The following is a 40,580-nucleotide window of genomic DNA, read 5'->3' as shown; positions in this document are numbered from 1 at the left end:
CTCCCGACCCTGCGCTTGCGCCTGTCCCGGTCAGCCGCAGCGGCGACATCGTCGGCAAGACCGCGGCCGCCGGCCCGGCCCGGCCGACCGGCACCCGGGCTGGGGTTCGGTTTTCGGTTTCGGTTCGAGGAGGCCGCAGAACACGGTCGCAGCGTTTCTCACCGCGCACCCCGGTCCGAAGAGGGGTGCCATTCCGTCAACATGATGGTCGCGTCGTCGCGTAGCCGGTGCTGCTGGCGGGAGAGGAGGCTCTGGACGAGACGGCGCAGTGCTTCCGGGGCGCTCTCGCCCGAAGCGATGGAGCGGATGACCGCGTCCGCGAGACGCCTTTCGCCGAAGAGGTCCCCGTCGGGGGAGCGGGCTTCGGTGACGCCGTCGCTGTAGACCAGCACGCGGTCGCCGGGTTGGAGGCGGACGTGCTCCTGGACGGGCGGCTTCGAGCTGTGAAAGCCGAAGCCGAGGGGGAGGTGGGAGGGGCGTTCGAGAGCGTGGTGCACGACGCGGCCATCGCGGAGCAGGAGCGGCGCAGGGTGGGCGCAGTTGATCCACGTGAACTCGCCGCGGTGGGTGTCGAGCTCGGCGACGACCGCCGTCATGAGCCGGTCGGGAATCCAGTCCACCAGCGTGCGGTCGACGGTGGCGACGATGTCCGCGAGCGTGCCGCCCGAACGCCGGACGAAACGACACGCGGCCAGTGCGGCGGCGCTGGCCCCTCCGGAGGCCAGGTCGTGTCCCATCGCGTCGACGAGGGTCAGATGCAGGACCCCGTCGATGAAGTTGTGGTCGAAGGCATCGCCCCCGATGTTGTACGCGGGTTCCAGCACCGCCGACGAGGTCGCACTGGCGGTGCCGATGGTCCGCGGCGGCAGGAACGCCCACAGCAGCTCCGCCTGCAACGTCATCGGGCGGGCACGCTCGATCTTGACGAGCAGATCGTGGTGCGAGGACTTGGAGACCACCAGCAGGGCGGCCAGGCTCGCCAGGGCCTGGCAGGCCGCCAGCAGGCCGGTCGCCGCCCCGGGGCCGACCGCCTGCATGACGCCGATCCGCTCGACGCCGTCCACCATCGGAAACCAGGCGGAGTCCTCGCTCGGTGCCACCTGTACGCGCTCGGTGCGGTACGCCAGCCCGGCGAGCGACCCCTCGATCTCGATGCCGCGCTCATCCGTGGCCGGGAGGTCGTGCTGCGGCAGCGGGACGAGTTTGAGCTGCTGGACGTCCGAGAGGTACAGACGCGTGCGTACGAGTCCGAGCCTGCGGGCACCCTCACTGATCAGACCGGCCATCTGTGCGGCGGACGCGTTGTGGGAGCGCTGGAGCACCCATGCGAGAACGGGCCCAAGCGCCCGCGGTGCCGCCGGGTCCGTTTCCTCCGCTGTCACCGCCTGCCTGCTTTCGCCGCGTCGTGCGCGTTCGCCCGACTCCGATTCGTACGCTCCGAGCGGCCCCGGTCCGACGTGCCCATGCTCCGTCGATCCCGGGGCCACGCCCTGCGGGTGTCAGCGCACGGTGACCTTGACGGTCAGCGTCTGCGCGGGCGCCGTGGCGGACTCCCGCAGGCGCCGGAGAGCGAATTTCAGATCGCCGGTGCCGCGTTGGGCGGCGGTGAAGCGGAAGGTGTGCGTGCCTCCGCTGCCAGGCATGGGAGATGAGGACGAGGGCTTGTAGGTGGAGGACTTCAGCCGCAGTGAAGCGGGGAGGGCCGTGATCTGCCAGAGATAGCCGGTGGAGGGGTTCTCGTCGACGGTGACGTCCGTCGACTGCCCGACGCGGAGAGTGACGCTCCGGTCGGAGTCCGAGCCCGTCTCGTGTGCCTTCGGCACGGCATCGGCCACCCCGGCGGGGAGGACCGCGAGGGTGCACAGGGCCGCCGCGGCGGCCGTACGAAGGAGACGCATCCGGGATCCTCCTGCCTCGGGCGGGGGTTGCCGTATCGAACCAGCACGCCCCTTCCGGACGGCCGGCGCAACCGCGTCACGCAGGGTCGCTCGGCGGCCGAAACGACCGGCGTCGGCGAAGGCCTAGACAAAGGCGCAGGTCAAGGCAGTCGCGGCTGCGGCGCAGTGAGGTGGTGTGCACGTCTTGGAGTCGCCCGATTCTTCCGTGCAGCCGCCCGGTTCTTGGTGGCCCGTACGGCGTGGGAAGCCCCCGCTCCCCGCGTGCTGCGAGGAGGTGGGAGAGGCTCGGCGTCGCCCGGCCGGGGCGAAGACGTCCTTGCCGGAAGGCGCTCGGCCAATCGGGTGAGTACCGCCGGGCGCGCGGAGCGTGCCACGGAGCCGGGCGACCCGGGACGCCAGTGCGGTTCGTCACGTGACCAGGCGCAGCGAGGATTCCGCGATGCCCAGCCGTACGCTCTGGCCCCAGGTCAGTTCCAGGGCGTCGGCCTCCATTCCGTCTCCGAAGACGATCATTCGGTCCGACTCCACGGTCAGGCGCAGTTCCTGCCCCCGCCCGAGTTCACCGGCGACCCTGGTCGTTCCGGTCGCGGGTGAAGGCCAGGCTTCGCGCACGAACCACAGGAGCCGCGCCTCGCACGGTGCGGGCAGCCCGGTGGTGCTGCGGCGCTCCAGCCACAGGGAGCGCAGCCAGCCGGTGGCGCCCGTGCCGGTGCCCACCAGTACTCCGGAGGAGGCCTGGGCCTCACCCGGGCCGTTCTCTCCGTCCGGGCCCAGGCGGTAGCGGGCCGTCTGGTGGCCGGGAGGGCCCAGGTAGATCTCGTTCAGCGCGAGGAGGCGCTGGGTGTCGTCGGCGACGGCCTCGACCATGGTGAGTTCCTCGGTCCGGCCGCCCACGGCGGTCGCGGCGCGCAGCAGGGCGGCCGTGTCGGCGCACCGGTGACGGACCAGGATCCCCGGGTTGCGCCCGGGGTCGGTGTCGATGCCCACCACAGGCTGCCCGCGCAGGTACTTCGCGGTGTTGGCGACCAAGCCGTCCTGGCCGACCACGACCACCACGTCCTGCGGGGCGAACAGGAAGCGGTCCAGGTCCGCCCGCTCCACCCGGGAGCTGCGCCAGGTGAGCGGCACCGCTGCCGCCACCTCCCGCAGCGCCTGGCCCGTGCGGTGGTGGCGGTGGACCACCTCGTCGATCGATCGGCCCCGGCTGGAGAGGAAGAAGGCGGCCTGCCCGTGCGTCCCGTGCCGCGCGAGCAGTTCCTCGTACTCGGTCCTGCGGTGTACGAGCACCGCCCGCGGGGCCAGGCTCACGAGCCCGCTCCGCCTTCCGGACGCCCGAGCCGGGTGAGGAGTCCGGTGAGGACGTCGGGGGAGAGCGTGATGCTCTCGATCCGCGGGAGGTTCTCCGCCAGCCGGGTCGCCGCCATGGCGTGCAGCGTGCTCGGGTCGGCATCGCCGTGCACCCGCAGCCAGGCGGCCTGGGCCTCGGCGCGCGCCGCACCCGTCTCGCGCTCCGCCTCGGCGTCCGCGTGGGCCAGGCGGACCTTGCGCGCCGCCTCGGCCTCGGTCCGCACGCCGTCCGCCGCGGCCTTCTCCTCGGCCTCGCGGCGGGTGTTGATGCCGCGCTGCTCGACCAACTGCTCCTCGCGCCTGGCCAGTTCGATCTGGCTGGCCAGCTCGTTCTCTGCGATGGCGCGTTCGCGCTCGACGGCGACGGCCCGCCGTTCGTAGGTGGCCCGGTCCGCCTCCTGCTGGATCTGCTCCCGGGCAGGGGTGCGCAGGGCGCGCTCCACCTCGGCCTCGGGGCGGATCGCCACGACGCGTACGGCGACCACGTCGATGCCGGTGTCCGGGAGCCTGGGTTCGGCGGCGAGGCCGTCTGCGACCCGCTGCCGCACGGAGGTGACGCCATCCACCAGGGCGACGGCCAGCGGGGTCCGGGCCAGTACGTCCAGCGCGTGCTGCTGCGCCGTCTCGGTGAGGAGCGTGGCGATCTGCTCCAGGGGTGCGCCGCGCCAGCTCCCGGTGTCCGGGTCGACGGAGAAGTCGAGCCGGTCCGCCGCCTCGGCCGGACCGCTGATCCGGTACGTGACGGTGGCCTGCACGGTGACGTCCTGGAAGTCGGCCGTACGGGCGTGGAAGGCCATGGCCAGCTCCCGGTCGTCGACCGGCACTTCGGACAGCGCGGCCGACAACGACCGGTACCAGAAGCTGAGCCCCCGGCCGTCATGGACGAGCCGGCCGCGCCTGTGGTGGCGGATGTGGGCGGTGGGCGCGGAGCGCAGATGACGCCAGCCGAAGCGCCGAATGATGTCGGCCATGGCGAACCCCCTTCATTTCGTCAACACGACGATAATCGATGGCCGGCCATATCGTCAATGAGACGAAAAAGATGCCGGTCCGCCCTCTTGTCCGGGCCCATGGGGAACGCCTTTGTCGCTGGTCGTCGTCTGCTGTCATCCCTGAGGGGGAGGGGACTACGAGTGGACGGGAGGGTCCGGCCCGGAAGTCCCGGCGGGTGCGTGGATCTTGGGGGTGAGTCTTGGCCACGTGTCCGGATTCCGGGTGGTACGCGTGGGGGACGCAAGGTCGGCTCTTGGGAGGGATCCGGTCTGACCTGCTCGTCCAACACAGTGGAGGCACAAGCGATTTCACCCCACGAAGGAACGGAACCACGCGCATGAAACGTCTCGCACCGCTGCTCGCCACCGCCGGACTCCTCGCCACCGCCCTTCCCGGGCTGGCGGCGCCATCGGCCTCCGCCGCCCCGACCCCCGGGTACCTGCGACAGACGCCGGAGTGGCACCGCTGCAGCCCCGATCGGCCGGCGGCGTACGAGTGCGCCACCCTCAAGGTGCCGCTCGACTACCAGCATCCCGAAGGACGCACCCTCGACCTCGCCATATCCCGGATGAAAAGCGAGAACCCCGCCAAGCGGCGCGGCGTCCTGCTCCTCAACCCCGGCGGCCCCGGGGCCTCGGGTCTCTTCCGGCCGGTACGGACGAATGCCGAGATGCCCAAGGACGTCCGCGACCGCTACGACCTCGTCGGCTTCGACCCGCGCGGCGTCGGCAAGAGCAGCCCGATCGGCTGTGGTGATCTGAGCAGAGTGGAGGAAGGCGTCGGCGGGGCGTACCGGCCCGAGACCTTCGCCTCGGACGTTTCCTGGGCGCGCGGAATCGCCGACAAGTGCCGTGAGAAGTCGGGCGATGTGATTCCGTACATCACCACCCGCAACACGGCGCGCGACATGGACGTCATCCGCGCCGCACTGGGGGAGCGGACGGTTTCGTACCTGGGCTACTCGTACGGGACGTACCTCGGCGCGGTGTACTCCCAGATGTTCCCGGAGCGCACCGACCGGTTCGTCCTGGACAGCGGCGTGGACCCGGGGCGCGTCTGGCGCGGCATGATCCAGGCGTGGGGGACGGAAGCCGAGCCCGCCTTCGAGCGGTGGACGCGGTGGGCGGCGGAGCGCTCGGACACCTTCGGCCTCGGCGCGACGCCCGAGGCGGTCTCGGCCACCTTCTGGGCGCTGGTGGCGCGGGCCGACCGGGACCCGTTCATCCACTACGGCGAGAGGGTGACGGGTGACGACATCAGGGCCGACCCGTCGCTCTTCTTCGACCCCCACGGTGCCTCGGCCGTCATCAAGTCCCTCAAGGCATCGGCCGACAAGGCACCGCAGCCGGCGGGCGGCACCGCTCCGGGCGCGAGCGGGCAGGGGGCCGACAGGAAGGTGCCCGGCGCGCAGTCACCGATCGGCGGCGTCCGGGCAGCCGGCCCGGGCATCGACGCCGCGGCGGCGTCGGAAGGTCCGGACGCCGCTCCCGGCAGCAACGCTGCCGCCGTGTACTGGTCCGTGGTGTGCGGGGACACGGACAACTGGCCCCGCGATCCGGAGCAGTACGCGCGGGATGCGGCGCGGGACAAGGTGAAGCACCCGCTGTACGGGGACTTCGCTTCGAACATCAAGCCGTGCGCCTTCTGGCAGCGGCCGCTGGAGCCCGCCACGCCCATGAAGACCCGGGCCGATGTCCTGACCGTGCAGAACGAGTGGGATCCGATGACCCCGCTCGCCACCGGCCAGGGGCTGCACCAGGCACTCAAGGGGTCGCGGATGGTTCTGGCGCTGGAGGGTGAGGGGCATGGTGTGTACCTCTCCAACCCCACGGCCTGTGCCAACATACCGGTCAACGCGTACCTGTCGACGGGACGGCTGCCCTCGAAGGACGTGACCTGCCACAACCCGCCGCCCACCCCGGATCCGGAGGGTGCCGCAGCCCGCTGACGACAGGGCCGGGCGGGCCTGATCCGGCACCTCGGGCTCTCGGCCGTCCGCCCGGAACAGGTGGCCGAAGCCCTGACGATCGCACCCGTGGTCTGTGTGCAGAACTCCTGCGGCCCGGACTCTGCGTCTCACCGAGGAACAGTTGACCGTCTGGGCGGTCAGCCGGGCGGTCTGCGACGGGTGCGCAGCGCCAGCACCAGGCAGACCGTGGTCGCGGCGACGGCGAGTGAGGCGGGCAGGCGTGCCCATGCGGTGCCCGCGACCGGCGCGTGGGCGGCGAGCAGCACCAGCGCGGTTGCAGCGGAGGCCGCCAGTGCGGGCGTCGCCCGCGGGCGGCCGGGCGGGGCGGTGACACCGGCCGTCCACGCATCGGTGACGAGCAGGTAGGCGAGCAGCAGGGCGGCGATGCAAACCGTCAGCCAGAGCGCGGGGCCGGTGACCGCGGCGACCGCGATCGCCGCGGCGGGCAGCACGGTCGTCCTGCGGCGGGCCGCGGCCGTCCGCAGGCTCATGGAGGTCAGGACGGGGCGCGCGTCGACCATCGGAGAGGCCCACCACGCGGCGGCCGCCGCCCCGGCGAGCAGGAGCAGCACCCCGACCGACAGTGGCGCGTGCAGCGCGGCCGGCGGATTGCAGGCGGCGACGGCAAGGGCCGTTCCGAGCACGCGGTCGGTGATGCGGGAGGTGAGACGTGCTATGAGCAGGGCGGCTCGGCTGTCGGCCGGGCGCGGGCCGGGCCGGGAGGTGTGGGTGGGGACGCCGGTCATCGGGTCCCGCCGTGGATGCGGGTGTGCAGCAGCGGAGCGAGGGCGAGGTCGAGGCTCTCGCCCTGCCGGTGGGTGACGACCGCGATGCCGCGTTCCACCAAGGCGAAGCGCATGGCCCCGCGGTCGGCCCGCCACAGCCGCAGCGCGAGTTCGCCCTCGGTGTCGCCAGGCTCCAGGACCGGCTCGCCGGTGGGCATCTCGACCACGACCATCGGGTTGGCCCGCCCGCGCACCTGGTGCAGGATGTCGAAGATCCGCTGATCGGTCAGCGGTGTGATGACGTACACCAGCGCTCCTTCGGGCAACGCGGGCGGTGGGAGCAGGCCGAGTCCCTCCGTACGGTACGCAAGGTCCTTGCGGACCTCCAGCACGCTCTCGACGATGCGGTAGAAGTACCCCTGGCCGCTGCCCGGTTGCAGCCAGCGGGTCGCACCACCGACCGACACGACGCCGACCCGGTCGTGGGTGCGCAGGTAGGCGCGGACCAGTCCGGCAGCGGCCCGGAAGGTCTCGTCGAGCGAGGACGCGCCGGTGACCGGGTCGACCACGTCGGCGAGCACGTCGAGCAGGACTACGGTGTCGGCGGTGCGCTCCGCGGCGAACTGGTGGACCTGCAGGGTGCCGCGACGGGTGGTGGCCGGCCAGTGGATCCGACGCTGCCGTTCGCCGCGCACGTGCGGATGCACGCCGGTGACCTCGACGCCTTCGCCGCGCTGCTGGGCGGTGTGTTCGCCCAGCCGTTGCGGCAGCCGGACCGGGATGGGGGTGAGGCTGGTGTGTCCGGGCAGCGGGAAGACGGCGATCTCACCGAGTTCGGCCCGGACGGTGCGCCGGGCCAGCCCACCGCGGTCGTAGACGTCGACGTCGACCGTGCCGAGCGTCCAGCGCCCCCAGCGCTGCGCGGTCAGTACGAGATCGACGTGGTGCGGGCCGACCGCGAGGTGGTCGAGGCGGACCCCGTGGCCGAGGGTGACGCCGGGGTCCAGGCGGCCGGTCCCACCGTCGTAGGACACCGTGATCCGCACTGTCACCCGCTCGCCTACGAAGCACCGCCGCGGCTCCACCTCGGCCGAGGCCGTGACCTTCTGCGGGCGCGGCCCGTTCGGCAGGGCGAAGGCGAGCAGCACCAGGGGCGCCGCGGCGAGTGCGAGTACCCAGGGGCGTCCGGTGACCAGCGCGGCGGCCAGCGCGACGACGGCCAACGTACCGAGTCGCAGCGCGCGTTCACCGGCGCGCCAACCGGGCGGAGGCGGCGGCGGGGGCTGGGCGGTCACGTTCTGGCGGCCGTTCAGGGCCCGTTGAACGGCGGCGGTGGCTCCGGCGTCCGGCACGGGCTCCGTCATGGCGTCCGCCGTGGAGTCCGGCATGGGGTCCGTCATGACGCGATCGGTGTGTGCGGCAAGGTCTGCGGGGCGGGCACGGACTGCACGATCTCGCGCATCACGTCGTCGCCGTCGATCTGCCGGACCCACAGCTCCGGCTTGAGGGTGAGGCGGTGCGCAAGGGCAGGCACCGCCACGGACTTGACGTCCTCCGGGGTCACGTAGTCCCGCAGGTCCAGGACGGCACGGGCGCGGGCGAGCTGGACCAGGGCCAGGCCGCCGCGCGGAGAGGAGCCGACCTGGATGTGCGGGTGGGCCCGGGTGGCGCGGACCAGCGCGACGACGTACTCCAGCAGGTCGTCGTCCACCTGCACGCCTTCGACGGCGGCCCGCATGGCCAGCACCTCGCCCGGACCGCTGAGCGTGCGCAGCACGGCCTCGGGCGCCGCCCGGTCGAGACGCGCGCGCAGCATGCCGGCCTCCTCGGACGCGGCCAGATAGCCCATGCGAACCCGCAGCAGGAACCGGTCGAGCTGGGCCTCGGGCAGGGTGTACGTGCCCTCGTACTCGATGGGGTTGGCAGTGGCGACGACCACGAAGGGCCTCGGCAGAGACCGGGTACTTCCGTCGATGGACACCTGGGACTCGGCCATCGCCTCCAGCAGCGCGGCCTGGGTCTTGGGCGGGGTGCGGTTGATCTCGTCGGCAAGCAGCAGGTGGGTGAAGACCGGTCCGGGCCGGAAGACCAAGTCGGCGGTCCGCTGGTCGTAGAACGGAGCGCCGGTGACGTCGGAGGGCAGCAGGTCGGGGGTGAACTGGATGCGGCGGAAGTCCAGCCCGAGAGCGGTGGCGAAGGAGCGTGCCAGCAGCGTCTTCCCGAGCCCCGGCAGGTCCTCGATGAGGACGTGGCCGCCGGCGAGGATGCCGAGCATCACCAGCGCCAGCGGTTCCGCCTTGCCGACCACGGCCCTGCGGATCTCGTCGAGGATGGCCGCAGCCCTTTCGCCGGCCTGTCGGGGCGTCAGGGTGTCGTGGTCCGCTATGGGTTGCTGGCTGCTCACGGTCGGATCCTCACGGGGCGGGGACGGGATGACGGCTGCGGGGCCGGCAAGCGGGGGCCCGGACGCGGGCTGAGGGGCGGCCGCGGTGCCATCGGTCACAGGGCTTCGAGACGGTCGAGCAGGGAGCGCAGGACGGGCTCGGGGAGAGCGGGCTGCGGAGCGGTCGCCTCGGGATCGATCCACGGCCACAGCTCGGCCCCGATCAGTGCCCGGGCCCGCTGCGGGTTCCGGTACAGCGCCACGCCGTGCCGTTCGGCCAGCCGGGCGGCGAACAGCCGCTGCAACTGCGGCCGCATGACGGTGTCGAGGTGCGCTTCGCCGTCGTCCGCGAGCGCCTTGGCCACGATGGGCCGCCACCCGCCGAGGGCCGGGGCCCGGCCGTCCAGCAAGCGCACCGGCTTGCGGTAGCCGTTGTCCTGGGCGGCGCCGCCCGCGGCGTGGCGCCCCAGGGCCAGCGCGACTGCGGTGACGAGGGCGAAGCCGGTGGCGGCCGCGGCGGCGCCGTCGGCCAGGACGAGCAGCGCCTCGGCAGCGACCGCGCCGGTGCCCAACGCGGCCAGCGAGTGCCGCACCGATCCGGGCTCCGGCACAAGGGAGTTGACGAAGGCCCGGATCCGGGCCGACGCCCTCACGAGGTACCCGTCTCGGCTTCGGGGCCGGACGTCCGCGAGCGCAGGCCGCCGGCGATCTCGGCGAGCGCGGCCGCGGCCCGGTCGCGGTGGCCGTCGTCCATCGAGTGCGTGGAGTAACGGGCCTCGCGGAACAGGGCGGTGAGCGCGATGGCGGCCGTCCCCGCGGCCAGGCCGCCGGCAGCCGCCCGCTCCAGAAGATCCTGTGGGCTGTCCGAGACGCGCCGGATCACGCCGGAGTCGGCGAGCGACTCCTCCATGGCGGCGTAGCAGGCGATGACGGCTGCGCGGGCGTCGGTCCGGTCCAGCAGGGCACGGCGCCCGGAGTCCACGGCGTGGGCCAGGCGTTCCTGCGCGTCGTCGAGCGTCGCGTACGTCGCCGGAGAGTCAGGTGTCGGCGGCCGGGTCAGATGCCGCCACAGGTACAGCCCGGCGATGACGACGACCACGACGAGAAGGGCGATGCCGAGACCGAGCAGAATGCGCATCAGCCCGAAGTGCATGCCGTGGTCGGCGGGACCGGCACGCTGTGTGGGTGGCGGGGCGGGGGTCGGGTCCTGTCGCGGGCTGGGGAGCGGTATCGGTTCGGGGCCGCCCACCCGGCCGGCCTCGTGGTCGCTTCCGGACGAACCGAACCGGTGCAGGACCAGGACCAGCAGCGGGACGACCAGCGACGCGGCCAGCAGGACGCGGCTCACGCCGTCAGCCACCCGCTGTTCCACCGGGTTGAGCTCGCGGGCGGCGCCGACCTGCTCCCGGTACTTCCCGCGCAGCGCCGCGCCTCCCAGGAGTGACAGCGAGGCGAGGCCCAGAACGAGGACGGGATTGCCTCCGAGCGGCCCCCGGCCCTTGGCGAAGAGGCCCGTTTCGGGCCGCAGCAGCAGCGCTCCCAGAGCCAATCCGCCCACCACCAGCACGGCCAACGCGCCCTGCGCGGCGCCGTTCGCGCCCTGCAGCCGTCGCCCGCCCGCCGTACGCAACCGCCCCACGCCACGTCCCTCCCTCGTGCCCGGCAGCATCGCACACCGGTGCACGACATATCAGCGGTGGGCCACCGGTGGTGCGGTCGGGGTGGGCTCCCGGAGCACCGAGCACCGAGCACCGAGCACGCCGGCGACGCCCGGAGCTCCTGTTCGCGGCGGGCCTCGACCCGGCGCAGGGCCGCCCGACCGGAGCGGCTACCTGCTGGTGAGTACCCGTGGAAAGACCCGGGCGCCGTCCACCACCTCCGCCTTGACCGACTCGCAGACGTACCTGACCCTGACCGGGCTCCGGCTGAACCTCTCCGGCATACCCCTCCCCGAGGTCACCGTCCGCATCGGCCGACCCCTGACGGAGGGGCCCCGCCGGCCCGGGACACCACGTCTTCACCTGCGGCGCCCCCGGCTGAGGCGGACCAGCCGGAGGACGACCACGGCGGCTGCGACCAGCAGAAGCGGGGTGCGGTTGGCGCGTGCGGCCGTCGCCGCCCGGTCTGCCTTCTCCTCGGCCTGGTCCTTGAGGGCGGCGGCCCTCTCTTCGGCCTGCGCCGTGACGTCGGCCTTCGCGGCGAGGGCCTCGACGGTCTTGCCGAGCTCGTCCGGCGATGGCCGGGGCAGCCGTCGGTGCCGGCTGCTACAGCCAGCCGTTGCGGCGGAAAGCACGGTAGAGGGCGCCTGCCGCGAGCACCATGAGGCCGACGGCGAGCGGGTAGCCGTAGCTCCAGCCGAGTTCCGGCATGTGCTCGAAGTTCATGCCGTAGACGCCGGCGACCATCGTGGGGACGGCGAAGACCGCTGCCCACGCGGAGATGCGTCGCATGTCGTCGTTCTGCCAGGTGCCGACGCGGGCCTGCTGTGCGCCGAGGACCGAGTCCAGCAGTTCGTCCAGGGTCCGCACCTCGATGTCTGTGCGGTGCAGGTGATCGGCGACGTCACGGACGTACGGCGCGATCTTCGACTGGTGGTCCGTCTCACCCGGGCCGCCCGACAGGAGTCCTTGGACCACCGGGACGAGCGGCTGCACGGCGTCACGGAACTCGCGCACTTCCCGCTTCAGGGAGTAGATGCTCTCGGTGTGGTCGACGCGGGACGTCGAGAACACCTGGTCCTCAAGCCGGTTGAGCGTGGCGCGCACCCTTCGGGCGGCGTCGCTGTACGCATCGACGGCGACGTCCAGCACCGCGTGCAGCACTCCCCAGGGGCCATGGCCCAGCATCTGCGGATCGGCGTCCAGCCGGCGGGCGGCCTCGGCGCAGGGATCGATCGCTCCGTGGCTCACGGTGAGAACGCTGCGGGGCCCGACGAAGATCATGATGTCGCCGGTCTCGACCGCTGCGTCGTCTTCCACGTACCGCAGGGTCTTCAACGCGACGGCCAGGACGTTCCCGAAGCGCTCGCGTTTCGGACGCTGGCGCCCGTGGAGCGCGTCCTCGACGGCCAGCGGATGAAGGCCCAGTTCCGCGGCCAGCCCCACCAGTTGGCCTTCGGAGGGGTCTGCCAGCCGAACCCAGGTGAACGCGCCGTCGCCCGTGTCCGGCAGCTGCTTGAGGACGGACCGGCAGGCATCGTCCGCCGGCTCGCACTCCACATGCTCCGCCCGGCCCGAGTCCTGGTCGTAAATGACAGCTTCCATCTCCCGCGCATGCTTCACCGGCTCCATTTCATGCGCCCGCGGCCGGATCCCCGGGACACGACGCCCTCCCGGCGCGGCGATCACTGAACGGGCGCATCAATGTCACGAAGTCTGGAGCCGAGAGGCCGTCCTTGTACGGAATGTCAACGATCGACCACGCGGCGCACTCGTGTGGCCCGACAATGTCAGGCAATGCGGGCCGCGCGATTCGGCTGACAGCCGACTGGCACGAGGCGGAGGGGGAAGAGATGGCCGATCAGGCAATACCCGAGGAGCTGGGGGAGCGCGTGAGGGTCTTCCTGCCGGGAGGGCGGGGCGGACCGTCCACCACCCGGCGGCGCACGTCGGTCAACGTCACCGTGGGCGTGGTGACGGCCGGCTTCGCAGTGATCACCGCGGGCATGCTCCTCGTGGGTAGGCCGCTGCCGATCGCGTTCATGCCGCTGGTCCTCGGCGGGGCGGCCTTCGAGTGGATCCGGCGCCACAGCTTGCGGACCATCGACCAGGAGCCCTACGACGAGGTCGAGTTGTACGAGAAGGGCCTCCGCGGGCGGGCCCGTGGCAAGCAGCGGCACATGCTCTGGAGCGAGGTCACGGAGTACTGGGTTCTTGCCTACGAGCCGCCGATGAAGCTTACCGCGGACGGGATGGAGCCGACCCGGTCACCCGGGACGAAGGCCGTGTTCCGACGCGCCTCGGACGCCGACTTCGAGGTGATGCTGAGCGGACTCGAAGCCGGCGGCGACCTCATGGCGGTGGCGGCCGAACGGATCACCGCCGAGCTGCTGCCCGGAGCCCTGGCGCAGTTGCGCTCCGGCCACACCCTCGAATTCGGCCCGCTCTCCCTCGACGCCGCCGGGATCCACCGCGGCGGCCACGGCGTCGGATGGGGCGAACTGGACACCGTCGTGGAATCACCGGGATCGAGGCTCGCCGTCCGGGACACGACGGGGAAGGAGTCGCTTCACACCAGGGCGAGCGAACTTCCCAGCCCGGCGCTCTTCCACGCCCTCGCCCGACAGGCGCAGGTGGACCATTCCGAGGGCTGAGCTGCGGATCCGCCCTGGCCGGCCAGGTGGTGGTTAGGCTGGGTCGATGAACCGCACCGATCGTCTGTATGCGCTGGTCGAGGAGCTTCGAGCTGTGGCGCCCCGACCGCGCAGTGCTCCGTGGCTGGCACGGCGGTTCGAGGTCAGCGTGCGCACCGTGGAGCGGGATCTGGAAGCGCTGAGGCAGTCCGGTCTGCCGATCCGCACTGAGGCGGGTCGGGCCGGCGGTCACAGCCTTGACCGGGACCGTACGCTGCCGCCCGTGACACTCAGCGCCGCCGAGGCCCTCGCCGTCAGCGTCGCTCTTCGCACCGCGGCGTCCACGCCGTTCGCGGCAGCCGCGCACCGCGCCGGTCAGAAGGTGCTGGCAGTGCTGCCCGCCGACGTGCGCCGGCGGGAGGAGGCACTCGCGCGGCTGGTGTACCGGGTCGGGGACCACGCGCCGGGCCAGGGCGCCAAGTTGAGCGAGACCATCGTCGAGGCAGTGGTCTCCGGGCATGTCCTGCACCTCGGGTACGCGGACCGGGCCGGGGCGGCGACGACGCGCGATGTCGAGCCGTTGGGGCTCTTGTGGGGACCGAACGGCTGGTATCTGGCGGCGTGGTGCCGACTGCGGTCGGCAGTCCGAGGCTTCCAGCTCGACCGGATCACCTCGTTGGAACGGTCGGACGAGCGAGTGACCTCCCGGGAGCCGCAGTGGAGGGCCGAGCTGAAGCGATGGGATGCCGAACCCCTCACGCTGTGACCTGAAACACCGACAGGACGGTGTCGCGAGGGCCCGCGATGCTGTTCGCCATGGACAACAACAAGCGCATGATCACGTGGTGCCGCATGTGGAACGAGGATCCCTCCCTCGCGTACGGCCTGATGTCCGACGATTGCGTGCAGTGGTCGGATCACGGGGCCGGCCTGGACGCGGTGGTCGGCCCGGAGCAGCAGGAACGGTTCGTCACCAGTTACCGGGCGCGGCACGTGAACGTCTTCAGCCCGCGGGTACTCGCCGACGCCGGTGACCGGTTCGCCTACCTCTGGGATGTGCGAAAGGCGGATGGACAGGTGCTGACCGGCATCGACGTCAACATTCTCAAGGGCGACCGCATACGGGAGAACTGGACCTTCGTTGCGGAGCGGCGCTGTGAGCGATCAGATCCAGGACCCGAGGCGGCGGGTAGGACCGACGTCGCCACGATCGAGGCCCTGTGCCACCAATGGGTCCGGCTTCGCAACGGCCGGCTCGACCTGGCCGCGGACGTGGTGACGGACGACTTCTACCTGTTCTCGGGCTCCGGACCGGGTGATGACGCGCACGGCCCCTCCGAGTTGGCCGACTTGATCGGGCGACAGGCCGAGACCAAAGGCCCGCCCGCCATCACGATCCACCGCCAGCCCGTCGTCGACCCCGCACGGGGGTACGCAGCGTTTCTCTGGACGGCCGAAACCAGGGCCGACGGTGCCTCTGTCGGCGGCGTCGACCTCCTGACCGTGCGCTCCAACCGGTTCGCGCGCGCATGGTCCCTGACGGGCACCCGTCCATTCCGGTACTGAAGCGCGCGCTCGCCCCGCGCCGCGGGCAGTGGCCAGGGGAGGGCTCCGCCCCGTCGAGCCGTGCTACGACGGCCGACGGACGGCGACGGTGGGCCGGACCGATGCGGGTGCGTGCCCGTCCGGGCGGCCCATGCCGACGCCCGGATTCCTCCCTCAGGCGCCGAGGTGCTGGGTGAGGAACAGGGCGGCGCGGTCCAGTGCGTGGTCGGCTTCGTCGAGTCGGCCGACGAAGGACTGGAACACGTGCGGTACTCCGGCCGTGACGTCCAGGATGATGTCGACCTCGGCGTTGCGAGCCCTTTCGGCGAGCCGCACCGAGTCGTCGAGCAGGAGTTCGTTCGTGCCGACCTGCAGCAGCAGTGGCGGGAAGCCGGTCAGGTCGGCCAGGACGGCCGGCGCGAGCAGTTCCTGGTTCGGATCCTGTCCGGCGAGATACAGGTCGCCGGAGTGGGCCATGCCCTCGGGAGTGAAGAAGGGGTCGATTCCGGCTTTGCCGGCCATGCTGGCGCCGGAACGGGTGTGATCGAGGCCGGGGGAGAACGCGACGATGGCGCCGGGCACGGGCATCCCGGCCCTCTTGGCCGCGAGCGCGGTCGTCACGGTCAGGCCGCCACCGGCCGAGTCGCCGGCGAAGGCGACGGATTCCGGGCGGAGGCCGTCGTCGAGCAGTGCCCGGTACGCGGCGAGGCAGTCCTCGATCGCCGCGGGGAACGGGTGCTCCGGCGCGAGCCGGTAATCGAGCGACAGCGCGCGCAAACCCGTACGCGTGACCAGGCTGGCCGTCAGTCCCATCGCGGTCCGCGGTGATCCGAGGGAGAACGAGCCGCCGTGGAAGTACAGGATGGTGCCCGGGCGCGTCTCGCCCTCCGGTTCGACCAGTACCGCGGGCCGCTCGCCGAGCACGGTGTCGGACGTGCGTACCTTCGGGACGGGGAACTGTGCCATCAACTCGGCGAAGTCGCTGCGCATCTGCTCGACGGGCAGTGGGTCGAAGTCCTGTGGCCCCTGCCCCAGGGCTTCGGCGACCGTCGCGCGCTGTGCCTTGCTCATGGCGGTACTCTTCAGCGATCTGGTCCGGTGCGAAACGCGCCTGTACAACGCGCTCAACGATCAGCTGCGCAGCCGCAACGGGATCACGGCCTCGCAGTTCGAGTTCCTCCATTACCTGCGCGATCACCCGGGCGCACGCGTCGGTGACCTCGCGGGGTTCTTCGCCATCGGCGTCGGCGCGACCAGCAAGGGGATGGACCGCCTCGAAGGGCGCGGTTGGGTCAGGCGCATCCCCAATCCCGCAGACGGACGTTCATCGCTGCTCGAACTCACCGACAGCGGCATCGAGCTCGTCAACGATGCCGAGAGCACGTTCGCGGCCATCGACGGCCTCGTCCGAGCGGCCCTCGGTTCCGCGGAGCTCCAAGCCGCGGCGCAGGCCCTGCGACAGCTCTGCGCCGCGCTCGAACGCGACAAGATCGGCACGCCTGTCGGCTGAAGCCGAAGCGAGACTTCAGCGGCGGGAGGGTGGGAGCGGGAGGGTGGCGGGGACGGTGGCGGCGAGCGCCGCGCCACCCTCGGGGGCTACTTCGTCTGGTAGACGCCGAAGACGTCGAGCACCAGGTCGGCGTCCTCATGGCCCTGGTTCCAGAAGGTGATGACGCCGTGGTCGCCGTCGCTCGCCTGGACCATGTTGGGGACGGTGTCGCCGGTCGTCCAGTTGAGGGTGGAGGAGACGGGGCGCGGTCCGGCCGGTGCGGTGGGCTCGCCCTCCGCCGGCAGCGCGTACGGGCTCGGGGCGACCGAGAGGAATCCGGTGCCGCGGGTCTCGGTCACGGTGGCGTTCAGCACGTAGGCCTCGACGCCCGTCGCCGCCTCGGGCGTGAACCCCTGTGTGATGTACTCCCGGGCCCGGAACCTGCCGCCGGGCCAGCCGTACGCCTCCTCGCGGGTGTCGAGCGTACGGAAGGGCGTGAAGGGCAGGAAGGCGGCCTTGCTGTCCGGGCTGTAGTAGCCGACGACGTCGACGACCACGTGGGTCGGGGACCAGGCCCCGTTGAAGATCTTGATCGTGCCGTCCTCGGCCACCGGCACGATCACCGAGTTGGCCACGGTCTGTCCGGGTACGAAGTTCAGGTTCGACGCCGTCGGTACCGGCCCGGCGCCGGAGAAGACGGTCATGTGGCCAGGCCCCTCGGGTTCGGTCACCGTGACGTTCAGCGCCACGGCCTTGATGTTCTGGGGCACCCCCTGCAGTCCGCCGATGCGCGTGGTGAACGCGCTGCGGGCGGCGAGTTTTCCGCGGGCCGTGCCGACGCCCTCTCGGGTGTCGACGAACCGGGCGGGCGTCATCGACGTGTAGCCGCTCGCCGAGGCCCGGGTGAAGTAGCCGGTGACGTCGGCGATCAGGTCTACGGGCTGCCAGCCCCCGTTGAAGAGCTCCACGTACCCGTCCTCGCCGACGGGCACGATCACCATGTTCGGGACGGACCGGCCGGCGGTGTAGTTCAGGTTCGAGGTGTTCGGGCGCTCGTAGCCGGCTCCCGGCCACACGGTCACGTGGCCGCTGTCGACGGTCTCCGTGACGGTGACGTTGAGGGCGACGGCCGTGACGCCCGCAGGTACGGAGGCGTTGCCGGCCACCTTGACGCGGGCGGAGCCCTGTCCGGGGACCTTGCCGACCGGGGCCCCGGTGCCGTCGCGGGTGTCGAGGAGACGCGTCGGGGTGTGCGGGGTGAAGTCGGCGCCGGGGGTGAGGAACGCCCCGCCGTTGGTGGCCTGGACGGCATTGGCCGTGTCGGTCACCTTGACCTGCACCTGGTACTCGCCGGACTTGTCGTACGTGTGCGATTGGTGCAGTTCGTAGTTGCCCTGGGCGGTGGCCGTGTCGGTCTTCCCGTCGCCCCAGTCGATGACGATGTCGAGCGCGAAGTCGGCGCTCGTGATCAGGGCGGTGAGCTCGATCCCGTGCGCGGTGTAGCTGGTGCCGCTGACGTCGACCGCGAGGGCCGGGTTGGCTCCCGCGTCGAGCGCAGCCTGCTCGCTCGCCGCGGCCTCCGCGTTCTGCGCGGGTGCGGCCGCCCCGGTGGGCGCAGCCTGTTCCTTCTGTGGTGCAGCGGTGTTGGCGTTCGCCTTGGCCTTCCTCTCGGTTGCGGTGGGCAGGGTGGTACGGATCGTGCGTTCCGCCGGGCTGTGGAAGCCCTCGGACGTGGATGCCTCGGCGATCGCCTCGGTCACCCCCGCCGCGACGGGTACGGGATCCGCCGCCTGCGCGATGCCCGGGATGATGCCGAGACCTGCCGCCACGAAGGCGGCGGTCATTACGAGTCGGTGATTGCGCACCGGCCCCCCCCAGTTGTGGTGATGAGCGAAGAGGGGCCACGGTATGGAAGGTTCCGGCCAAGGGTCACTGGGTTCTGGCGCGATTCACTCCATAGGGGTCAGTGCTTTACCGGCTGTGCGGTTTGCGATCGACTGGAGGGCGTCTGCCGTTCCGTGCGGCCGAGGCCGCGAGCGAACGGGCGGGTCACCTCGGGCTGATCGTGACCTCGTAGGTGGCTCCGGCCCTGCCGTGGGTACGCACGCTGACGGTCTGGCCGTGGCCGTCCCAACCGGCCTTGCTGCCGCGGACATCGACGCGGTAGCCGTCCGGGTACGTGTCTTTGGGCACGGTGATCCGGGTCGGGCCCTCGGCGTCGTCGCGGGTGCGGAAGGTGAGCGTGTAGGTGCGTGTGGCCGGGTCGTAGGCGAACGCCAGCGGGTCGCCCGCCACGGCCTGCGCGTACGGCTGGACGAGCAGCCGGGCGTTGGGCTTCGCGGCGCCCGTCGGGTCGAGGAAACAGTAGCCGCCACCCCGGCACCACTGCCACCAGGTCCAGCCGCTGGAGAATCGGTCCAGGGAGGCCGTCATGTCGGTGACGAACCGGCTCGCGTGCGGAACGTACGGGTTGCCGCCCCACTCTCCGACGATCACCGGCATGTGGTGACGGGTCGGGTAGTCGCTGATCGCGGCCTCGTATGCCGGGATGAACGTGCCGTTGGGGTCGTAGTCGGCGCCGGTTTCCATCGCCGTCTCGTAGAAGTGCGGCGCGTAGCCGGCGTGCGGGTCGTCGATGTGGCCCATGCGGGTGGGAACGCCGAGACCGACGATGACGGTGGGTTCGACGAAGACCCACGACGCGCGGTCGACCAAGCGGATCGCCCGGGCGAGGCGGTTCCACGTTTCGGTGAGTTCGGTGGCCTCGAAGCGGGCCGCGGCAGCGGGGAGGTCCTCGCCTTCGAGGAACTTCGCGAACGGCTCGTTCATCAGGTCGTAGCCGAGCAGCGCCGGGTGCCTGCCCAGGGCGGAGGCGACCGTCATCCACATGCGGGCGTGCGCGGCGCGGAGGTCGGCGTCCTTGTACAGGTGGTCGAAGGAGGTCTGTACGGAGGGCTCGAAGTACTCGGAGAACCAGTCGTCGGGTACAGGCGTGAACGGCAACCCCTCGTCGCGGGTGGCCCAGTCGGGGACTCCGCGGGAGCCGAAGCGGGGCCCGTACACGTCCTGGTGGGCGTCGAGGATGACCTTGACGTGGTACCGGTCGGCCCAGTCGAGGATGCGTCGCATCTTGGAGAGGTAGCCGCGATCGAAGTGCCCCGGGCTGGGTTCGAGGTCGTCCCAGAAGAACGCGAGGCGCGCGAGGTTGAAGCCCCGGGCGGCCATGCCTTCGAGGTCGCTCTCGTGGATGTCGGCGAACGCGTTGGCGCCTCGGCTGTTCTTGTCGGCGAGGTTGAAGCCGCGCCACTGGAGCGCGCGTCCTTGGCCGTCGGCGATGAAGGTGCGGTCGCCGACCGTGACCCGGTCAGGGGCGCGGCCGGGCCGGGCCTGAGCCTGCGTGGGGAGAACGCCGAGCAGGAGGGCGGCCATGGCCACGGCGAGGGTGGCGCGGGCTACGCGGGAGGTCAAGCGCATGCAGGAGACCCCTTCGAGGGTGGCTGCTCGGGCAGCGTGCCACTGACCGGTCGGATGCTACTGGCGAGTGGGTCAACTTCCCAGTGATCAGCTGGAGTTGACGAGTCTTCCCGTGGGATGAACAGGCCGTGCGCGAGCAGCACGCGCAGGCGCGTGGCTGCCCTGTCCGGGCTGAGCAGGAACGCGACGGTGCATCGGTCGCTCGCCGACGAGGCGGCCCGGCGGGTCCACGAGCTGACCGTGGAGCTGGCGACGCACCCGCGTCGGCGCCACCGGCGAGCCCGGACGGACGTGCTCAGTTCAGAGCCCACAGCCGGACGGTCTTGTCCCGGCTGCCGCTGGCGAGCAGGGTTCCGTCGGGGCTGAACGCCACGGAGATCACCTGGTCTTCGTGTCCGGTGAGCGTGGCGACGTGGTCCCGGGACGCCGCGTCCCACAGCCGGACGGTCCGGTCGTCGCTGGCCGTGGCCAGGGTTCTGCCGTCGGGGCTGAAGGAGACCATGGTCACGAAGTCGGTGTGGTCTTTGGCGAGTGTGCCGGTCAGGGTCCCGGAGGCCAGGTCCCAGAGGGACGCGGTGGCATAGGGCTCGGAGACGGCCAGGGTCTTTCCGTCGGGGCTGAGGGAGATCGACTGCGTGGTGCCGTTGTTCGTGGCGATGTCGGTGCCCTTCATGGATCTCGTGTCCCACCGGCGGGCGGCGGGGCCGGATCCCGCGGAGGCGGCGAGGGTCTTCCCGTCAGAGCTGAAGGCCACCGCGTACACGATGCCGCCGGGAACGTCGAGGCTGGTGGTCCTGGTCCGTGCCGTCACGTTCCAGAGCAGGACCGTGCCGTCCTGACCGCCGCTGGCGAGCGTCTTGCCGGTGGGATCGAACGCCACGGCCCGGGCTCGGGCGGTGTGGCCGGTGAGCGTGGCCACCGGCTTGCGGGTCGCGGTGTCCCACAGGCGCACCGTCTTGTCGGCGCTCGCGGTGGCGAGCGTCCTCCCGTCCGGGCTGAACGCCGCGGAGAACACCATGTCGGTGTGACCGGTCAACGTGGCCAGGTGTGCGTGGGCCTGCACGTCCCAGAGGCGCACGGTGCTGTCGTCGCTCGCGCTGGCGAGGGTCTTCCCGTCCGGGCTGAACGCCAGAGAGTTGATCATGTAGGTGTGGCCGGTGAGGGTGGCGACGCAGGCGCGGTCCGAGCTCGGCGAACGGGACTTCCACACCCACGCGGCGCCGGTGGCACCGGCGACGGTGGCGGCCCCCGCGAACAGGACGGCCCGGCGGCCGGGCCCACGGGACCGGCGGGAGGCGGCCGGCCGGGGTGAGGCGGGTGGCGCCGGTGCGGGTGACACCGGTGCGGGTGACACCGGCGTGGACGCCCGTACCGGTTCGGTCGCGGGTCTGGTGGGTGGGTGGACCGCCGGCCCCCGCGGGGCGGGCGGCGCCGTGACGGTCGACAGGAGGTGCACCTGCCGCGGCTCGGCAGGGCGCCCGGCGGGCTGGGTGCGCGGGCCCCGGGCCGTACCCAGCCGCTCGGCCAGCTCGGCGGCCGTGGGACGCTTCCCCGGGTCCTTGGCCAGCAGCTCCTCCAGGACCGGGGCGAGCCGCCCCGCGTGCCGGGCCGGCGGCAGCGGTTTCGTCATGATGGCGTGGAACAGCGACATCAGGCTGGGTGCGGCGAAGGGCGCGGTGCCCTCGACGGCGGCGTACAGCGTGGCTCCCAGCGACCAGATGTCGCCCGGCGAGCCCGCGTCCCCGCCTTCGAGCTGCTCGGGCGGCATGTACTGGGGGGTGCCCACGATGATCCCCGTGCGCGTCAGTCTCGTCGCGCCGGAGCCGTCCAGGACCCGGGCGATACCGAAGTCGGTGATGATCGTACGGCGGCCCTGGACGAGGACGTTGTCGGGCTTAAGGTCCCGGTGCACGACCCCGGCGGCATGGGCCTGCGCGAGCGCGTCGGCCATCTCCGCGCCGATGGCCGCGACTTGTTCCCAGGGCAGCCTGCCGTCCTGTTCGACCAGGGCGCCGAGGGACCGGCCGGCGACGAACTCCATGACGATCCATGGGGCGCCCGTGTGTTCGACCACGTCGTGGACGGTGATGATGCCCGGGTGGTTGAGCTGGGCGGCCACCTGGGCCTCGCGCAGGGTACGTCGGAGCAACTGCTCTCGCTCGTCGGCCGCGACGCCCTCGGGCAGCAGGACCTCTTTGACCGCGACCTGCCGGTCCAGCGTGGTGTCGTGACCGCGCCACACCCGCCCCATGCCGCCCTGCCCGACCAACTCGATCAGCCTGTAGCGCCCGCCCACCAAGCGTGCCCCTGCCCCCGTCATGGCGGTCACTGTAGGCCTCGGGGGACCGAGCCGCGCCGGTCCCGGGGATTTGTCACCAAGACGCACACCGGTGACGCAATGCCCTACGGCCTTCACCAGCCGGGGGCATTGCCGAACCGTGTGCCGGTCGCGATCGTGATCGTGCGGGAGGAGCGACCGCGGCCACCGGCGCTGCCGGGCCCGGGCGGTGACCGGTTCCGGCAGCCGGGAATGGCCCGAACGGGTGAGGGGGCGAGCGTATGTACTGGTGGGGGCCACGGGGTGGTGCGGCCTAGGATGCCAAGATGGCAGGGCTCGTTCCGTATGTGGGGGAGGTTGCTGTGGCCAGTGAGTTCCAGGAGCGGAAGCTTCAGGAGATGTTCGCCGCATTCGACGTGGACGGGGACGGTTACCTGCGGGAGGCGGATTTCCGTGCGCTCGTCGCGCGCTGGGAGCGGCTGCCGAGGGTGGCGGCCGAAACGGAGCTGCGGGCGCGGCTGGAGTCACTGCTGATGGGGTGGTGGGCGGCCCTGTCGGCGCGGGGGGACACCAACGGCGACGGGGCGGTGGACATGGGCGAGCTGCTCGCGCTGGTGGATGAACTGCCCGCCATGGTCGCGACCGTCACGGCGACTGCCGAAACCGTCTTCGAGGCGGTGGACGAGAACGGCGACGGGGTGATCTCCCCGGCCGAGCACCGCAAGCTCGTCGAGACCTGGAACGGGCGGCCGGTCCCGCTGGACGGGGTCTTCGAGCTGCTCGACCTCAACGGGGACGGGCACCTCAGCCGCGAGGAGTTCGCGCTGCTGTGGCGCCAGTTCTGGATCAGCGACGACCCGGCCGAGCCGGGCAACTGGCTGTGCGGCCGCTTCGCAGACTAGTTCTGGGGTTGCGGGCCGAGAGCGCCGGCGGCCGCCCGGGCGCCGGGGCCGACCGCGGGCCCGCCCGCGTCCCCTTGCTCGCCCCTCAGCTCACGGCCCTCGCCCGGCCCCGGCCCCCGGCTCTCGACCGGCTGATCCTGCCCCGCTGCGACCAGGCTCCGCCACGGCCGTCCCGGCCGGTACTTGCCGTCGTCGGCTGACACCGGCCGGGCGGCGATCGCCGCGAAGGTGGCCGAGGCCACCCGGTTCGTCACCGGCGACACGACGGCCTTCGACGACCCGGGCCAGGCGGGCGACCTGGGAACTGCCGGCGCTCCCCGAGCCCCTCGTCCGCGACCTCCTGGGGGCGAGCCGACGCTGGGCCTGCTCCTGCGCCTCACCAACCGGCTGATCAGCCGCCGCATCGCCACCGGCAGCGATCCCGAACACGCGGCGGCGCAGACCCTGCGGGGGCTCGTGGCGCACGGCCCCGCCGTGGTCGACTCCGACCCGGCCACGCTCGACCTGGACGATCCGGCCCGCCGCGCCCAGGCCGTCCGGGCCACGGTGGAGGCGGCCCGGACCCTGCTCCCGCCCGGTGGTGACCGGCGCCACGCGGAGCTGCCCGTCATCGACCAGCCGGAGGCCGTGGACCCGGTCGTCGTCCTTCCGCTGGGCCCTTCCACCACCGCGCAGGCGCTCGCCGTCGCCCCGGACGGCAGGTGGCTCGCCGTTGCGGACTCCGCGGGAGCGCTCCAGCTGTGGAACCGCCTCCAGGAGGCCCGGACCGTCACCGTGCCGGGCCCGTGGGGTGCCGACGCCGGGGCGCACACCGCCGCCGTCGCGCCCGACGGCAGCCGCCTCCTCACCACGTCCCCGAGCGGGGACGTGGACCAGTGGGACCCGCTCACCGGCGTCCTCCTGACCACCGTCACCGACCCTGACGGCCTCGTCAACGGCCCGGCGGTTTCACCCGACGGCAAGTGGATCGCCACCGCCGGCTCCCTGCTCCGCGCGTCTGGGACGCGCCACCGGCCGGACCGTCGCCGGCGTCCGCGCCGAGACGCCGCTGACCTCCTGCGCCTGGCTGCCCGACGGCCGCGGGCTCGTAGCGGTGGGCGAACGCGGCCTGTACTCGAACGAGTTCCGCCCCTGAGGCGGCACCCCCCGGGGGAACCCCAGGGGGGACTGCCCGGGCCGGTCTCGCCGTACCGCGGGGGAGCGGTATGCATCGCGCCGCGACACCTGGGGGAGGGGCGGGATTACCTCAGAGTGGTCCGGTTGGCGATTGCGGTCGGCTCGGCGAGGGGGATGGCAGCGCTGGATGATCACGATCGGAGTGCGCCCCGCCCTCGATTGCCGGTCACGGCATCAGTCCGTCCTTGTAGTAGAGGTCGAAGCGCCGGGTGCCGTCCGGGGCGTTGTCCGTGATGCCGAAGCACAGGCGAGGCCCGGCGGGGCCGGTGTGGACGGCCATGCCCTCGGGTTCGCGCGGGTCGGCGTTGGCGTCGGCTGCCGAGTGGGTGCGCTGCATGTAGCCGGTTTCGGGGTCGTTGGCGGTGCCGTTGAGATCGATCGACGTGGTGTGTACGGCGTAGAGGTCCTCGCCGGCGAGTGGTGCCGAGGCGCTGCCGGTGCGGGGTGTGCCGTCGAGCATGTAGACGTACTGCCCGTGAGCCGTGAACCCCTGGAAGGTAGCCGGTTTGGCGGTGTCCTTGCCGTCGGCGCCGGCCTGGTGGACGAGGGGCTGGCGGACCTTGGCCAGGGGTGTTGCGGGCAGGTCCTTCCCCTCGACCGCCGCAGCCCGCGCGGCGGCCAGGTCGTGGGCGGCGAACCAGAAGGAGCCGCCCGCGGCATACCGCAGGACGAGGCTGCCGTAGGTGGCGTCGACGGAAGGCGATATCTGTACGGCGCCGGGTTCTGGGGGCGCGAGCCGCTGCACGAGGGGGTGGCTGGTCCACAGGACACCGCCGGCGGCGAACGGGAACCGGGCGATCTCCCGCCCGTAGCCTTGGGTGTCGGCCCCGGCCTCGGTCCATACGTAGGCGGGTGTGCCTTCCTTCGCTGGTTCGATGCCCAGTGACACGCCGTGCCCGAAACCGAGCAGGTACATGTAGTCGAGCACCTCGCCGTTGGCGATGTCGTGCCGGGACAGGCACAGGTCTCCGGCGGCGTCGTGCTGCGGGCCGCTGATCTGGAGGGTGCGAGCGACTTCCTTGCCGCCCCGCTGGTAGGCGAGGCTGCTCGCGCCCGCGACCTGGAGCGTGTACAGGTGACCGTTGACCGAGTCGAACGCAATGCTCTGCAGCGTGGTGCTGGTGTCCTGGTTGACGACGTCGCCGAGGCCGGCCCAGCCCTTGGAGGGGCTGTTCATGGCGAACGCGCGCGCCCCGGTCGGCGCCCCGGCCGGGTTGGTGGTGCTGTCTGCTGCGGCGGAGTCACTGACGGCCAGCCGGCCGGCTGCGGCGACGGCCACACCGGCGCCTGCGGTCATCAGGCGGCGGCGTGAGAGTCGGGATGGGGTTCTCATGTGGTTCCTCAGGCGGTGGAGGGCGCGGGCTTCGCCAGGCCGAGCTCGTGGACGTCGATGGCTTCGCGGACGGCGTTCGTGAAGCCGTTCCAGAAGTGGGCCTCGTTCTTCGTCGTGACGCCGTTGCCGGTGCCGGCGGTGGCCCTGCGGTTCTCCGCGCCGTCGAACGTGCCGAACATCGCCCGTCGCAGTTCCGTGGATATTTCGAGCTGGGCGCCGGCCCTGGTGCGGGTGCGGTTCACGAAGTTGTCCTCGTCGTCGCCGTTGAGCTCGGAGTCGGCCGCTGCCACGGTCACTTCGACGGACAGGTCGTCGTTGTCGGTGCGGGGCCCCAGACCGTACTTGTCGAACGCCCAGGCCAGGTTGGCCATCAACCGCCGGTCGCGGCCGCCGATGAGGATCTGGTTCTTCGAGATCTTCTTCTTCGAGTCCTCCTTGGGGCTGAACCCGTGGAGGGAGACGGCGTACAGATTGTTGGAGCAGACGGCCAGGGCCGCCGGGTCGTCACAGTCGGTGGAGGTGATGTGGAGGGCCTCGTCGCTGATGAGCGATTCGAACATCCAGTAGTCCCGCTGGACGAGTCCGGGCACGGCGGCGGGCATGGCGGAGGCGGGGCCTTCCTTGTGGGAGTAGCCGGCGATGGCCAGGCACAGTTCGCTCGTCCCGGCTTCGATGCCGCCGCCGTGCGGGGCGAGGACCGCCGTGCTGCGAACGGCCGTGCTCGTCGCTCTGAGGTTGTCACCGAGCTCTTGCGGGGTGCCGCACCGGAAGCGGCGCATCCAATCGGTTCCCTCCTTGAAGTCAGGGCTGGTGTAGAGGTGGGTGTTCGAAGAGAAGCGCAGCTTGGGAGGGATGGTCGGGACCTCCACGGCTGTGGCCGTACTGCCGTTTCCGGCCAAGTCGTTCAGCAGGGGCAGCGTGGCAAGCGTGGCTGCCGCAGAGGCCAGGACACTGCGACGACTGGCGAATTTCACGATGAGGACCTCTTCGATGGAGGACCGCCTCAGCGGTCGGAAATGATGGAGACCGTCGGACATCGCCCGGGAACCCGACTTCGCCTGTGGCAAGTTCGAGAAGTGCCCCCCCGTGAAGGGCGCGCAGCGCCTGTGCTGCGCCTATTCGTCTTCGGGCAGGGCCTCCGCGGTCGAAGACACGCGCAGCCGGAAGCTGTGCCGGGGATGCCCCGACACACTCTCGAACGCCGGTGTCGTCATGATCAGCACACTAACCCGCCCCACGGGCAACGCAAGACGGAGCAGCCCGGAACAAGCGGAACGAACGCCGCTGCTTGACGGCTCGTAAGTCCTGCGTGGGAGCGCCCAGGGCGCTCCCTGCCCTCCGGCTCGCGCGGTCGGCGTGTGCTGTGGAGGGATGCGGCCCGGGAACCGGTGCGGCGGCCGACTGGTTTCGCGTACCCGGCGGGTCCACCCCGGTGGGCGCCGCACGTCGCAGGCGCTCGCGGGTTCCCTTCAGCGGTGGTCGTCGAGTGGTTCCGCCGCGTACGTACCGTCGGAGAGGACCGCGTCGGTCAGCTCGAACCGCTGCCGCCGCTCGCTCGCCTGTTCCTGCCGGGTGATCACCGTTCCGGCAGGACGGCTGCTGGCGATCTGGACCGCGTTGCCGTCCGGTGCCCGCGTTCCGATCAGGGTGTACGTACGGGCAGCTCTCGTCGCCGAGGCATCTGCGCCCGGCCAAGAGCCGTGCCGGCCACCGCGGCGCCTGCGGGCCCGCGAGGCGAGGCCGAGAGCCACCACGGCGGCGAGACTCCCCACGATCTCCGTGATGGAGCCCGTGATCACATCGTTCAGCATGTCGGTGCGTTCTCTTCCTTCCCGCTCTGCCGGTTGCCCGGGCACGAACGCCCCGCGGTCCGATCGTGGGGCGGTCGCGTACGGATGACGCGAAGGCGCCCGAGAAGCCGGGGACTTCCACCTGACGCCCATTGAGCCAGATCTCGAATTCCCCGCTCCACGACGCTTCGCGGGGTTCTAAAGTGCGTAAGTGACCCGCGTCGAACCTTCCCCGGCGGATCGAGAACTCCTTGCGCTTCTCCACGACCGGGGCCTGGCCGTATCCGCCGCGCAACTGGAACGCTGGCGTGCAGCAGGCCTATTGCCACGGCACCCACGGAAGGCTCTGGGCCGAGGGCGGGGCTCGGTCTCCGTCCTGGACCCTCGCACCGTGGAGATCGCGGATGTCCTGACGCGCTGCAGCGGGCAGGGCAAGGACCTGAGGGTCGCGGTCCTGGTCTGGTACATGCGAGCCGGCACACCGGGGCAGCACTCGCGTGAACCGGTTCCGGAACCGCCCTTCGAAGCCGTTCGTGACGCACTCGTCTGGGCACTGCGCGCAAGCCCCGTCCAGCGCCTGATCGAGCAGGCACGACGAGCAGAGGACGACGTCGACGAAGACGCCCTGTACGCCGACGCCGACAAGTACCTCGCCCGCTCGCCCGGCCCGTTCGGCAATCCGGCCCGCATGCGGGAAGCACTCCTCACCAGCGACCAGGACATCCAGCCGCCACCACGCGGAGCACAGCGCAACCTGGTGAACCTCATTGCCATGATCGGGCTGCGACCAGGTGAAGTGAGCGGCAGGAGCGTGGCAGAGGCGATGGCCGGCTCGGGTCTCTTCCCGTGGCTCGACTCCGAGACGCTGGCCGCCGCCATGGAGCGGGCCGAGCAGGACGGCACACTGGACGAGTCCCTGCGCGAGGCACGCGGGCGCGACGCGGTGGCAGAAGCCGAAGGCGTCACACCCGAGAGCCTGGCGCGCGCACGAGACGTTGCCCGCGTCCTGGGCTTCTGCGGCAGCGTCTACCTGATGCACGGCCTGCTGCTCCCCGACACGGTGGGCCAGCAAGCCATCCGCGCCAAGATCGACGAGCTGGGCCTTGGCGAGGTCGTGCTCGCAGCCGCCCGAAGCTTCAGCAAGGCCGAGGCGGCCAACGTCCTCAGCCTCTGCCTGGACCCCTACGTCGAGCAGCTGAGCGAGCTGCTCCGCGAGGTCATGACCGAGCAAGCCGAGTCCATCTTCCGCCGACCCGGAGAGGACTCGGCCGAGGACCTCATGGCCGACTGGCATGCAGCCTTCCAGGCCGCGGCGGAGCGATAACAGCCGCGTCGAGCGCCGTGGGTTCAGAGTGCGGCGGCGGTGGTGGGGCTTGCGGGTGGTGGGGGTCCGCCGGCGGGGGCCGTGGCCGCCCCCGTGGTGAGGGATTGAGCGAGGGTTCCGCGGACGAAGAGGATGGCGTAGAGCCCGACGGTGGCGGCAGCGACAATGAGGCCGACACCGAGCACCACCTTCACGGGCCGGCCGGCGTGGGCGGCGATGGTCATGGCGAAGACCATGGCCAGTTGTCCGAAGACACCGAATACGGTGGCGAAGGCGGAGGCCACCAGGCCCCACCCGTGCCCCGTCGCCTTGAGCTTGGGAGCGCTACCGGCGCTCGCCTCAAGCGAGTACGTGCACGAGGCGGAGTAGAGCACAGGGGCAAGAAGGATCAAGCCGCCGAAGATCAGGTTCACGGTGAGGAAGCGAGCGAGGGAAATGCCCGGCAGCCACTCCTCCACCACACCGGTTGCGGCGAGCACGGTAGCGAGCACCGCTCCCAGCGCGGTGACATTGGTGACCCAGCTGTCCTTCGCGGACCACGGGACATCGATCGGCAGGGGTGCCGACGACCACCCGAGCTCGACTTCACCCCACAGCCAGCGACCCGGCAGGATCATCAGAACCAGGGCCGCGAGGGCAAGGATGAACGCTCCGCCGAGCGCGTTCTCGTACTCCGGGTCGTGCTCCACTCCCCGGATCGGAGCGAACCGGACGGTTGCCGGGATGACGTTCGTGGCCTTATCGGAATCCGCTGCCGCCACCACCAGCGTTCCCCGGCGGTCAGCGCATCGGCGGTCCAGTGTGAACTGCACGATGACAGCAGCGGGGACTTCGACCGGCAGCGAGGTCGGGGCATCGAGGAGTGCAGCCTGCCCGGCGCTTTGCCGGGTGCACAGCGAGTCGGACTCTTCGCCCGTGGTGTCCAGGTGGGCAACTGCCGTGATCTCGCCGCTGAGGTCGGTAGTGGCGCTGACCACGAGGCGGACGGTGCCGATCATGTTCCCGGTGCGTTCGTCCTTGTCGAGTTCGACTTGCACCGTCTTGTCCGGCCCGGCGACGATGAGCTTGTCCTCCGCGTGTGCCGGGCCGGCGAGCAGCCCGGCGAAGACCAAGAGGATGCAGATGAGCGCGGCACGTCCGTGGACGATCATGCCTCGCAATGATTCTCTCCGCACGACTGCGTGTCGCACGGGCACGCCGCAATGAGCCCATTCGCCTCCGTCTCCAATCCCTGCTGGGAGAGTTGCCCCCGGCCACGGTGCGACTGCGGCATGCGTGATGCTGGACGGCGAAGGAGGGCCGGCGTCCTTCCGACGCGCCAGGAGGACTCGTTCGACTGGCTGGCGACGGCGCACTCCGTGGACCAAGCAGCGACGCAGGTGCCCCGACCGCCCGAATAAACGGATGGTCAAGGGCGCGCCTGGCGCGGCAGGATGCTCCGCATGACCTTGCCCACCCCCGAGCTGCGCACCGCCCGCCTGCGACTGCGGCCGTTCACCGATGCCGACGCGGCGCCGCTCTACGCCCTGCACAGCAGCGCCCACGTACTGCGTTACTGGGACTCCCCGCCGTGGACCGAACCGGCCCGGGCCCAGCGCTTCATCGCGACCTGCCGGACGATCGAGGAGGAAGGCGCGGGAGCGCGGGTGGCCGTCGACCGCGTCTGCGACGGCGCGTTTATCGGTTGGTGCGGCCTGACCAGCTGGAACCCGGACTTCCGCAGCGCGTCCCTGGGCTACGTCTTCGACGCCGCCGCGTGGGGCCACGGCTACGCCACGGAGACGGCGCACGCCGTCCTGCGGTGGGCGTTCGACGCCCTGGACCTGAACCGCGTCCAGGCCGAGACCGACACCCGCAACGTGGCGTCCGCCCGGGTCCTGGAGAAGCTCGGCTTCGTCCGCGAAGGCACCCTCCGCGAGGACTGCGTCGTCAACGGCGACGTCTCCGACTCCTGGGTCTTCGGCCTCCTCCGCCGCGAGTGGCACCCGACGACCACGCCGATGACCGGTCGCTAGGGGGTGTCCGCAGAGTCCCGCCTGTCCCGCGGCGTCCGGCACGCCGAGAGCACGCACCGGACACCGCGGGCCCGCCCTGCGGGCGGACGCCGCCACTCTGCGGACACCCCCTAGTAGTGCTTTGTTAGCTGGTCTTGTCACGTCGGGTGTCTGGTAGTTCGCTGGCTGTATGAGGGCTGGGGAGCTTGCGGCGGTGCGGGGTCGGTTGGAGGAGTTTGCTTCCGTGGTGTTCGCGCCGTTGGTGCGGCGGGACTGGCTGGAGAAGGGCCAGCTGTATCTGCGGGGCCTGCTGCTGGACGGCCGGCGTAAGTCGATGCAGCCGATGGCCGGACGCCTCGGGGTGGGTCATCAGCGGTTGCAGCAGTTCATGACGTCTTCGACGTGGCCGGTCGATCAGGTGCGGGCCCGGCTGGCCTGGCGGGGCAGTGCAGGCGGTGCGTCCGCAGGTGTGGGTGGTGGACGACACCGGTTTCCCCAAGGACGGCAAGGCCTCGCCCGGGGTGGCCCGGCAGTACTCGGGCACCCTGGGCAAGGTCGGCAACTGCCAGATCGGCGTCAGCGTCCACGCTGCCTCGGACACGGCCTCGTGCCCGCTGTCGTGGCGGTTGTTCCTGCCGCGGTCGTGGGACGGGCCCGAAGCCGCCGGACGCCGGGCGGCCTGCCGGATCCCTGACGGTGAGCGCCACCGGCTCAAGTGGCAGCTGGCGCTGGAGATGGTCGACGAGCTCGACTGGATCGGGCTGCGGCCCGCCGTGCTGGTCGCGGACACCGGCTATGGCGCGAACGCCGACTTCCGTCACGGTCTGGAAGGCCGTGGGCTGGCCCATGTTCCGCAGGCCAAGGGCGAGATGACCGCCCACGGCGAGGACGCCGAGCCGCACCAGCCCCTCTACTCGGGACGCGGCCCCCGCCCGCTGCCCCCGGTCGGTTTCCTTGCGCGATCACGTGCTGGCCGCGGGACGCCACCGTGGACGGGCCGCGACCTGGCGCAAGGGCTCCAAAGCCGCGATGAGCTCGCACTTCGTCCTCCAGCGGGTCCGCCTCGCGAAGTCCCGCTGGCGGATCGAGCACGACTACCGAGAGCTGAAGGCTGCCCTCGGCCTGGACCACTTCGAAGGACGCTCGTTCATCGGCTGGCACTGCCACATCACCCTCGTGAGCGCCGCCCACCTGTTCCTGACCGAAGAGCGGACCTGCCCAAAAGCCCCTGCCAGGGCCTGACCCTCTACCAGGCCCTGGACCTCCTCCAACACATGCTCGCCACCTGGACCGGAACCTGCCCCACCTGCCGACAGGCCATCCCAAGACCCCACGACACCAGCTAACAAAGCACTACTAAGGCCCTGCTCCCCTCCGGTTCATTCCCGGAGAGCGCAGGGCCTTCGCGGTCCTTCTTCCGCGTAGCGCCTTTCTGATGTCCGGGGCGGCCGCGGACGGTGGTCCGGGGCCGCGGGGTTGGCTATCTGGGGTGGTTCAGGCGGTTGCGGGCGGTGCGGCTGTGTGAGCGTGGGGAGCCGGGGGTGAGGTGGAGGGAGTCGGCGATTTGGTGTTGACGGGCCTGGGGGACGCGTCGCTCAGTGTCAGCGCGAGGACCTGCTGTCGGGCTGGTTGACCGATGAGGACGCCCACGAACTGGCCACCCTGACGTCGCGGTCGGTGAGTCGGCTGACGGCGGCGTGCCCGGCGCCGCTGGCGGTGCTGGGGGAGGCGCGCATCATCCACCGGGACCGGGCGGGGGCCGCCGGCCTGCGGGTGACGCTGGCGTGGCCGGCCATGCTGCGCCACAGCGGAAGGGACGGCGGCCGGGGCGGCCCTGCACGGCGTGTCTTGAGCCGGCCCGGGCGTGGAATGCGTCTGCCCCCACCACGCCTGCGGAGGCGTGGTCGCGGCTGACGCGTGCGCCGTGCATGGCCGGGCTGTCCGTCCGGCGCTGGAGTGGCGGCCGGGCGGCGGCGTCCGCTGCACGAACCTACGGCACAGCCGTGCTGCGGCCGAATAGGCCGGTACTGTGCCGGTCCGGCCGGATTCCGCCGGAGGCCTCGACGTACATCTGGTGCCGCGTCAGGCAGCTTCTGCCTGGGCCGTATTGCGGCTCAGGAGTCTCCGGACAGTCCGCCGGGCGCTGGGATGACGCCGAGCTGCTGAAGGAAGCCGAGATCGTCTCTGTTCGACCATTTTTCGGCGAGTCTGCCGTTCTCGATGCGATGCATGACTGTCGCCGTCACCATGAGCGGCTTTCCCGTGGCGGGGATGCCTGGGAGGTCTCTCTCGTGGACGCCGCGGGCCGTCAGCCGCGTTACGACGTTGGCGCCCTCCGCGATCTGGTCTTCGATCTCGTGGGTTCCGGGTGTGGCGTCCCAGAAGATGCGGAACGCCTGCTTGAGTCCTGCGCGGCCGGGTGCGAGTCCCGGAAACGGCGGCGCTGAGTGGTCGCGATAGTCCTCGGCCACGAGGTTGTCCATGGCGTCCAGGTTGCCCTCGTCGATCTCCCGGTAGAAACGGCGAACCAGCCGCTTGTTCTCCTCGGCGGACACGGGAACCCTTCTGCACGCTCGCTTCACGTTGCCGAAACGGCACAAACGACCTGGAGCGTCGTCCGTCGGACCCGCGCCCGCACCCGCGGCGCGACAGGCCGCCGCCGACGCTCACTCAGACGCGCTAGTTGGTGCGGGCCAAGACGTTGTTGACGCCGGTGGCGCCGCCGGGCCAGTGCCGGTGGACGAGCCACCGATTGAACTCCCGGGTCGGGGACGACGTTCATGCGGGGCGGTCGTCTGGTACCGATCACCGACCTGCGCTGGGCAGCGCCGCAATCAGCTCGTCATGCGCCAAGTTGCCCTCCAGCTCAAGGAGCAGAGCCTCCGGAGCGTGGCCGTGCCGCATGATCACCGTATTGATCTCCCGGGTTTCCCTGAGGCGTGGGAGGCATCGAGGCACTCCTGTGGGACACCTGCCGCGCCGCTCACGGCATCCTCGGCGCGATCGTGGTGTGCATGTGGGGGCCCAAGGCGCCGGCGCGGTGGAGGATGCGCACGTCCTCCGATGCCCTTTCTTGCAGGGGCATATGAGCGAGACGTGTGGTGTGAGGGAGCGGTGTGGATGTGATCATTCCCGTCGCGGCGGGTTACGGGCGGGGATGCGCAGGGCGAGCAGGACGGTGTCGTCCTCGGGCTCGGCTGCCCCGACGGTGTCCAGGAGGGTGTGCAGGACTGCTTCGAGGGGTGTGTCGGGTGGGGTGGCGGCGAGTTGTCGGCCGAGGCGGTCGATGTGTTCGTCGATGTCGTGGCCGCGTTGTTCGACGAGTCCGTCGGTGTAGAGGAGGAGGGTGCTGCCCGGTGCCATCGGGCGCATGTGGCAGGTGCGGGGCCGGTACGGCAGCGCGGGGTGCAGCAGCACATCGTGCCGGGTCAGGCGTTCGACCGTGCCGTCGGGGTGGGCGAGCAGCGGTGGCGGGTGGCCGGCGTTGCTCCACTTCAGATTCCAGTTGCCGCCGGCCGCTGGTGTGAGATGGGCGTGGACCATGGTGCAGCTCGCTTCGAGGCCCAGTCGCAGCCAGGCTTGCTCCACGGCGCTCAGTGACTGGTCGGGTCCCTGGCCGGGATGGTCGTGGTCGGCTTGCCGCAGCATGCTGCGGACCTGTCCCATCACGGCGGCCGCCCGCATGTCGTGGCCGGTGATGTCGCCCACGGTGACCGCCAGCGCCCCCTCGGCTGCGGTGCCCGTACCAAGGTCCGGCAGCGGGTATGCGTCGTACCAGTCTCCGCCGACGAGGTCGTCGCGCGCGGCCGGCCGGTAGAGCGCGGCCAGTTCCATGCCCGCGACCGCGGGGAGGTCGGTGAGCATGGCCTGCTGGAGCTGGCGTGCGACGGTGATGCGTTCTTCGAGGTGGAGGGCGCGTTCGACGGCTTGCGCGGTGTACCCGGCGAGGGTGGTCAGTACCGCGCGTTCGTCCGTGTCGATGTCGTAGCGGCTCTCCCACCCCAGCACGAGTACCCCCACGACCCCGCGCGTGCCTCGCAACGGCAGGCAGACGGCCGTGCTCAGCCCCAGAGCGTCGAAGCCCGCGACGGCTTCCGGGGCGTACCCGGCCGTGATCTCGGACCGGTCACCGATCACGATCACGCGGTTCTCGCGCGCCGCCCGGGCGCTCGGCCAGCGCGAGCTGAGTGCGTACGCCTCGGGGACCCGCTCGAAGGGCTGATCCCCGCCGACAGGGTCCGCGATGCGCTGCAGACGCCCGCGCTCCACGAGGGCCAGGCCGATGTAGGACGGTTTGAGATCCCCGCTGACCAGGTCCCCGACCCTGCGGCGTACCTCGTCCAGGCCGCTGGTGTCGGCGAGGTCCTCGGCGGCCCGCAGCAGCAGCTGGGAACGGCCCAGGCGCGAGCGGAGCCTGGCAGCCGCCGTATGCGCCGCGTCGACGGCCTCCTCGGCTTCCTCCTGCGCCCGGCGCCCGCTCTCGGCCCGCACGCGCCCACGGATCTGCGCACTGCAGGCGGCGGCCAGGTCCGACAGATCCCGTACTTCGTCCGGGCTCCAGGAACGGGGCTGGTCATCCACGACCGCCAGGACGCCCAGGAGCTCGCCGGAGGGGCCCGCCAGGGGAACCCCGGCGAACGCGAAGTCGGGATCACTGCCGCCCAGGGGCAGGAACAGCGCCTGTCCGAGCTCGGCTACCCGAAGACAGCACCGGATGACCCCAGGTGGCACGCTGGATCCGGCCGGCCAGCACTCGGGCGCCGCGCCCGCCGACTGTCCGGGCGGGTTGAGCCAGACAAGCCCCTGCGGCGCGCTCAGCAGACGGGTGGCGAGCCGGGCGAACCGGTTCAAATGTCTCTCCCCAGGCCAATGGATCATCTCCAATTCTATTCTCAGGTACCCGCGAGATGACCCGAGGAACGGCACCGTCGTGCGGGCAGCCGCCCGATGGAGGCGAGAGACGCTCACCACGACAGGTACCGCTCTCCTCGCGATCGACATGCTCGACGTCTAAGAGCACCAGGAAGCGGAAATGCCCGGTCAGCCTGTGCGCAAAGGCCGCCGGGATTGGGCGGGGTCCTGCAAGCGGGCGCGGGCTGGCGGGGTCGCCTGGAGAAAGAACCTGGGGCCGGGGCTGGCTGCACGGGTGAAGGGCAGGCGCTCGGCGAATCGATGTTCGGGTCCGCTTCCGCTTCACTGCCGTGGCGGAGAACGGTTCCAAGCGGCTCCGCTCTGGCCGGGGCGGCCCTCGATGACGCGCTTCTCAGCCTCCTGGTTCAGGTCGTCCCGGGTGCGTTCCGACGACGCCTCGCGGGACTTTTGGCCGCCGCGGTGTGAGGCGGAGTCGCCCTGGGCGGAGCTGCGGCTGGCGGCCTTGCTCTCGCCGGAGCGGGCACCCTCACCGACTCACCCCGCCCGGGTTCGTCGCGGGTTCGGGAACGTCCGCGCCCACCTCACCTGCCCGACCCGTGCCCCCAAACCCCAACGCTCCGGCCTGGGACGGCCACCCGGTGCCAAGAACAAACACCGGGCACCCGCTACGACGCCGACAAGACCGTCAAACGACCCGAGACCCCGGGGCCATCGGCAAGCCCGGAAGATCTTGGCAGGCAGAGAACAGGCTCAGGTACCGAGGAGCTCGATGACTTCGCTCACCCGGCGGACCGGGAGGGGAGTCCACCGCGGCGTTGGCGCCAGTCGGGAGACCACTGCGCTGAGCCACTCCGGGTCTCCGAGGCGATGCAGCGCCTTCGCCTCGGACATCTTCGCGACCAGTTCGATGGCCAAAGCCATGTGCACGGACGTGTAAGTGCGTTCGTGGTGAGTGTAGTTCACCGACCAGGGCTCATACCGATTGCGAATGCCGGACAGGGAGCAGCCATCTCGGCCACCGTCCATGTAGCCGCCTGCGGCGACAATGAAACCCCCGGTGCGGGTGGCCATCCATGACTTCATGGTGATCCTCAGCCCAACGGTGTGGAGGCTGGTCCACGGGACGACGTCCCGGGGGTCCGCCTCTCCCCGCACGTGGTGCTCGATGCCATCGGTGGCGAGCACCAGGTACGACCCCTCGTTCCGCGTTGCGTCACCGATGACCCATCGGTCCCCGACCAGTTCGAGCGGCCCCAGGTACTGCATCAGATTCCCCCCAGTGGATCATGTGTTCCCCTGCCGGAAATCTACCCCCAGGAGGCCCGTCCACAGGAGTCGTGCGGCCGCGGGAGCGCCCCATCACAGCGACCCAGTGCGTGCCCGGTCTCGCCGTGACTCAGAACCCCCGGCACATAGGAATCCAAGCTCAGCGCCTGTCTCCCGATCCCGGGCCCAGGACTGAGGCAGCAGTCTGGTTGCCCACTCCTGCGCCATCGAGCAACTCGCCGGCCTGCACCGGCCTGCCGGACTGGTCATCGCCCTCGCCCCCCTCACGCCGGCACGCCGGCCGCCGTCTCGGTCAACTGGCGCCGCTACCGGCAGAGCCAGGCCTGTCGCGTTCCTGTGCCCGCCGCCGTGCTGCCCGCGGCTGGTCCGTCACCTGATCCGGAGCAGCGGGCCGTCCCTGCCCGTCCACACCGATACCGGCAATCGAAGCGAACCAGGCCCCCTTTACTCGCTGTCGTTGAAGCGGTCTTCTGCCCGGGGCGTCCTATCCGCGGCTGGCGGCGCAGCGTACGGTCGGGGGATGTCAGGCGGCCGCCCGATGCGTGTCTATGGGTGGGAGAGCAGATGGAGTCGCCGAGGGTCACGGTTCGGTGGGAAGGCAACAACACGGCAGTGGTCGTGTGCCGGGGCGAGTTCGACCTGGACACGGCCAGCGTCCTGGCCCAGGCCTGCGCCGGGGAGGCCGCGTCCGCGGAGCTGCTGGTCCTGGATGTCAGGGGGGTGGCGTTCGCGGACTCCACCTTCCTCAATGAGCTGCTGCGCCTGCTGCAGTCCCGGCCTGTGGTGCTGGCGGGGCCGTTGCCGGGGCAGTTGCGGCGGATGCTGGAGATGACGGGAGCGCTGGCGTTGTTCGAGGTCCGCGACGACGCCGCGACGGCCTGAACGCCTCGTTGAGCGTCTCGTCCCCTTCCGCCGGCCGCCGTCAGCTTCTGTCGGGGTGGAGCTGTTTGTCGGTGAAGGTGGCGGTGATGGTCTTGCCGCCGGTGTGGATACGGGTGGTGAGGGTGTCGGCGAGGTCATTGACGATCCGCCATCCGAAACCGCCGGCCCGCTCGGGGGCCCAGGCCCGCAGTTCGGGCAGGCAGCTGCTCGCATCGGACACCGCGATGCTGAACGTTCCCGCGCTGACAGCTACGGTGAAGCCGGTGACGCCGCCGGCGTGACGGCGCGCGTTGCCGACCAGCTCGGACACCACCACCAGGACGTCGTCCACACCGCGCGCGGCCAGGCCCATGCCCGACAGGACCGCTTCGGCCGTCGTGCGCGCCATCGCGCAGTCGATGGGCCCGTCCACCGCGTTCAGAGACCGGGATGAAATGCCTGTTTCATCCATGTGACGCGCCTTCCCCCGCTCCCCAGCCCTACACAATCCCGAGGCCACAGTCCCCGGGATCACACCGCCGGGCGCACTCCCCGGCCGGGGAAGCGCTTGACGGCACAGACCGGGACAGGGTACGCCCGCAGTCCGTACCGGCGGCAGGTCCATGTGCCCTGGCCGGGCGTGCGGGCTTCGCCGCCGCAGCCTGGGGCGGAGGGCGCGTCCGTCCGGGTGGCTGCGGCGGCGGATGGGCCAAGCTCCGAGAGGCGGTGTGGTGGCAGCGGGCAGGAATGACCAGGTGTGCGCCGATGATCGGCGGCCTGACGGCGATCCCTGTCGAGAAGGAGTTCGCCCTCGTGTCCGAGAACATGTGGAACTACAACCCGCAGTCGCATTACACGCCCGGTACCAGTCTGGTCGGCTTCAAGGTCGAGGCCACGGACGGGCACATCGGTAAGGTCGACGAGGCGACCGAGGAGGTCGGCTCCGCCTGCATCGTCGTCGAGACCGGTCCGTGGATCTTTGGCAAGGAAGTCCTGGTGCCCGCCGCCACCATCGTGCGCGTCGACGTGAGGGAGGAGAAGGTCCAGGTCAGTCTGACCAAGGACCAGATCAAGGACTCCCCGGAGTACGACAAGGACAAGCACCGGGGCAATGCCGCCTACCGCAGCGAGGTCGGAGAATACTACGGCCGCAACGCCGGCATCCGACCCCGTGCTCCACGGCTGCGGCCTCGCTACAGGCGGAGCCGCAGCCGATATAGACAGGACGTGCTGCCGACCCGCAAGGACCGCTGTGTCGCGTTCTAAGCGCGCTGCTGCCAGCTGCCGACGAAGTCTGCGCTGCCGCAAGCGGTCTGTGCCCTCTCCTCAAGGAGCCGGCGGAAGGCCGCTGCCGGGTACCGCTCCGCAGCGGGAGAGCCGGGGATCCCGGCGACCTCGGCCAGACAACGCTGGGGCTGGCGCTGCCAGCCGGTGACCAGCACGCGCAGGCCCAGGGCCTCGGAGCGCCGGTGGACCTCCAGGAGAGCAAGCAGACCCTCAGCATCCATGAACCGGACACCGCGCAGATCCACGAGCAGGTCCCGCACGCCCAGGGCGATACCGTCCAGCACCTCCCCCAGCGCCACACCGCCGTGCCCGTCGAGTTCGCCGCTCGCGTTGACCAGGGCGGAGTTTCCGTACTGCTGGACGTCGACAGTGATCACAGAGCCCTCCCGAGGCCGGCCTGACAGAGGTAGGGCCTCCCATACTGGCGTGCCATGTCCCGGTGTCCTGTGAGGCTCGCTGACGGCGGGACACGCCTCCGGAGGTGTCGATCCGGCCGGGCGTCCATCGCCGGGAGCGCCGCGCGGCTGCGGACGGACGAGCCGTGAGCGCACCCCGCAGTGGAGGACGGCGTGAGCAAGGGCCGCCCGCACGGTCCGTGTCCGTCGGGGCCATCCGTCTGCCCCGGGACCGTGCACAGCAGACGGCCGCCGCTTCGGCGGACGACCGTCACGAGCCGTCCACTGGACCCCGAGGGCGGCAAGTACTTCATGGGCGGCCCCGGGCTCAACCCTCACCCAGCACCGGATCTTGACCGCAAAACCGGCCCCGAAGAGAACTCGGCGCGAGTGTAAGGGCAGCACGGGCAAATCAAGAAGCTGGGGAACCATGGTCTTCGACCTCCGCAACACCACGTGTCTGGAATGTCGTTCGATACGAGTGCTGCCTTGACGAGGCGGCGGGTGAGGGCTTTGGCGACGGGCGCACTGCTGGTGCTCACCGGGTGCGGCGGCAGCGGCAACGAGGGTCCCGTCTCATGGGAACGCCCCTGCGACATGCTGCCCAAAGCCGTGGTGGAGAAGTCGGTCGGCGTTCCGCTCGTGGCGGCTGGCTCGAAAGGGCCGTACGGTTTCCAGTGCCTCTACCGGCCGCCGAAGACCGCCGAGGACTTCTGGACGGTCACTTTCAGATCCGACACCGCCGGCACGCAATGCCCTGACCCGAAATCACAGCCCGCACCGGAAATCGACGCTGACGCGAACAAGATCGACGACAACGGCCGGGTGGTCGTGGGGACCTCGTACCACGGCCACTGCCTGCGCATCGCGGGCTAAAGGGTGTTGCAGAAGGCTGAGTTCCGGGCATTTTCCGTGTATGGGTGGGGTGTTGCGGGTTGAGCCGGTGTGGGTGGAGACGTTCACGGGC

General features: G+C 71.2%; 35 protein-coding genes and 4 pseudogenes. 14 read left to right on the top strand and 25 right to left on the bottom strand.

The features are described from left to right. Window positions 1-158 precede the first annotated feature (158 nt). The 4 genes from AB0M92_RS36485 to AB0M92_RS36470 all read right to left on the bottom strand — a co-directional run bounded on the left by AB0M92_RS36485 (window position 159) and on the right by AB0M92_RS36470 (window position 4,216). On the bottom strand, window positions 159-1,322 hold the full coding sequence (locus AB0M92_RS36485) for a PP2C family protein-serine/threonine phosphatase (protein WP_366106668.1): 1,164 nt from the start codon (window positions 1,320-1,322) through the stop codon (window positions 159-161). Between the two features lie 177 nt (window positions 1,323-1,499). Beyond that, on the bottom strand, window positions 1,500-1,898 hold the full coding sequence (locus tag AB0M92_RS36480; RefSeq protein ID WP_366106667.1) for a protease inhibitor I42 family protein: 399 nt from the start codon (window positions 1,896-1,898) through the stop codon (window positions 1,500-1,502). A 408-nt stretch (window positions 1,899-2,306) separates the two neighbouring features. Then, complete coding sequence (locus AB0M92_RS36475) at window positions 2,307-3,206, bottom strand: hypothetical protein (RefSeq protein WP_366106666.1); 900 nt, start codon at window positions 3,204-3,206, stop codon at window positions 2,307-2,309. Next, window positions 3,203-4,216, bottom strand: coding sequence for an SPFH domain-containing protein (locus tag AB0M92_RS36470; RefSeq protein ID WP_366106665.1), 1,014 nt, complete (start codon window positions 4,214-4,216; stop codon window positions 3,203-3,205). The genes AB0M92_RS36475 and AB0M92_RS36470 overlap by 4 nt, the downstream gene beginning before the upstream one ends. A 359-nt stretch (window positions 4,217-4,575) precedes the next feature. Between AB0M92_RS36470 and AB0M92_RS36465 the strand changes: the two genes are divergently transcribed. Beyond that, window positions 4,576-6,186, top strand: coding sequence for an alpha/beta hydrolase (locus tag AB0M92_RS36465; protein WP_366106664.1), 1,611 nt, complete (start codon window positions 4,576-4,578; stop codon window positions 6,184-6,186). 9 nt (window positions 6,187-6,195) lie between these two features. Further along, window positions 6,196-6,291: pseudogene (locus AB0M92_RS36460) on the top strand (aldo/keto reductase); the annotation flags it as partial. Between the two features lie 53 nt (window positions 6,292-6,344). On the opposite strand, the gene AB0M92_RS36455 reads toward AB0M92_RS36460, so the two are convergent. From AB0M92_RS36455 to AB0M92_RS36425, 7 genes are all read right to left on the bottom strand, one after another. Continuing rightward, on the bottom strand, window positions 6,345-6,953 hold the full coding sequence (locus tag AB0M92_RS36455) for a hypothetical protein (protein WP_366106663.1): 609 nt from the start codon (window positions 6,951-6,953) through the stop codon (window positions 6,345-6,347). Then, window positions 6,950-8,296 (bottom strand): DUF58 domain-containing protein, encoded by a 1,347-nt coding sequence (locus AB0M92_RS36450; protein WP_366106669.1) that lies wholly within the window; start codon window positions 8,294-8,296, stop codon window positions 6,950-6,952. The genes AB0M92_RS36455 and AB0M92_RS36450 overlap by 4 nt, the downstream gene beginning before the upstream one ends. A 32-nt stretch (window positions 8,297-8,328) precedes the next feature. Beyond that, window positions 8,329-9,336, bottom strand: a complete 1,008-nt coding sequence (locus tag AB0M92_RS36445; RefSeq protein ID WP_366106662.1) for a MoxR family ATPase — start codon at window positions 9,334-9,336, stop codon at window positions 8,329-8,331. A 95-nt stretch (window positions 9,337-9,431) separates the two neighbouring features. After that, window positions 9,432-9,968 carry a hypothetical protein gene (locus AB0M92_RS36440; protein WP_366106661.1) on the bottom strand — a complete coding sequence of 179 codons (537 nt, stop codon included), beginning with the start codon at window positions 9,966-9,968 and terminating at the stop codon, window positions 9,432-9,434. Next, a complete protein-coding gene (locus AB0M92_RS36435) occupies window positions 9,965-10,954 on the bottom strand; it encodes a DUF4129 domain-containing protein (protein ID WP_366106660.1) in 990 nt (329 codons plus the stop codon). Before AB0M92_RS36435 ends, AB0M92_RS36440 begins: the two co-directional genes overlap by 4 nt. 378 nt (window positions 10,955-11,332) lie before the next feature. Continuing rightward, the gene (locus AB0M92_RS36430; RefSeq protein ID WP_366106659.1) at window positions 11,333-11,608 is read right to left on the bottom strand and encodes a DUF3618 domain-containing protein; all 276 of its coding nucleotides are present in this window, start codon (window positions 11,606-11,608) and stop codon (window positions 11,333-11,335) included. Further along, window positions 11,580-12,578, bottom strand: coding sequence for a magnesium and cobalt transport protein CorA (locus AB0M92_RS36425; RefSeq protein ID WP_366106658.1), 999 nt, complete (start codon window positions 12,576-12,578; stop codon window positions 11,580-11,582). Before AB0M92_RS36425 ends, AB0M92_RS36430 begins: the two co-directional genes overlap by 29 nt. Before the next feature lie 248 nt (window positions 12,579-12,826). Here AB0M92_RS36425 and AB0M92_RS36420 point away from each other — a divergent pair, with 248 nt between their 5' ends. The 3 genes from AB0M92_RS36420 to AB0M92_RS36410 are packed head-to-tail and all read left to right on the top strand — an operon-like array spanning window position 12,827 to window position 15,172. Continuing rightward, window positions 12,827-13,627, top strand: coding sequence for a DUF6585 family protein (locus tag AB0M92_RS36420; RefSeq protein ID WP_366106657.1), 801 nt, complete (start codon window positions 12,827-12,829; stop codon window positions 13,625-13,627). A 46-nt stretch (window positions 13,628-13,673) separates the two neighbouring features. After that, window positions 13,674-14,372 carry a WYL domain-containing protein gene (locus AB0M92_RS36415; RefSeq protein WP_366106656.1) on the top strand — a complete coding sequence of 233 codons (699 nt, stop codon included), beginning with the start codon at window positions 13,674-13,676 and terminating at the stop codon, window positions 14,370-14,372. A 50-nt stretch (window positions 14,373-14,422) separates the two neighbouring features. After that, window positions 14,423-15,172 carry a hypothetical protein gene (locus AB0M92_RS36410; RefSeq protein WP_366106655.1) on the top strand — a complete coding sequence of 250 codons (750 nt, stop codon included), beginning with the start codon at window positions 14,423-14,425 and terminating at the stop codon, window positions 15,170-15,172. 153 nt (window positions 15,173-15,325) lie between these two features. On the opposite strand, the gene AB0M92_RS36405 is transcribed toward AB0M92_RS36410, so the two are convergent. Beyond that, window positions 15,326-16,222, bottom strand: coding sequence for an alpha/beta hydrolase (locus tag AB0M92_RS36405; protein WP_366106654.1), 897 nt, complete (start codon window positions 16,220-16,222; stop codon window positions 15,326-15,328). On the opposite strand from AB0M92_RS36405, the gene AB0M92_RS36400 reads away from it, so the two are divergent. After that, a complete protein-coding gene (locus AB0M92_RS36400) occupies window positions 16,221-16,661 on the top strand; it encodes a MarR family transcriptional regulator (RefSeq protein ID WP_366106653.1) in 441 nt (146 codons plus the stop codon). The two genes, AB0M92_RS36405 and AB0M92_RS36400, sit on opposite strands and share 2 nt — an antisense overlap. 86 nt (window positions 16,662-16,747) lie before the next feature. On the opposite strand, the gene AB0M92_RS36395 is transcribed toward AB0M92_RS36400, so the two are convergent. From AB0M92_RS36395 to AB0M92_RS36385, 3 genes are all read right to left on the bottom strand, one after another. Continuing rightward, entirely contained in the window at window positions 16,748-18,484 is a 1,737-nt protein-coding gene (locus AB0M92_RS36395) for a hypothetical protein (protein ID WP_366106652.1), read from the bottom strand. Window positions 18,485-18,689: 205 nt separating this feature from the next. Beyond that, window positions 18,690-20,114, bottom strand: coding sequence for a cellulase family glycosylhydrolase (locus AB0M92_RS36390; protein ID WP_366106651.1), 1,425 nt, complete (start codon window positions 20,112-20,114; stop codon window positions 18,690-18,692). Between the two features lie 295 nt (window positions 20,115-20,409). Next, entirely contained in the window at window positions 20,410-22,434 is a 2,025-nt protein-coding gene (locus tag AB0M92_RS36385; protein ID WP_366106650.1) for a protein kinase, read from the bottom strand. A 320-nt stretch (window positions 22,435-22,754) separates the two neighbouring features. On the opposite strand from AB0M92_RS36385, the gene AB0M92_RS36380 reads away from it, so the two are divergent. Continuing rightward, on the top strand, window positions 22,755-23,294 hold the full coding sequence (locus AB0M92_RS36380) for an EF-hand domain-containing protein (RefSeq protein ID WP_366106649.1): 540 nt from the start codon (window positions 22,755-22,757) through the stop codon (window positions 23,292-23,294). Here AB0M92_RS36380 and AB0M92_RS36375 read toward each other — a convergent pair. From AB0M92_RS36375 to AB0M92_RS36360, 4 genes are all read right to left on the bottom strand, one after another. Next, the gene (locus AB0M92_RS36375) at window positions 23,291-23,557 is read right to left on the bottom strand and encodes a hypothetical protein (protein ID WP_366106648.1); all 267 of its coding nucleotides are present in this window, start codon (window positions 23,555-23,557) and stop codon (window positions 23,291-23,293) included. The genes AB0M92_RS36380 and AB0M92_RS36375 overlap by 4 nt on opposite strands. A 1,079-nt stretch (window positions 23,558-24,636) precedes the next feature. After that, window positions 24,637-25,767 (bottom strand): hypothetical protein, encoded by a 1,131-nt coding sequence (locus AB0M92_RS36370; RefSeq protein ID WP_366106647.1) that lies wholly within the window; start codon window positions 25,765-25,767, stop codon window positions 24,637-24,639. A 44-nt stretch (window positions 25,768-25,811) separates the two neighbouring features. Next, window positions 25,812-26,777: a poly-gamma-glutamate hydrolase family protein gene (locus AB0M92_RS36365; RefSeq protein ID WP_366106646.1), complete on the bottom strand. Its 966-nt coding sequence runs from the start codon at window positions 26,775-26,777 to the stop codon at window positions 25,812-25,814. A gap of 495 nt (window positions 26,778-27,272) precedes the next feature. Beyond that, entirely contained in the window at window positions 27,273-27,614 is a 342-nt protein-coding gene (locus AB0M92_RS36360) for a hypothetical protein (RefSeq protein ID WP_366106644.1), read from the bottom strand. Window positions 27,615-27,984: 370 nt separating this feature from the next. Between AB0M92_RS36360 and AB0M92_RS36355 the strand changes: the two genes are divergently transcribed. Next, on the top strand, window positions 27,985-28,917 hold the full coding sequence (locus AB0M92_RS36355) for a hypothetical protein (RefSeq protein WP_366106643.1): 933 nt from the start codon (window positions 27,985-27,987) through the stop codon (window positions 28,915-28,917). A gap of 23 nt (window positions 28,918-28,940) precedes the next feature. Here AB0M92_RS36355 and AB0M92_RS36350 read toward each other — a convergent pair whose 3' ends face one another. Further along, window positions 28,941-30,068 carry a hypothetical protein gene (locus AB0M92_RS36350; protein ID WP_366106642.1) on the bottom strand — a complete coding sequence of 376 codons (1,128 nt, stop codon included), beginning with the start codon at window positions 30,066-30,068 and terminating at the stop codon, window positions 28,941-28,943. A gap of 291 nt (window positions 30,069-30,359) precedes the next feature. Between AB0M92_RS36350 and AB0M92_RS36345 the strand changes: the two genes are divergently transcribed. Beyond that, window positions 30,360-30,932: a GNAT family protein gene (locus AB0M92_RS36345; protein ID WP_366106641.1), complete on the top strand. Its 573-nt coding sequence runs from the start codon at window positions 30,360-30,362 to the stop codon at window positions 30,930-30,932. A gap of 169 nt (window positions 30,933-31,101) precedes the next feature. Further along, window positions 31,102-32,153: pseudogene (locus tag AB0M92_RS36340) on the top strand (IS701 family transposase). Between the two features lie 872 nt (window positions 32,154-33,025). Here AB0M92_RS36340 and AB0M92_RS36335 read toward each other — a convergent pair. Continuing rightward, window positions 33,026-33,466 carry an ester cyclase gene (locus AB0M92_RS36335; RefSeq protein ID WP_366106640.1) on the bottom strand — a complete coding sequence of 147 codons (441 nt, stop codon included), beginning with the start codon at window positions 33,464-33,466 and terminating at the stop codon, window positions 33,026-33,028. 571 nt (window positions 33,467-34,037) lie between these two features. Beyond that, window positions 34,038-35,762, bottom strand: a complete 1,725-nt coding sequence (locus tag AB0M92_RS36330) for a SpoIIE family protein phosphatase (protein WP_366106638.1) — start codon at window positions 35,760-35,762, stop codon at window positions 34,038-34,040. Window positions 35,763-36,321: 559 nt separating this feature from the next. On the opposite strand from AB0M92_RS36330, the pseudogene AB0M92_RS36325 reads away from it, so the two are divergent. Continuing rightward, window positions 36,322-36,556 (top strand): annotated as a pseudogene (locus tag AB0M92_RS36325) (hypothetical protein); the annotation flags it as partial. Here the strand turns inward: AB0M92_RS36325 and AB0M92_RS36320 are convergent. After that, window positions 36,534-37,049 (bottom strand): hypothetical protein, encoded by a 516-nt coding sequence (locus AB0M92_RS36320; RefSeq protein WP_366106637.1) that lies wholly within the window; start codon window positions 37,047-37,049, stop codon window positions 36,534-36,536. The pseudogene AB0M92_RS36325 and the gene AB0M92_RS36320 sit on opposite strands and share 23 nt — an antisense overlap. 585 nt (window positions 37,050-37,634) lie before the next feature. Here AB0M92_RS36320 and AB0M92_RS36315 point away from each other — a divergent pair. Next, entirely contained in the window at window positions 37,635-37,952 is a 318-nt protein-coding gene (locus AB0M92_RS36315; RefSeq protein WP_366106636.1) for an STAS domain-containing protein, read from the top strand. 40 nt (window positions 37,953-37,992) lie between these two features. Here AB0M92_RS36315 and AB0M92_RS36310 read toward each other — a convergent pair whose 3' ends face one another. After that, window positions 37,993-38,340 (bottom strand): ATP-binding protein, encoded by a 348-nt coding sequence (locus AB0M92_RS36310; protein WP_366106635.1) that lies wholly within the window; start codon window positions 38,338-38,340, stop codon window positions 37,993-37,995. A gap of 404 nt (window positions 38,341-38,744) precedes the next feature. Between AB0M92_RS36310 and AB0M92_RS36305 the strand changes: the two are divergent. Beyond that, window positions 38,745-39,095: pseudogene (locus tag AB0M92_RS36305) on the top strand (PRC-barrel domain-containing protein); the annotation flags it as partial. Window positions 39,096-39,193: 98 nt separating this feature from the next. Here the strand turns inward: AB0M92_RS36305 and AB0M92_RS36300 are convergent. Next, window positions 39,194-39,595 carry an STAS domain-containing protein gene (locus tag AB0M92_RS36300; protein ID WP_366106634.1) on the bottom strand — a complete coding sequence of 134 codons (402 nt, stop codon included), beginning with the start codon at window positions 39,593-39,595 and terminating at the stop codon, window positions 39,194-39,196. Between the two features lie 531 nt (window positions 39,596-40,126). Here AB0M92_RS36300 and AB0M92_RS36295 point away from each other — a divergent pair. After that, window positions 40,127-40,489, top strand: a complete 363-nt coding sequence (locus AB0M92_RS36295; RefSeq protein ID WP_366106633.1) for a hypothetical protein — start codon at window positions 40,127-40,129, stop codon at window positions 40,487-40,489. Window positions 40,490-40,580 lie beyond the last annotated feature (91 nt).

The sequence above is a fragment of the Streptomyces sp. NPDC051582 genome (assembly GCF_040681715.1).
In the GTDB taxonomy this organism is placed as follows: Bacteria; Actinomycetota; Actinomycetes; order Streptomycetales; family Streptomycetaceae; genus Streptomyces.
Note: the sequence above shows the minus strand (reverse complement) of the source record. Positions and strands in the feature narration are given on the sequence as shown.

Bases quoted from the DNA above. Each gene is read 5' to 3' on its own strand.
- AB0M92_RS36400 (WP_366106653.1), top strand. From the start codon at position 16,221: ATGGCGGTACTCTTCAGCGATCTGGTCCGGTGCGAAACGCGCCTGTAC.
- AB0M92_RS36320 (WP_366106637.1), bottom strand. From the start codon at position 37,049: ATGCAGTACCTGGGGCCGCTCGAACTGGTCGGGGACCGATGGGTCATC.
- AB0M92_RS36370 (WP_366106647.1), bottom strand. From the start codon at position 25,767: ATGACCGCAGGCGCCGGTGTGGCCGTCGCCGCAGCCGGCCGGCTGGCC.
- AB0M92_RS36395 (WP_366106652.1), bottom strand. From the start codon at position 18,484: ATGACCGCCGCCTTCGTGGCGGCAGGTCTCGGCATCATCCCGGGCATC.
- AB0M92_RS36415 (WP_366106656.1), top strand. From the start codon at position 13,674: ATGAACCGCACCGATCGTCTGTATGCGCTGGTCGAGGAGCTTCGAGCT.
- AB0M92_RS36390 (WP_366106651.1), bottom strand. From the start codon at position 20,114: ATGCGCTTGACCTCCCGCGTAGCCCGCGCCACCCTCGCCGTGGCCATG.
- AB0M92_RS36360 (WP_366106644.1), bottom strand. From the start codon at position 27,614: ATGCTGAACGATGTGATCACGGGCTCCATCACGGAGATCGTGGGGAGT.
- AB0M92_RS36385 (WP_366106650.1), bottom strand. From the start codon at position 22,434: ATGACGGGGGCAGGGGCACGCTTGGTGGGCGGGCGCTACAGGCTGATC.
- AB0M92_RS36350 (WP_366106642.1), bottom strand. From the start codon at position 30,068: ATGATCGTCCACGGACGTGCCGCGCTCATCTGCATCCTCTTGGTCTTC.
- AB0M92_RS36420 (WP_366106657.1), top strand. From the start codon at position 12,827: ATGGCCGATCAGGCAATACCCGAGGAGCTGGGGGAGCGCGTGAGGGTC.
- AB0M92_RS36310 (WP_366106635.1), bottom strand. From the start codon at position 38,340: ATGGCGCGCACGACGGCCGAAGCGGTCCTGTCGGGCATGGGCCTGGCC.
- AB0M92_RS36470 (WP_366106665.1), bottom strand. From the start codon at position 4,216: ATGGCCGACATCATTCGGCGCTTCGGCTGGCGTCATCTGCGCTCCGCG.
- AB0M92_RS36455 (WP_366106663.1), bottom strand. From the start codon at position 6,953: ATGACCGGCGTCCCCACCCACACCTCCCGGCCCGGCCCGCGCCCGGCC.
- AB0M92_RS36450 (WP_366106669.1), bottom strand. From the start codon at position 8,296: ATGACGGAGCCCGTGCCGGACGCCGGAGCCACCGCCGCCGTTCAACGG.
- AB0M92_RS36480 (WP_366106667.1), bottom strand. From the start codon at position 1,898: ATGCGTCTCCTTCGTACGGCCGCCGCGGCGGCCCTGTGCACCCTCGCG.
- AB0M92_RS36425 (WP_366106658.1), bottom strand. From the start codon at position 12,578: ATGGAAGCTGTCATTTACGACCAGGACTCGGGCCGGGCGGAGCATGTG.
- AB0M92_RS36410 (WP_366106655.1), top strand. From the start codon at position 14,423: ATGGACAACAACAAGCGCATGATCACGTGGTGCCGCATGTGGAACGAG.
- AB0M92_RS36315 (WP_366106636.1), top strand. From the start codon at position 37,635: ATGGAGTCGCCGAGGGTCACGGTTCGGTGGGAAGGCAACAACACGGCA.
- AB0M92_RS36405 (WP_366106654.1), bottom strand. From the start codon at position 16,222: ATGAGCAAGGCACAGCGCGCGACGGTCGCCGAAGCCCTGGGGCAGGGG.
- AB0M92_RS36465 (WP_366106664.1), top strand. From the start codon at position 4,576: ATGAAACGTCTCGCACCGCTGCTCGCCACCGCCGGACTCCTCGCCACC.
- AB0M92_RS36345 (WP_366106641.1), top strand. From the start codon at position 30,360: ATGACCTTGCCCACCCCCGAGCTGCGCACCGCCCGCCTGCGACTGCGG.